The sequence below is a fragment of the Streptomyces globisporus genome, assembly GCF_003501885.1.
GTDB classification, from domain to species: Bacteria; Actinomycetota; Actinomycetes; order Streptomycetales; family Streptomycetaceae; genus Streptomyces; species Streptomyces globisporus_D.
On record NZ_QWFA01000035.1, the window covers coordinates 1 to 48,747 of the forward strand.

Below are 48,747 nucleotides of genomic sequence, written 5' to 3' on the forward strand. Positions count from 1 at the left end.
AGCCCCGAAAACACCGCATGCCCACGCCCCCCCCCGACGTACCGGCGATGCTTTCAGAGGCACCAGGGTTTCGGTAACCGCTTACAGGGGCACCTTGATGCGATCGTGATCGTTATCCGGAGGTGGAGCGTCGAATTCCGGAGGCGTTCGGTCACAGAACGTTCACGAGGCCGCTGGTCGGTGCTCCGCCGACGTCCGGAAGCGATCAGTCCGCGGTGTTGACCATCGAGGCGGCGGCGTACGTCAGGTAGTCCCACAGCTGCCGCTCGTGCTCGGGCGCGAGCCCCAGCTCGTCCAGCGCGACCCGCATATGGGCGAGCCAGGCGTCATGGGCAGCGCGGTCCACCCGGAACGGCGCGTGCCGCATCCGCAGCCGCGGGTGGCCCCGGTGGTCGCTGTAGGTGCGCGGGCCGCCCCAGTACTGCATCAGGAACAGCGCGAACCGCTCCTCGGCCGGGCCCAGATCTTCCTCCGGGTACATCGGCCGCAGCAGTTCGTCGCCCGCCACGCCCTCGTAGAAGCGGTGGACCAGGCGCCGGAAGGTCGCCTCGCCGCCGACCTGCTCGTAGAAGGTCTGCTCCTGAAGCGTGTCGCGCGGAATCTCAGTCACCCGTCCATGGTCGCAGACACACCGGCCGGGGTCAGCGGTCCTAGGACCATCGTCCGGTATCCCGCCGAGCGCGCTCCCTCTCGCCCTCACGCCCCCGGCGCAGGACAGTGGAGACATGGGTGCACACCGGCAGGGCCCCTCCCCGTCCGCCCCCGACGCCGAGGCCGACGCGGCGCGGGACGCCCTCGTGCGGGAGATCGTCGCGCGGGGCGGACTCACCGATCCCGCCTGGCGCACCGCCTTCGCCGAGGTGCCCCGCCATCTGTTCGTGCCGTTCTTCTACGTGCACGGGATCGGGGGCTACGAACGCCTCGGGGCCGAGGGCGCCGACCCCGGACAACGCTCCCGCTGGCTGCAGGGCGTATACGCGGACGGGGCGCTGGCCACCTGGCTCAAGGACGGCGAACTCGTCTCGTCCTCCAGCCAGCCGTCCCTGATGGCCCTGATGCTCGACGCCCTCGACGTGGCGGACGGACACACGGTGCTGGAGATCGGAACCGGCCCCGGCTACAACGCGGCGCTCCTCGCCCACCGGCTCGGCGACCCCGCCGTGACCAGCGTCGATCTGGACCCGGAGATCACGGAGTCGGCCCGCGCCCACCTCGCGGCGGCCGGGTACCACCCGACGGTGATCACCGGCGACGGCGCCCGGGGCTGCCCGGAGCGCGCCCCGTACGACCGGATCATCGCGACCTGCACCCTGCCCTCCGTACCGCAGAGCTGGCCGGAACAGTGCCGTCCGGGGGCGTTGATCCTCGCGCCGCTCGCCACCGGCCTGGTCCTGCTGGAGGTCCGCGCGACGGCGCACGGACCGCGCGCCGAGGGGCACTTCCTGCACACCCCGGCGTACTTCGTGCCCCTGCGCGGGGCGCTGCCGCTGGCCGACGGACTGCCGCACCTGGGCGGACTGCCGCGCCGGGTGGCCGGGGACGACCTGTTCCGGTTCCTCCTGACGCTGACCGCGGGCACCCTCGATCCGCACGAGGCCCTCTCCCTCTGGGAGCGCGAGGGGTGCCCGCAGCGGGAGAGGTACGGCATCACGGTCGGCCAGGGCCGGCAGTGGGCCTGGCTCGACGATCCGCAGGGCCCCTACACCTGGCCGCTCGCCGCCGGTCGGTGAACCGCGGCGGCGAGCACCGGCATCCTGTCCGGCCCGGCGCGTGCCCGGCTCCTGCGCGTGCCGGGCCCGGCGGTCTCAGTCCCGGCGGACCGTGATCGTCGTCCACGCCCCGACGTGCACCTGGTCGCCGTCCTGGAGCGGTACGGGGACGTAGGGCTGGATCGGCTCCTCGGCGCCGTTCAGCGTGGTGCCGTTGGTGGAGTTCTGGTCGACGACCGCCCAGCCGCCGTCGGGCTGCTGGACCAGCACCGCGTGCTGGTGCGAAACGCCCGGGTCCTCCGGGGGCACCGAAAGATCGACGTCCGGGGACTCGCCGGTGCTCTGTCGACGGCGCCCGATGGTGACCTGGCTGCCGGTGAGCGGAAGACGCTGCTCCGGGGAGTACGCGGGCAGGTTCAGCCCGGTCGCCTCGGGGCCGCTGCGCTGCATCATCGCGAGGAAGTACGCACGGTCCGGGGCGATCACGGCGGTCCAGGTGGCGGGCTGCTGCGGCCGGCCCTGGCCGGGCACACCGTGCTGCTGAGCCTGGTCGTATCCCTGGTCCTGTCCGTGCTGCTGGCCCGGGTGGCCCTGGCCCTGGCCCGGGTGGCCCTGGTGAGGGCCCGGCTGCTGGAACTGCTGGGGCGGCTGCGGCGGCTGCGCCTGGGAGGGCGGCGACAGCATCCAGTCGTCCCCTCCGGTGTGCCCCGACGACTGCGGGGGTGCGGGCGGCGCCGACTGCTGCTGCGGCGGCGGCGCGAAGGGCGAGGCCTGCTGAGGCTCGAACGGCGACGGCGCCGACTGCTGAGGCTCGAACGGCGACGGCGCCGACTGCTGCGGCTCGAACGGCGAGCGCGTCGACGGCGGACCCTGCTGCTGGAACGAGGACGGCGGAGCACCCTGCTGGAACGACTGCGAAGGCGCACCCTGGCCACCGTTCCCCTGCGGACCGTTCTGCTCCGGGGTGAGCGGCTCGGCGGGACGGTTCATCTGCGAGGGCCGCGAGCCCTGGTAGTCGAACGGGTCGCGCGGCTGCGGTGTGCCGGGCGGACCGCCCTGCGCACCGGGACCACCGGGACCGGGCTGTCCGCCGGGGCCCTGCGCCTGGAAGCCGGGCGGCAGGTTGAGGCCGGGCGGCGGGCCGCTGGGCGTGCTGTGCTGCGGGGCCAGCGGGGTGTAGGAGGTCGCCGTGTTGGTGAGGAAGTTCCAGCGGCACTCCTCGCAGAACGGCGCCATCGCCTCACGCGGCGTACGGCACTGCGGGCAGAGCTCCGCCTGCATGGTGGGCTGTCCGCCGCCGGTGCCGGACCCCGGCTGCGGGTAGCCGTAACCGGGCGCGGGCGGCGGAGGAGGCGGCGGGGGCACCGCGCCCGCGGGCGCACCGCCGGTCGTCATGCGGTGTCCGCAGACCTCGCACCAGTCCTCGGAACCCGACTGGTGTCCGTTCGGGCAGGTCGGCATGTCGGCGCTTCCCCCTCTCCTCTTCCGGCCGCGGAGGCCGTCATGCTGTCGATCGCGGCGTCGTTGCTCAGCGAATACGTCGGGCTGCTCTGTGCTCACGGCCCGTTGGTCATCGGATGACCGCGCCGTGTCACTTTTTGACGCGAACGGTCTTGGTGGAGCGGGTTTCGAGGGTCATCTCGTCCGCTTCCGCGACCTTCGCCTTCAGTCGCACAGTACCTGTCGCGGCATCGACGACGTCGACCACCTTCGAAAGCAGTTTCGCAGTGTCCTGGTTCCCGGACGCCGACGCCAGCTGCACCGCACGGCCCAGCTTCGCCGTCGCGCCGTCGAAGTCGCCCGACTTGCGCGCTTCCAGCCCCTGCTGGATGACTTGTGCCAGTTCCGCCTGACCCGTGTAGTGCGCGACCTGCGGATTGATCGAGGTCGACGCCACCATGTCGTCCGTCCACACGGCCCGTACGAGCCCCTGCGACAGCGTCTGCGGCGCACCCGCGCCCGAGGGGTCGGGCAGGACCAGCGAGACCCGGGCGGCCAGCATCTCCTGGCCGATCCCGGCCTCCGGCACCAGGACGCACACGTGGTAGTCACGGGACTCGTCGCCCCAGGAACCGGTCGGGTAGTCCCCGGCCCGGGCGTTCGCCTCGGTGCGCCGGGCGGTCAGGTCGGCGACGGTCGGCGCGACCTGCTTCACGAACCGGATCTCCACGCCCACCGGGGTCCAGAGCCGCAGCGCCACGTCCGCGACCTCCTTGCCCATGGCGTTCTCCATCATCCGCGTGAAGTCCGCGGCCAGGCCGGAGGGGTCGGCGACGATGTCGGCCGTGCCGAGGAGGGCGGCGGCTACGCCGGTGACCTCCTTCACCTCCCAGTCGGTGCCCACCCCACGGGCGTCGCAGGTGAACCGGCCCGCGCAGGAGTCCAGGGCCGCCCGCAGGTCCTCGGGCGACTCGTGCTCGTTGCGGCCGTCGGTCAGCAGGATGCCGTGCCGGATGGCGACGTCCGCGGAGTTCAGCAGGCGGTCGGCCAGCCGCAGCCAGGTGCCGATCGCGGTGCCCCCGCCCGCGCTCAGCTTGCGCAGCGCTTCCTTGGCCTGCGCCTTCGTCTGCGCGTCGGCGACCGCGAGCCGGCCGTTGCCCGGGTAGACGTCCTTCGCCACATGCGTACCGGCGACCACGGAGAATCGGGTCCCCTCGCGCAGGGTGTCGATGGCCGCCGCCGTCGCGTCGCGCGCGTTGCGCATCTTCGTCGGCGGGTAGTCCATCGAGCCCGAGCAGTCGACCATCAGCACCACGGCCGCGCCGGGTCCCTGCCCCGCCCCGTACGCGGGCGCGGCATCCGCCAGTGGTATCCCGCCGGTGGTGCCCCCGCCGGTCGAGGTCACGGTGACGATCGCGTTGACCTCACGGCCGCCCTCGGGCAGGAACGCGTTCTGGTACACCTCGACGGAGAACTGCGGCACCTGCGACTTGGAGAAGTTGGCCATCTGGTCGGCTCCTTGAGGCTCAAACGGTTTCGCAGGCCGATCCTGCCCCTTGCGGCCGGACGGCGAACGGCAGAAGTGCCACTGTTACGTTGTCGTGGCCCCCGCCGTCGAGCGCGTGTCCGACGAGCACCTGGGCGCCGCGCAGCGGGTTTTCCTGGGCGTCGGCCGGGACCGCCGCGGCCATCTCCTCGGCGGACTCGGCGTAGTTCCACAGGCCGTCCGTGCACACGACGACCAGGCCGGGCCGGTCCGGCTTGAAGGCGGCGGTGTGCGGCTCCAGTTCGTACGCGTCGGCGCCGAGCCAGCCGGTGATGGCGTGGGCGCGTTCGTCCGCGTACGCCTCGGCCTCGTTCATCAGGCCGGCCGCCACCATCTGTGCGGCCCAGGAGTCGTCCTCGGTGAGCCGGGCGGTCGGCTGGGTCCGGTCCTCGGGAACCCAGTAGACCCGGCTGTCGCCGACCCAGCCGACGATCAGCAGCTCGCCCGCCATGACCGCGCCGACCAGGGTGCAGGCCGGGGCGTTCTGGTGGCGGTGCGCGTCGTGCTCCATCGCCCCGGCCGGCTCCTGCGCCAGGGCGTTGACCGCCTCGGACGCGGCGACGATCGCCTCGTGCATCGCCTGCTGCGGATGCGTACCGCGCGCCAGGGACTCCAGGAGTGACTCGTTGGCGGCGTTCGCGGCGGCGGCCGACGCCTCGTCGGGGCGGCTCGCCGAGGAGACGCCGTCGCAGACGATCGCGACGACGGCGGGCGAGCCGTCGGGCAGGGCGGTGGAGGACACCGCGAAGGAGTCCTCGTTGCGGTGGTGGCGCAGGCCCCGGTCGCTCACCGCGGCCACCGAGCCGAGCTCCTGCTCCATGTGGTCGCGCTCGCGGGGCTGGGCGTGCCCGCAGTTCTCGCAGTAGCCGTCGGGGTCCACCCGGCCGGAGCGGCAGGCCACACAGAGCTTCCCCCCGGCGGCGGGAGCGGCGGCGGCCGCGGCGTGCTCCGCCGTACGGGGATCGGGCGCGGCCAGCGCGAAGTCACCGGAGTGCTCCGCACCGCCCGGCTCCGCCCGGTCGTCGTGGCGCACCGGAACGGCCGAGGGCTCCGGTCCGACGACGGGCTCCGGCTCCGGGGCCTGTTCCCGGACCTGCCCCTGGACCTGCTCCTGCTCCGCCAGGGGCCTGCCGCCCGAGTCCGTCCCCGGCAGGTCCGACGGACGGTGCACGGGCGCGGGCACGTCCGAGCTGTCGATCTCCGCGGCGGCGGGCCACCGCACGGCCTCGACGCCCGACGCGGCCGACGCTTCCGGGGCGGCCGGGGGCACGGTGATGGCCATGGTGGGCCGGTCACCGGGGCGCGCGGGCACGGCCGAGAGGTCGTAGCCGCACGCCCCGCAGAACAGATCGCCCGCGGCCGGCGGTTCCTCGCAGCCGGGGCACTTCGGCAGGGCGGGCTGCTGGTGGCTCTGAGACATCTTCACACCCACGTCCGGGGGCGGAAACGGTTGGCCCGCTCCACCAGTTCGATCCTCTCGTCGCCCCGCTGCGCGAGCCGGGCGAGCATCCGGTACGAGCGTTCCAGCCCGAACCGCAGTCCCCGCTCGGTCAGTTCGGCGCCGAGCAGCTTCCGTGCATCCGGCGGACCGGCGTCCGGTCCGCCCGGCCCCGGGACACCGGGACTACCGGAGAGTACCCAGTCCAGCGCCTTGCCCAGTACCTCCGTCGACAACTGCTCGTGCCGCACCGGGTCCAGACCGAAGGCGTCCAGCGCGGTCACCTGGACCCCGGCGGCCGACAGATCGGCCAGCAGCGGTTCCCGGTGCGAGCGCTCGCGCAGCCGCGCCCGGACGGCGGCGACCCGCGCCGCCGTGTAGTGGATCGAGGCCTCCGGCACCGACTCCAGGGTGCTCACCGCCGCCCCCCGCTCCCCGGCGGCGATCTGCACCCGGGCCAGGCCGAACGCGGCGCTGACGAACCCCGGATCGGTCGCCCACACCAGGCGGTAGTACTCGGCGGCGTTGTCCAGCTGGCCCAGCACCTCCGCACAGATCCCGAGGGCCAATTTGGGTGCCATCTCCCCGGGGAACGCGTCGTAGACCGCGTCGAAGGAGAGCGCCGCCGTCTCGTGGTCGCCGGTCACCAGCGAGGTGACGCCCCGATACCAGACGACCCGCCAGTCGTCCGCGTGTTCACCCTCCAGGGTGGTCAGCGCACGGGCGGCCGCATCCGGCTCCCGCATCTCCAGCCGGGCCCGCAGCTCCCGCAGCCGGGTCTCCAGCGAGGGGGCGGAGACCGTGTGCAGGGCGGTGATCAGCTCGGCCGGGGCGGAGGCCATCAGACCGGCGAGGAAGCCGGCGTTGGGGTCCATCGCGTCGACCCGGGGGACCGGCAGCGCCAACGCGGTGGCCGGGGCGTCGAACGGGGCGAGCCGGACACCCCCGCCGGGGCCGTACGGTCCGGCCGGAGCGGTCTGGACGTACGGCCCGGCCGAGACGCCGGTGGCGTACGGTCCGGCGGAGAGGCCCGGGGCCTGCTCGGGCGGCCGGGGCGCCGGTACAGGGGCGTGCGCCGGGGGAGCGTACGGAAGCGGAGCCCCGCCGCCCGGCGCGGAACCCCGGACATGGGTCGGCGGCACGGCCAGGGGAGCGGCCCCCGGTGAATCCGCCGCGTGACCACCTGCCGGGCCGGACGGCTGCGCGCCCACCGGCAGCGCCCCGGCCACCGCGGACGTCACGGCCCCCGGCGCGACCGGAGCCGCACCGCCGTGGGCCTGCCCCGGGCCGCCCTGCGCGGGAATGCCGGCCGTCCGGCCGCCGCGGCCCTTGCGGCGGCCCAGCAGCCCGCCCCGCGCGGCGCCGGTGTCCCGGCCGCCCAGCTGCGAGACGTCGTCCGTCTGCGGGGCGAACAACTCCGTGTCGACCACGCGCAGTTCCGCGCCGAACAGCGTCGACAGGGCCGGACGCGGCCGCCCGGTCTGCAACGCCACGACCTCCCGCAGCACCCCCGTCAGCTGCTCGGCCATCTCCGCCGCGGAGCCGAACCGCCGGGCCGGGTCCGGGTCGGTGGCCCGCACCAGCAGCCGGTAGAACGACTCGTAGGTGCGGAACACCTCGATGGTGTCCGGGTCCGGCAGCGAGTCCACGAAGACGTTCGTGTACCCCTGGAAGTCGAAGGTGAGGACCGCCAGCGTCCGGGCCACCGTGTACAGGTCGGAGGCGACCGACGGGCCCAGCTCCGCCACCTCGGGGGCCTGGTAGCCGACCGTGCCGTAGATCGCGGACTCGTCGTCGTCCATCCGGCGCACCGCGCCCATGTCGATCAGCTTGAGCTGGTCCTCGGTCTGGATCGCGTTGTCGACCTTGAAGTCGCAGTAGAGCAGATTGCGGCTGTGCAGATGACCGAGCGCCTCCAGCGCCTCGATCCCGTACGCGCAGGCCTGCTCCACCGGCAGCGGGTCGCGCTTCCCGGCCGGGGTGCGGCGCTCGTTCGCGATCTCCTTGAGGGCCTTGCCGCCGACGTACTCCATGACGATGTAGCCGTCGAGGGAGCCGGTGCGCTGGTCCAGGTGCTCGACGAAGTTGTAGATCCGCACGATGTTGGAGTGCTCGATCTCGGCGAGGAAGCGGCGCTCGGAGATCGCGGCGGCCATCGCGTCCTGGTCGCCGGTGTCCAGCAGGCCCTTGAGGACCACCCAGCGGTCGGAGACGGCCCGGTCCACCGCGAGGTACACCCAGCCGAGACCGCCGTGCGCCAGACAGCCCACGACCTCGTACTGGCCGTGCACGATGTCGCCGCCGGTCAGCTTCGGCACGAAGGAGTACGGGTGGCCGCACTTGGTGCAGAACCCCTCGGTGCGGCCCTCCCGCTCACCGCGCGAACGGCCCACCGGGGCCCCGCAGTCCGAACGGGAGCAGAACCGCTTGCGCTCGGGCACCTCCGCCCGCTCCATCACCGCGGTACGCGGATCGGGCCGGGGGACGTCCGGAACCTCCACCAGGCCGACGCCGAGCCGCCCCCGCGCCGAGGCCGCCGACGTCGAGCCGGAGGAGCGCACCGAGACCGAACGGGACGTGGACGCCCCGGACAGCGAACGCGACAGCCGGCCGGAGACCGAACGGCGCGAGGTCGACGAACGGGACGAGGACCGGGCGGAGGCCCGGGAGCCGGATCGCTGCGACGAGCTGTCCCGGCTGCTCGCCCGGCCGCCCCCGGCGATCCCGGTCGGCGGCGAGGAGACCATGCCCGTCGGCGAGACGACCGGAGCCAGTCCGCAGGTGTCGCAGTACAGCTCACCGCCGCCCATGTCCTCGTAGGTCCCCTCGCACGCGGGGCGCTGGCACTGCGTACTCATCGTGATTCCCCCTGTTCGCCCGCGCCCCGCCCGTCCTGCGGTCCGTCGGGCCGGCGCGGCGGCAGCGACTCCGCGACCGCGTGCTGGTAACGCAGGACGGCCTGCTCGGCGACCCGCAGATCGCACGGCGCGCTCCACAGCATGCGGCGCGCCGCGTCGTACCGCTCGATCAGCAGCGGGTCCTCCGCCAGGCCGTGCCGGGCCACCTTCGCCTTGTACGCGTCGAGCCGGCCGCGCAGCTCCGCGCGGACCGCCAGCGGCGCGGTCACCGAGGTCAACGACTCGCGAGCGCGCAGCAGTTCGTCCTCGGCCTCCTGCTCCAGGGACTCCAGCAGCGGCGAGAGCCGGTGCCACTGGGCGTGCCTGCGGTGTTCCGACGCGGCCGCCAGACGCTCCTGGAGAGCGGTCGGCGGACCGCTGACCGCGGGCACCTCGGAGGCGGCGATCTTCGCCAGCACCTCGCCGCGCGCCGCCCGCGCCTCCGTCAGGGTGCGGTCGGCCCGCGAGAGCACGTCCCGCAGCCGCACCAGGCGCGCCTCCGCGTCCTGCCGTACCGCGAGCACCGCCTCGATCTCGCGCCGTACGTCCTCCAGGGCGCGGGCGGCCCGGTCGTAGCGCGAGGTGTCGGGGCGGCCGCCGCCGGGCGCGGCGCTGCCGGGACCCGGCAGCCAGAACGCCAGCGGGTCCGAGATCACCTGCACCCGCAGCGTCGTCAGCTCCTCGGTGATCTCCGTCAGATCGTCCCCGGCCGGATGCTCACCGGGCCGCACCCCCACCGAGTGCGCCAGCGACCGGGTCCGGTGCAGCTCGGCCGCGAGCAGGTCGATCCGGGCGGGCAGCGCCGACCAGACGGAGTCGGAGGCGACGACCATGTCCAGGGACCTGGCGTACAGCTCGTTCATCCGGGCGACCAGCTCCTGGAGCGAGAACCGCTCGGAGAGCCGGGCCGGGCCCGTGGCCGAAGGCGGCGGCACCGCACCCGGGTTGGCGACCGTGACCGACTCGCCGCGCAGCAGCTCGGTCAGCGCCGCGAGGTCCTCCCGGTTCGGGTGGCGGCGGCGCGCACGGATCTCGCGGGCCTCGGACAGCGCCCCCGCGTACGCGTCGAAGTACCCCCACAGGAGGGTGATCGACTGCTCGGTGGCGGCCCAGCGCTCCCGGGTGACGCCGGTCAGCTCGGCGCCCTCCAGGAGCCGGCGCCCGGCATGGTCCTGGAGCGCGAGGAGCGAGGTCTCGATGGCCTCGTGCTCCGCCCCGAGCCGGGCCAGCGCACGGTCCGCCTCCTCCCGGTCCATGACCGGTCCGGAGGGCCTCCCCGCGAAGCTGGGGAAGGATCCCGCGACGCCCATCGATCACCTCTCCGCTCTCCCCGCCGGGCCGGTGGGCCCGGCGGGATCGGTCTGCTTCGGTCTGTTCCGGCCGGCTCGTTCCGGTCCGTACGCCGCTGTGGTGCACGGTTCCGCGGCGCAGGTGCCGCGGGGGCACGGGGTCAGTCGGTGCGGTACTTGGGGGCGGGCGGTGCGGTGATCCCGGGCAGGCCGGTCGCCAGCCACTTCCCGTAGGACCGCATCCAGGCGCTGTCCTTGCCGCCCGCCCGGTAGTCGACCAGGACCTTGTTGACCCGGGCCACCAGGTCGTCGGAGCCCTTCTTCGTGGCGACGCCGTAGTACTCCGTGGTGAACGGGTCCTTCCCCTTGAGCTCCACCGCCGGGTCCTGCGCCGCCTGCCCGGCCGCCAGGGCGTTGTCCGTGACGACGGCGTCGACCTCGCCGAGCTGGAGCCGCACCAGACAGTCCAGCTGGTTGGGCACGGTCAGCCGGTCCGGGTCGCGCTCGGTGCCGTCGAAGTCGTCCTTGTAGAGCGCCCCGAAGGACTTCTTCTCCAGCGCCTCGTACGCCGTGGAGCCCTCGGCCGAGCAGACCCGCTTGCCCTTCAGCGAGGAGTCGTAGCCGGTGATCGGCGACTTCTTCGGGGCGAGCACCTGCTGCCCGGCCTGGAAGTAGGCGGTGGAGAAGGAGACCTGCTCCAGCCGCTTGCAGTTGATCGTCATCGTCCGCACGACGACGTCGACCCGGTCGTTCTCCAGGGCGGCGATGCGCTGGTTGGTGGGGATGGCCCGGAAGATCACCGCGTCCGGGTCGCCCAGGAGGTCATCGGCGATGGCCCGCACCAGGTCGATGTCGAACCCCTCCAGATCCCCGCTCTCCGGATTGCGGTAGCCCCAGCGGAAGCTGTTCTGGTCGACGCCCGCTATCAGCTTGCCGCGCTCCTTGATCTTCTCGATGTTCGGCCCGTCGTCGCCGGACGCGGGCAGGCTCGCCTCCGGCTCGGTGCACGCCTCGGCCCGGGTCCGGTCGGCCGTCACCACCCCGCCCGACGTACCCGCCCCGGCCGAACCGCCGTCGTGGTGGGCCAGCGGCAGCAAGGTGACAGCGGCGGTCACCGCGCACGCCACCGCCATTCCCGTCACACCGCCCCAGCCGCGCAGGCCGCCGCGCCCGGGCCGGCCCTCGGACCTGCTCATCGCTGCCCCTCTCACCGGTACTCCGAGAGCCTGCGGTTGACCCCGACGATCACGGCGACGGCCCCCAGCACCGCCAGGGCCGCGGCCCCGGTCGGCAGGCCCCGCAGGACCCCGCGCCCGTCCTTCGCCGCCGAGGTGAACTCGCCCTGCTCATGGGCGAGCGCCTTCTCCAGCGCGGCGTCCACCTGCTGGAAGGACTGCCCGGTGGACTTCTCCGTCCCGATGATCTGCGCCAGCGCGCCGTCGTAGTCGCCCCGGTCGTCCGTGGCCCGGGCCTCGCGGTGCCGTGCCTGCCACTGCGACACGCCGTCCGCCGCCGTGGCCACCGGCGCGCTCCCGCTGTCGTCGTCCGCGAGCCGCTCGGCCTTCTCCAGCTGCGCCTTCAGCGCCTTCATCCCCGAGCCGTAGTCCGCCTCGTACTGGTCGGCGGAGCCGTCGGGCGTCAGCACCGCGCCCCGAGCCACCAGGGTGAGGTTCTCATTGGCGCGCGCCTTCAGGGAGTTGATCCGGGCGTCGTTGAGGACGTCCAGCGACTCCTGGCCGTGCACCATCGCCGACCGCAGCTCCGCGCGGGCCACCGTGTGCCCCACGGCCAGCCAGAGCACCACCACCGAGGCGGCGGCCGTCGCCGCCAGCAGCCCGTGGTTCAGCACCCGGTTCGTCCGCCGGTAGGTGCGCCGCTGCATCCACCCCAGCGCGCCCAGCACGACGGCCCCGGCGCCGATCGACCACAGCGGCCACTGCCGGGCGTCGGCCGAGTCGCTCTCCAGCCGGCCCGTCTCCGCCGCGTACAGCCGCTCGGCGGCGGGGAGCATCTCGCCGGTCATCTTCTGGTTCGCGTACCGGAGATAGGCGCCGCCCAGCGGCAGGCCCTGGCGGTTGTTGGCGCGGGCGCGCTCGATCAGGCCCGTGTAGACCGGGAGCAGCTTGTTGAGGGTGGCTATCTCACGGCTGGACGCACTGGCGGAGTCGGTGCTCCCCGACGCCTTCACCAGCAGCCGGGCCGCCTCCTCGATGTCCTTCCGATACTGCTCCTGCACCGCCTCGGGCTCCTGCGCCCCCGCGAGGAACCCACTGGCCGCCGTCGTGTCCGCGTCCGCCAGGAAGCGGTAGATGTCCGCGGCGTCGGCGCTGAGCGGCTGGCTGCGGCTGACCACGTCGTCGGCCGAGGAGGCCCGCTGGGATATCTCCAGCGTGGTCACCGCGCCGAACGCGACGACCAGCAGGGCCAGGACGGCCCCGATGATCTGGAGCCGGCCGGGCTCGGTCGTCGCCACGGCGCGCAGGCGCCGCACCTGCGCGGTCCACGTGGTGCGCTGGGCGGGCACGCCGGCGTGCCCGGACAACGGGTCCGGCGTACGCAACGTCTGCGAGCCGCCGCTCGGCGGGTGTGTCACTCGCCCTCCCCCTCGGTCACTGACAGTTGGGTCCCCGTCCCGTCCCCGTCATCAGTCCCCGCATTCGATCAGGGCGGACGCGGCCGATCAAGGCAAGCAGCACAACGTGCCCGGATACATCCCCATAAGCGAACGGACTTCCCATCAGGTACACGTTCCAGAAGCCCGATCGGTTCCCTCGCGCCCCTCGTACGCCGGCCGTTCACCCGTACGAGGAACGAACGGGGAACGAACGAGCGGCGTCCCCCCACGTGGTGTGCGTGGAGGGACGTTTCCCCGACGAGCGGTGCACCGGAACCCTCAGGCGTACCGCGCGCGCAGCCTCCGGTGGACCTCCGGACCCGCGCCCGTCCGGTCCAGGCCCAGCAGCGCCGCGCCCAGCACCGGCGGCTCGGACACGACGCGCACCTCGGCCTTCGGGGCGCGGGCCGCCAGCAGCGCGGCGATCCGGTCGTTGAGCTGCGGGTGGCGCGCGGCCAGCACACTGCCGCCGAGCAGCACCGGAACCTCCTCCTCCAGCAGGTCGAGGCGGTCCAGCGCGACCACGGCCATCGCCACCACCTCGTGCGCCTGCCGCTTCACCAGCGCGGCCGCCACCGGGTCCCCGGCCTCCGCCGTGTCGAACAGCACCGGCGTCAGCTCGTGCCGCCGCGCCAGTGGGATCGCGCCCCGGTGCAGCGCCTCGATCAGTCCGTACATCGAGTCGAGCCCGAAGTGGCCCGGCAGTGTACGGGCCAGCTCCGACGGCTCGCCGCGTCCGTCCTCGGCGCGCGCGGCGAACCACAGCGCCTCCTCCGCGAGCCCCGAACCGCCGCCCCAGTCACCGGAGATGCGCCCGATCGCGGGGAAGCGGGCGGTCCGCCCGTCCGGGGTCATGCCCACGCAGTTGATCCCCGCCCCGCACACCACCGCGACGCCCCGGGGCTCGTCCACCCCGGCGCGCAGGATCGCGAAGGTGTCGTTGCGCACCTCCACCGATGAGCCCCACCCGCGCGACTCCAGAGCGGCGGCCAACTCGGCCTCCTCGACCGGCAGATCGGCATTGGCCAGACAGGCGGAGACATGACCGGAGAGGACGGGCGGAGCCGGCAGCTCCGTGACCGCCCGCTCCAGCACCCCGGCCAGCACGTCGATCGCGGCCTCCACCCCGATCGCCGGCGGCTGGAAACCGCCGCCCCGCGCCGTGGCCAGCACCGTTCCGTCCTCGCCGATCAGTGCCACATCGGTTTTGCTGTTGCCCGCGTCGATGGCGACGACCGACACGTTCACGCCCACGCCAGGTGCTCCCGGTTGTGTGCGATCAGCCGGTCGGTGAGGCCCTCGGCATAGTCGAACTGACCGATCAGCGGGTGGGCCAGCAGCGCCTTGAAGACCCGGTCCCGGCCACCGCGCAGCGCGGCTTCCAGGGCGAGGTCCTCGTACGCCGTGACGTTCGCGATGAGGCCGGCGTACAGCGGGTCCAGCGCCGGGACGGCCAGCGGGACGGCACCGTCGCGCCCGACCCGGGCCTGCACCTCGATCACCGCGTCGGCCGGGAGGAAAGGCAGCGTCCCGTTGTTGTACGTGTTGACCACCTGGACCGGGGAGCCGCCGTCGCCCAGCAGCGAGGCCGCCAGGTCCACGGCCGCCTCGGAGTAGAAAGCGCCGCCCCGCTTGGCGAGCAGCTCCGGCTTCTCGTCGAGCGCCGGGTCGCCGTACATCGCGAGGAGTTCCTTCTCCATCGCCGCTACCTCGGCGGCTCGCGACGGCTTGGTGCCGAGCTCTCGTACGACCTCGTCGTGCGCGTAGAAGTAGCGCAGGTAGTAGGAGGGGACGACGCCGAGCCGGTCCACCAGCTTCCGTGACATGCGCAGGTCGTCCGCGATGGTGTCACCGTGCTCCGCGAGCAGCTTCGGCAGGACGTTCTCGCCGTCCGGGCCGCCGAGGCGCACTCCCAGCTCCCAGCTCAGGTGGTTGAGCCCGACGTGGTCGAGGTGCACCTGGCCCGGCTCCACCTCCAGCAGCCGGGCGAACTTCCGCTGGAAGCCGATCGCCACGTTGCACAGGCCGACCGCCTTGTGCCCGGCCTGGAGGAGGGCGCGGGTGACGATCCCGACCGGGTTGGTGAAGTCGATGATCCAGGCGTCCGGGTTGGTGCGGCGGACCCGCTCGGCGATGTCCAGGACGACCGGCACGGTGCGCAGCGCCTTGGCGAGGCCGCCGGCGCCGGTGGTCTCCTGGCCGACGCAGCCGCACTCCAGCGGCCAGGTCTCGTCCTGGTTGCGCGCGGCCTGTCCGCCGACGCGCAGCTGGAGCAGGACCGCGTCGGCGTCGGCCACGCCCGCGTCGATGTCGGTGGTGGTCGTGATCCTCCCCGCGTGGTCCTGCTTGGCGAAGATCCGCCGGGCGAGGCCGGAGACCAGCTCCAGGCGGTCGGCCGCCGGATCGACGAGGACCAGCTCCTCGATCGGCAGCGTGTCCCGCAGCCGGGCGAATCCGTCGATCAGTTCAGGGGTGTAGGTGGACCCGCCACCCACTACTGCGAGCTTCATGTCAGCCCTTTACTCCGGTCAGTGTGACGCCCTCGACGAATGCCTTCTGGGCGAAGAAGAAGACGGCGATCACGGGGGCCATGACCAGAACGGTCGCGGCCATGGTCAGGTTCCAGTCGGTGTGGTGTGCGCCCTTGAAGGATTCGAGGCCGTAACTGAGCGTCCAGGCGGCCGGGTTCTCCGAGGCGTAGATCTGTGGTCCGAAGTAGTCGTTCCAGGCGGCGAAGAACTGGAAGAGGGCGATGGCCGCGATCCCGGGCCTGGCCATCGGCAGGACGACCTTCATCAGCGTACGGAACTCCCCGCAGCCGTCGACCTTCGCGGCGTCCAGGTACTCGTTCGGGATGGTCAGCAGGAACTGCCGCAGCAGGAAGATGGAGAACGCGTCACCGAAGGCCATCGGGATGATCAGCGGCCACAAGGTGCCGGACAGGTCCATCTGCTTCGCCCAGAACAGGTACATCGGGATGATGACGACCTGCGGCGGCAGCATCATCATCGAGATGACGAGCATCAGCGACAGCTTGCGGCCCCGGAAGCGGAACTTCGCCAGCGCGTACGCCACCGGGATCGACGACACCACGGTGAGGACGGTGCCGACGCCCGCGTACAGCAGGGTGTTGCGCCACCAGGTCAGAAAGCCCGGGGTGTTGAAGACCCGTTCGTAGTTGCCCCACTCCCAGGTGTTGGGGGTGAGGTCGCGGGTCAGGGCCTGCTGGTCGCTCATCAGCGAGGTCAGCACCACGAAGACGAACGGCAGCACGAAGAAGAGCGCGGCGGCGATCCCGAGGGAGTGCACGGCGATCCAGTGCAGCAGCGCCTTGCGGCGGGCGGTGCGGGCGGCGGGCGTGCGCGAGGCGCGCTCCGGGGAGGCGGCAGCGGCTTTACGGACAGGGTCGAGGAGGACGGTCATGGCTCAGTCACCCGCCGAGATCAGGTTGTTGCGGCCCCGCATCAGCAGCGCCGTGAAGGCCATGGCCAGGGCGAACAGGACGAGGGCGACGACACAGGCGGCGCCGTAGTCGAAGCGCTGGAAGCCCAGGTTGTAGACGAGCTGCGGAAGCGTCAGTGTCGACTTGTCGGGATAGCCGGGTTCGAAGGACTGGCCGGAGCCGCCGATGACCCCGGAGGCGACCTTTCCGGCGACCAGCGGCTGTGTGTAGTACTGCATCGCCTGGATCACGCCCGTCACCACCGCGAACAGCACGATGGGCGAGATGTTCGGCAGGGTCACGAAGCGGAACTTCTGCCAGGAGGACGCCCCGTCCAGCTCCGCCGCCTCGTACTGCTCGCCCGGCACGTCCAGCAGCGAGGCCATGAAGATCACCATCAGGTCCCCGATGCCCCACACCGCGAGCATGGTGAGCGCCGGCTTGGACCAGGAGGCGTCGTTGAACCAGCCGGGCGTCGGCAGCCCGAAGTCCCCGAGGATCGCGTTGACCGGCCCCGTGCCGGGGTTGAGGAGGAAGACGAAGGCGAGCGTCGCGGCGACCGGCGGGGCCAGATAGGGCAGGTAGAACAGGGTGCGGAAGACCCCGGTACCCGTCTTGATCTTCGTGATCAGCAGCCCGATCCCGAGGCCGAACGTGACTCGGCAGGTGACCACGACGACCACCAGCCAGAGCGTGTTCCACAGCGACGGCCAGAACATCGGGTAGTCGCGGAAGACGTACGTCCAGTTCGTCAGCCCGTTGAAGGCGGGGGCGCCGAACCCGTCGTACGAGGTGAAGGAGAAGTAGACCGTCGAGACCATCGGGTAGGCGAAGAACAGCGAGAACCCGATCAGCCACGGCGACATGAAGGCCGCGTTCCGCAGCGCCGACCTGCGGCGCTTGGAGCGGAGGGTGTGCGTCGTCATCGTCGGGCTACTTGGCCTTGGCGATGTCGGTGTCGATCTGCCGCGCGGTCTTCTCCAGACCCGCCTGGAGGTCCTTCACCGCGCCCTTCTCGTACTGGTAGCCGAAGTCCTGGAGGGTCAGCTGGTACGTGGCCCCGTTGACGGCCCCGTCGGAGGTGCTGGACTCCGGGTGCTGGGCGATGTCCAGGAAGGTCTTGAAGCGCGGGTCGAACTTCAGGTCGGGCGACTTCAGCGCCTCCAGGGTGGAGGGCACGTTCCGGATGCCGTTGGAGAAGTTGACGACCGCCTCGGTGTCGGTGGTCATGAACTTGACCAGCTCCCAGGCGGCGTTCTGCTTCTTGCTGGCCGGGGCGATGCCCACGATGGTGCCGGAGAGATAGCCCTTGCCGTAGCTGTCCGCCTCGTCGTCCGCGACGGGCATCGGCGCGACCCCGATCTCGAAGTCCACCCCGGCGTCATCGGCCATCCCGAGCCGCCACTCGCCGTCCAACTGCATGGCCACCTGGCCGGTGTGGAACGGGTGCTTGGCGCCCCACTCGTCACCGAAGGTGCCCCGGTACTTCTCCAGCCTGGTGTAACCGCCGAGGCTGTCCACCAGCTTCTTCTGATACGTGAACATCTTGGCGAACGCCGGGTCCTTGGCGATGTTGGACTTGCCGTTCTCGTCGAAGTAGGCGTGCTCCCACGAGGGCATGTAGTGGCTGACGACGGTCTCGTAGCCGTGGAAGTTCGGCATGAAGCCGAGCTGCTGGTAGGTGTCGCCCTTCTCGACCGTCAGCTTCTTCGCCACGTCGGCCAGCTCGGACATCGTCTTCGGCGGCGCGGTGATCCCGGCCTTCTTGAACGCGTCCTTGTTGTAGTAGAGGCCGTAGGCGTCGGTGAGCAGCGGGAGGGCGCAGCGCTTGCCCTCGAACTGGGTGTAGTCCAGGAGGACCTTCGGGAAGGTCTTCTCCAGGTCCAGCTTCGACTTCTCGATGAACGGCTTCAGGTCGGTGAAGGCGCCGGAGGCGCAGAACTTGCCGACGTTGGCCGTGGTGAAGGACGAGACCACGTCCGGCCCGTCCGAACCGCCCGCGCGCAGCGCCTGGTTGAGCTTGTCGTCATTGATGTTGCCGGAGACCTTCACCGTGATGTTCGGGTGGGCCTTCTCGAACCGGTCGATGTTGTCCTGGACCGCCTTCACCTCGGCGGGCGCGCTCCAGCCGTGCCAGAAGTCGATCGTGGTCTTCGCGTTCGGGTCGTCGGAGGCGCCGGCCTCGGACTGGCCGGTACACGCGGTGGCGAGCACCGATATCGCGGCGACGGCGACAGCGACGCCGGTGAGACGACTTGTGCGCATGGCAGAACTCCCAGGGGCCAGGGGCGGGAAAGAGAGCGGACGGCAGGAACGGGAACAGGGGACGGGCTCAGCGCGAGGTGTCGAACACTTCGTCGCGGGTGTCGGCGAGCGCCCGCTCCAGGGCGCCGCGCAGGACGGGGGTGCGGTCGATCTCGCCGACGACCAGACGCGGCCGGGAGGCGGCCAGCTCGGCCAGCTCGGACTGGATCAGGGAACGCAGGATCTCGCCGCCCCCCGCGACCGCCCCGCCGGAGAGGACGATCAGCCCGGGGTCCAGGACGGCGGTGACGGACGCGAGACCGGTGGCGAGGCGCTGGGCGTACTGGTGCAGCAGCTCGGTGAGCGCCTCGTCCTCCTCGTACGCGTCGGCCGCCCGCGCCAGCAGTTCGGCGGCGACCTTCGCGTACGGCTGCTGCGGGGTGTCGATGCCCAGCGCCTTCGCGAGCCGGGGCACCGCCTGGGCGCCCGCCAGCTCCTGGAAGCCGCCGCTGTTGGCCTTGACGACCTGGCGGACCAGCGGGGTGCCCGGCACCGGCAGGAAGCCGACCTCGCCCGCGCCGCCGGTGAAGCCGCGGTGCAGCCGGCCGTTGATGACGAGGGCGGCGCCGAGGCCCTCCTCGTTCCACAGCAGGACGAAGTCCTCGTGGCCACGGGCCGCACCGAGGCGCTGCTCGGCGACGGCGACGAGGTTGACGTCGTTCTCGTACTCCACCGGCATCGGCAGGAACGCGGCCAGCTCGTCCAGCAGGGTGGGGGAGTGCCAGCCGGGCAGGTGCGAGGCGTACCGCAGCCGCCCCGTGCCCGGGTCGAACGCGCCCGGGGTGCCGATGACGATCCGGTGCACGTCCGCGCGGGTCAGCCCCGCGTCCTTGACCGCCCCGTCCAGCGCGTCGGCCACCTGCCGCACCACGCTGTCGGCGCGCCGCCCCGGAGTGGCCAGCTCGAACTGCCCGACGGTCGCCCCGGTCACGTCCGCGACGGCGGCGACGATGCGCTGCCCGTTCACGTCGAGCCCGGCGACATGGGCGGCGCGCGGGTTCACCGTGTAGAGCTGCGCGTTGGGTCCGGGGCGCCCCTCGCTGGTGCCGGTGGCGACGACGAGCCCGGCCGCCTCCAGCCGGGCCAGCAACTGGGAGGCGGTGGGCTTGGAGAGCCCGGTCAGCTTGCCGACCCGGGTGCGGGAGAGCGGCCCGTGCTCCAGCAGCAGATCGAGGGCGGCCCGGTCGTTCATGGCCCGCAGCACGCGCGGGGTGCCCGGAGTGCCGGATGCGCCGGGTGAGCCCGGAGTGGTTCCCGCCATCGTGGATGCACCGCCCTCTGTCAGGAACTCACGTCCGTGACGTCCGCCCGCGACGTTCGCCCGTGACGCCCGTCGCGACTCTGTTAGGAAAGTTTCCTATTCGGTTGAGAGGACGGTAGGGCGCAGGTCACCGGGGCGTCAATGGGTGCCACCCGTCCGGCAATCAAAGTGTTACCTGCGACGCGGACGCCCCCGGCCGCGGTCCTGGGATCCAGGCGCGGCCGGGGGCGTCGGCGGAAGGGCTGCCTACTGCTTGTTCAGGTTCGTCGGCGGCGGTATCGGGGTGGTCGCCATCGACTGCGGGGAGGTCGCCGACGCGTACGCGGAGGGGGCCGCCATCGCCGCCGTCGGGTCCGCCGAGGACTCGCCCTCGGTCTGGAGCGGCAGCGCGCCGATCATGCGGATGCCCGCGTCGTCCAGCGCCTGCTTGATGCGCCAGCGCAGCTCGCGCTCCACGCCGATCGACTTGCCCGGCATCGTCTTCGCGGTCACCCGGACCGTCATCGAGTCCAGCAGGACCGCGTCCAGGCCGAGCACCTCGACCGGGCCCCACAGCCGCTCCGACCAGGGCTCTTCCTTGGTCATCGTGTCGGCGGCCGCGGTGATCGCCTTACGGACCTGCTCCAGGTCCTCGGTCGGACGCACCGTGACGTCGACCCCGGCCGTGGACCAGCCCTGGCTGAGGTTGCCGATCCGCTTCACCTCGCCGTTGCGGACGTACCAGATCTCGCCGTTGTCGCCGCGCAGCTTGGTGACGCGCAGGCCCACCTCGATCACCTCGCCGGAGGCGACGCCTGCGTCGATGGTGTCGCCGACGCCGTACTGATCCTCCAGGATCATGAAGACGCCGGAGAGGAAGTCCGTGACCAGGTTGCGGGCGCCGAAGCCGAGCGCCACACCCGCGACACCGGCGGAGGCCAGAAGGGGCGCCAGGTTGATCTTGAAGGCACCCAGGACCATCAGTGCGGCCGTGCCCATGATCACGAACGAGGCCACCGAGCGCAGCACCGAGCCGATCGCCTCCGAGCGCTGGCGTCTGCGCTCCGCGTTCACCAGGAGCCCGCCCAGCGCCGTGCCCTCCACGGCCTGAGCGCTGCGGTTCATCCGGTCTATGAGGTTGGTCAGGGCGCGCCGGATCAGATAACGCAGCGTGATCGCCACGGCGACGATCAGCAGGATGCGCAACCCGGTGCTCAGCCAGGTGGACCAGTTCTCCTCGACCCAGCCCGCGGCGTTCCCGGCCTGTTCGGCGGCTTCGTCCAGCGAGCCACCCGGCTCGGGAGACGGGGCTGCGGCCAAGAGGACGGACAGGGACACGGCAGAGACCTCCAGGGGGACGACGGCTGGTCAATAACACTAACGAAGCCGGGGGAGTGGATCGTTGCCGTCGCGGGAGGAGAGACGGGTCTCACCGGGAACATCTGCGCTGTGGCCGATCGCACAGCGCGGACGGCCGCCCTGGTGAGGCACGTGTTCGACCTCGCGGAGCGGTGCGCGGGGCCCGGGGTGAGAAAAATCCTCCCGGCCCGTTACCCGTACGTGGTGGCGCTTCGACCAGGCATGAGGAGAGACTGAGATCGGATCGTCCCGGCGCGAGCCACGCGCCGCCGGCGTACAAGGAGGCATCCACCGTGCCGCACGTCCTGGTTCTCAACGCGTCGTACGAGCCGCTCGGCGTCGTACCGCTCCGCCGCGCGCTCGTCCTCGTCCTCGAGAACAAGGCCATCTGTCTTGAGGAGTCCGGCGCCTTCCTGCACAGTGCCACCCGTGCCGTGCCCGCACCCAGTGTGGTCCGGCTCAAGCGCTTCGTCCGGGTGCCCTACCGGGGCCCCGTCCCCCTGACGCGGCGGGCGCTGTTCGCCCGGGACGGCGGGCGCTGCATGTACTGCGGCGCCGCCGCCACCAGCGTCGACCACGTCATTCCGCGCAGCCGCGGCGGTCAGCATGCCTGGGACAACGTGGTGGCGGCCTGCCGCCGCTGCAACCACGTCAAGGCCGACCGCCACCTCCCCGAGCTGGGCTGGCGGCTGCGCCATCAGCCCGCCCCGCCCACCGGTCTGGCCTGGCGGATCATCGGGACAGGCCACCGCGACCCGCGCTGGCTGCCGTATTTGCAGCCGTTCGGCGCGGACGACGTGATGGCCCGGATCGACGGCGTGTCCGCCTGAGTCCGGGCCTTCGCCGTCCCTCGCCCCCCCCCCGGCGGCTTCGGCTGCCTCGTCGCCCTCCGGCTCCCTCGTACGGCTCAGTCGCCGGTCTTTCCCGTACGGCTCAGTCGTCCGCGACCGCGTACGCCTCCACCGACCAGAGCGAGTAGCCGTACTGCGTGGCCCGGCTGTCGCCCTGCACTCGGATGAACCGGGTGTCCTTCGCGTCCATCCGGACCGACTCGCGCCCGCCCCGGCCCTCCGTCACGGTCGCGGCGGTGCGCCAGACGCGGCCGTCGGCGGAGACCTGTACGCGGTAGCGGGAGGCGTACGCGTCCTGCCAGCTCAGCACCACCTGGCCCAGCCGCACCGGCTTCTCCAGCTCGGTCTGCCACCAGGCGCCGTCCTCCACCGGCGAGGACCACCGGGTCTCCGGATCGCCGTCGGTGGCCGCCGACGCGGGGAAGTCCGGGGTCTCGTCGCCGGACGAGGAGGCCTTCGCCGTACGTGCCAGATCCGGGCCGCCCGTACGCGGGAAGGCCCGCACGGTCAGCGTCGACTCCTGGCCGCCGAAAGTCAGCGGCACCTCGTACTCGCCCGCCGGGGTGTCCTTCGGGACAGTGATGTCCACGGGGACCTCCGTACGCGATCCGCGCGGCACGGTCGTCTGCTTCGGGACCCGCACCTCGATGCCCTTCGGAGCCTTCGCGGTCAGCTTGCCCTTGACCTCGACCGGACGCCGGCCCGCCAGCCGCGCCGCGACCCGCTGGGGTTCGCCGCCGATCTCCGCGTCGGTCTCGCCGTGCTTCAGGTCGAGGGTGGCCGCGGGCTCGTCGCCGAACCACGGCACCAGGGCCCGCACCTGCGGGGTCCCCGCCACGACGGTGGGCGCGGCGGGCAGCGTCGGGCTGAGATAGGGCGGCCGGGCGGCCCGGGCCGCCTCCGGCACGGTGACCCGCACCGCGTCGGCGCGCAGCCCCTTCGCGGCGGTCTGGGTGAAGCCGCTCGGCGACAGCCGCCCGAGCGGACGCCACCCCTCACCGGGCACATGGGCCTCCACGACCGCGTCGGCGAGGGCGTGCCCGGGCTCGGCGAGCGCCGTGACGGCCTCCACCGGGCGGGCCGCGTCCAGCCGGACCGTGTAGCCGCTGGCGTCCTTGGTGACCCGGCCCGAGGCGCGGTCGGTGCCGTTCCACCCGGCGGCCACCTTCGCCGTCCGGTCCAGGAACGGGTCCAGCACCCCCTTGCCGACCGTGGCCCGGCTCGCCCGGATCTCCTCGCGCAGCGGCTCCAGCGCCAGCTGGATGCGCCAGGCGGCGGCACCGTCCCCGGCGGCCTGGGCCTGGAGCAGGTCCACCGCCAGCTCACCGGCGCGGCCGTAGCGGGCCAGCTGCTCGGTCCAGGGGCGCACCTCGTCGGTCAGCCGGCCCTCCGCGGGGGTCTTCAGCCGCTCGGGGGCCTGCCGCATCACGGAGAACGCCGCCCGCAGCCCGTCCGCCGCCCGGTCGCGGCGGGCGGCGTCGGCGCGGGTGCTCCAGAAGGCGTCGAACAGGGGCTGGAGGTAGGCGGACTCCTCCGCGCCGAGCACCGATCCCGCGCTGTTCCCGGCCAGGGCCAGCAGCGCGTCCCGAGCCGCCGCGTCCCCGCCCGCCAGATCGTCGATCGCCGCCCGCCAGGACGCGGCGGGGTCGTACCCCTTCGGGTTCCAGGCGAAGTCGGCGGCGGTGAACAGCGGGATCCGGGAGGCGGACGGCTGCTCCATCGCGTTGGCCAGCAGCGCCGCCGAACCGCTCGCCACCGCCGGGTCCCGGCCGGTGTACGGGCCGAGGAAGATGCGGTCCTGGGCGTAGTCGTTGACCGGGTAGTTGTCCATCGTCACCAGCGGGTGGCGGAACGCGGCGCGGGCCCCGGCCAGTTCACCGCCGGTGATCTTCTTCGGGACCACCCCGACACCCGTCCAGGCCACCTGCACCCGGTCGTCCAGCTCGGCCGCCAGTGCGGTGCGGTAGTCCGTGGCCCCGTCCTGGTAGAACTCCGTCGGCAGGACGGACAGCGGGGCCGCGTCCGGGTGCCGTTCCGCCAGATGCCGGGCGAGGGCGCCAGCCACCCGGGCCTGGGCGCGGGCCGCCGCCTTCGGACCGCTGCCGAAGGTCTCCGCGTCCAGATCGCAGTGCCACTCGCTGTAGCTGACGTCCTGGAACTGGAGCTGGAAGACCCGGACGCCCAGCGCCCACATCGCGTCGACCTTCTTGGTCAGCGCCCTGACGTCCTGGTCCGATGCCATGCACATGGCCTGACCGGGGGAGACGGCCCAGCCGAGCGTGACATGCTCGGCGCGGGCACGCTCGGCCAGCGCCCGGAAGTCGGCCCGCTTGTCCGCGGGGTAGGGCTCGCGCCAGCGTGCCAGCCGGTAGGGGTCGTCGCCCGCCGCGTAGAGATAGCGGTTCTGCTTCGTGCGGCCCATGAACGAGATCTGGGCGAGCCGCTCCTCGCGGGTCCACGGCTGTCCGTAGAACCCTTCGGCCATGCCGCGTACGGCGGTTCCCGGCCAGTCCCGGACGGTCACCCCGGCCACCGATCCGCCGGCGACGAGTTGACGCAGGGTCTGGACGGCGTGGAACAGGCCGTCCCCGCCGAGCCCCTCCAGCGCGACGGTGGCCCGTCCGGCGACCTCGCCGACCGCGAGCCGGTAGCCGCCCGACGGCAGATCGGCCCGGTCGGGAGCGCGCAGCGCCCGCAGCGCCTCACCGGCGCCCGTGCCGCCGAGCCGGACCACGGGGCCGCGGCCCGGCAGGCTCTCGTGCAGGGTCCGGACGCCCGCCGAGCGCAGGAGCGAGCGCGCCTGCTCGACGGCGTACGGATCGGCGTCCGGCGCCGCGACGAGCGTGGCCTCGGCGCCCAGCGGCACGGCGCGCCCGGTGGTCCTCATGCTCTGCGGGCGGGGCCACACGGACGGCGTGCGGGTGCTGTCCGCGCGGTCGGCGGTGTCGGAGACGGGCCTGCCGGGGTCGCTGGGGGCGGCGGTGGCGGCCACCGCCGACGGAGCGACGGAGACGGATCCGAGGAGTCCGCCGATCACGGCGGCGGCCACGGCCGTCGCCTGCCTTCTGCGCCCGATCCGCACGTCGAGTCCCCTTCCGTACGTCCCCACTGCCGCTGGCGGGCTCCGAGCCCACCACCCGGGCGCAAGGGTGTCAATGCGCTTGGCCGTTCTGCCGGAATTGCCGGGAATCGCGACACCTCGGGCTCTGTGGGGTTGGTGTGACGGACGGGAGTGGCTGAAAACGGCCCATACCTGCCGTACGGGGGAACGGAATGTGACCCAGGGCACGTTGTGCTCGTTGTCATAACGCCTGCATCACATCCACGTCTGCCGGGGCGGGGCCTGGGTAGGTCTGCTGTGTCCTGTTCTCCACGGCCAGGAGGCCACCATGCCCGCAGCTGCGCAGCTTCTGCTCTCCGCCCTCTCCAAACAGGTGCCCGCCCAGTCCACGTCCGCGCCGTTGACCAGCGAACTTCCCCTTTCCGATGTCGCCCACCTGATCAGCGGGCCGCCGCTCGCCGATGTCCCCCTGCTGCTCGGTGAATCCTCGTTCGCCGATTCCGCGCCGCTGACCAGCGAGCCGCCGCTCGCCGATGCCACCCCTCTCACGAGCGAGCCGCCGCTCGCCGCCGTCGCCCCACTGACCAGCGAGCCGACCGCACCCGGCACCGCGGGGGGCATGGAGTTCCCAGGAGTCTGAATGGGCTTGTCCCGGCTCGCCGCACTGCACGGTGTCGCCACCTCCTACTCCCCGTCGCCGGATGTCACGGTGTCCGTCCCCGACGACACGGTCATCGCCGTGCTCGCCGCGCTGGGCGTCGACGCCGGCACTCCGGCGGACGTACGGAAGTGCCTCGCCGCCGCGGAGTCCCGCTCGCGCCTGCTGCCGCCGACCGTGGTGGTCTGGGCCGGCGAGCCCCTGCCGCCCGCTCTGGCCGGCCTGCCCCCCGGCTCGACCGTCACGGTCGAGCCGGAGCCGTCCGGGGCCCCGGGACACCCTGCGGGCCGCCCGCCCGCCCCGCTGAGCATGCGGGCCCGGGCGGGGGGCCCGGCCACCGGCGCTCCCGCCGGCTCCCCGGCCGCCGACGCGCCCGCGACGGCTCCGGGGGCCGCCGCGCCCGCTACACCTCCCGACGAGACCGGCGCCGCGCCCGTGACGCCTGCGGGTGAGGCCACCACGGAGGCCGCTCCGGCTCCGGAGGCCCCTTCCGCTCGGGGTGAGGCCCCCGCCTGGTGGATCCCGCCGCCCCACGGTGTCCACCGCATCCACGTCCGTACGCCGGACAACCGCCGGGCCACCGCCACCCTCGTCGCCGCCCCGGCCCGCGTGCCGCAGCCGCCCGAGGGCACCCACGGCTTCCTGGTGCAGCTGTACTCCCTGCTCTCCGCCCGCTCCTGGGGCATGGGCGACCTCGGGGACCTGGCCGACCTCGCCGGCTGGGCCGGGCGCAGCCTCGGCTCCGGGTTCGTGCAGGTCAACCCGTTGCACGCGGCCGTTCCCGGGAAGCCCACCGACCCCTCCCCGTACCGCCCCTCCTCGCGCCGCTTCCCCGACCCGGTGCACCTGCACGTCGAGTCGATCCCCGAATACGGGCACGTCCGCGACCGGGCCACCCTGGACGACCTCCGGCAGGACGCCGCCGCCCTCAGTGAGGCCGTGCTGAACAAGGGCGCCCTGATCGACCGGGACGCCGTCTGGGAGCTGAAGCGCCAGGCCCTGGAGCTGGTCGTCCAGGTGCCGCTCACCCCCGGCCGCCGCGCCGACTACTGCGACTTCCTGGCCGAGCAGGGGCAGGCGCTGGAGGACCACGCCCTGTGGTGCGCGCTCGCCGAGGCGCACGGCCCCGACTGGCACACCTGGCCCGAGGCCCTGCGCGACCCCCGCTCGCCGGGGACCGCCCGCGCCCGCTCCGAACTGCTCGACCGGGTCGACTTCCACTGCCGCCTCGCCTGGCTGACCGCCGGCCAGCTCGCCGCCGCCCAGCGGGCCGCCGAGGACGCCGGGATGGGCGTCGGCATCGTCCACGACCTCGCCGTCGGCGTGCATCCGGCCGGCGCCGACACCTGGGCCCAGCAGGAGGCCTTCGCCCACGGCATGTCCGTCGGCGCGCCGCCCGACGCGTTCAACGCGCGCGGCCAGGACTGGGGCCTGCCGCCCTGGCGCCCCGACACCCTCGCCGCCACCGGATACGCCGCCTACCGGGGCCTGCTGCGCGGACTGCTCGCCCATGCCGGGGCCCTGCGCATCGACCACGTGATGGGCCTCTTCCGGCTCTGGTGGGTCCCCGAGGGCCGCCCGCCCACCGACGGCACGTACGTCGCGTACGACGCCGAGGCGATGCTCGCCGTCCTCGTCCTGGAGGCCCACCGGGCCCGGACCTCCGTCGTCGGCGAGGACCTCGGCACCGTCGCTCCCGGGGTCCGTGAGGCGCTCGCCCGGCGCGGGGTGCTCGGCACCTCGGTGCTCTGGTTCGAGCGCGACTGGGAGGGCGACGGTCGGCCGCTCGCCCCGGAGAAGTGGCGCCGGGACTGCCTGGCCACCGCCACCACCCACGACCTGCCGTCCACCGCCGCCCGGCTGACCGGCGATCATGTGACGCTGCGCCACCGCCTCGGCCTGCTCGCCCGTTCCCTGGAGGAGGAGCTCACCGAGGACGCCACCGACACCGCCGAGTGGCTCGCCCTCCTGGCCCGGCTGCGGATGCTCCCCGAGGGCGACGGCGACGAGGAGGCCGCCGTCCGGGCCGTCCACCGTTTCCTGCGCCGTACCCCCGCCCGGATGACCGGTGTCTGGCTCCCCGACACCGTGGGTGACCGCCGCCCGCAGAACCTCCCCGGCACCTGGGACCAGTACCCCAACTGGCGGCTGCCGATCGCCGACCCCGAGGGCCATCCGGTCACCCTGGAGGAGATCACCGCCTCGCCCCGGCTGCACGCGCTGATGGAGGTCCTCCGACCCCGGAAGCCTCATACGGCACCCCCGGGCGAGCGCCGTCCTTAGGCGTTCGCTACGTTTGCACCGTGGACAAGAAGAACGCTATGCGCGCCGGCGTCGTTGCGGCCGGGACGACGCTGATGATGCTGCTCATGTCGGCCCCGGCGCTCGCGCTCACGCCCGACGACGGTGACGACCCGGCTCCGCGCCTGAGCGCGATCGAGACCATCGGTCTCTACGTGGTCGCGCCCATTGCCCTGTTCGTGGTGATCACGGCCCTGGTGATGGTCCTGGACAAGTCCAAGAAGCAGGTCTGACCCGCACGCGTATGCACGCGCGTGAAGGGTGCGCCGCCGGTAGGAGCTACCGCGCGGCGCATCCGTGCGTCCGGCCCCGGGCAGGCGCGCTCGGGCGAGGGCCGGGCCGGTAGGTTGCGCCCATGACCGAGTGGGACGTCAAGAAGCTCCGCATCCTGCGCACCCTGCGCGACCGGGGCACGGTCACGGCGACCGCCGAGGCGCTCCTGATGACCCCCTCCGCGGTCTCCCAGCAACTCACCAATCTGGCCAAGCAGCTCGGCGTGGACCTCCTGGAGGCCCAGGGTCGCCGGGTCCGCCTCACCGACGCCGCCCATCTCGTCCTGCGCCACGCCGAGGCGGTCTTCGCCCAGCTGGAGCGGGCGGAGGCCGAACTGACCGGCTATCTGCGCGGTGAGGCCGGAGAGGTCAGGGTCGCCGCGTTCTCCACCGCCGTGCCCGCCCTCGTCGTCCCCGCCGTCCGGCTGCTGCGCGCCGAGGACCGCCCGGGGCCCGACGTACGCGTCCGGGAGGCCGAGGCCGCCCAGGCGTACGAGCTGCTCACCGCGGGCGAGGTGGACCTCGCCCTCTCGCTGGCCGCCCACGCGCCGACCGCCCGCGATCCCCGCTTCAGCCTCTTCCCGCTGCTCGCCGACCCGCTCGACGTGGCGCTCCCCGTCGGCCACCCGCTGGCGGCCGCCCCCGAGCTGCGCCTCGCGGACCTGGCCGCCGACCGCTGGATCTTCGGCGGCTCCGGACCCTGGTCCGAGATCACCACCGCCGCCTGCGAGGCGGCCGGCTTCGTCCCCGAGCAGGCCCACAGCGCCGCCGGCTGGACCGCGATCCTCGCCCTGGTCGAGGCGGACATGGGCGTGGCTCTGGTCCCCCGGATGGCCGCCCGGGAGCGCCGCGAGGGCGTGGTGATGCGGGTGCTGGAGGCGGACCGCCCGCGCCGCCATGTGGTGGCGGCCGTCCGGCACGGGGCGGAGAGCGGACCGGCGGTGGCGCGCGTCCTCGCGGCGCTCACCGAAAGCGCGCGATCTTTCAGTTGAGCTGAACAATATCTGCGAGAACTTTCGATGGACCTGATGGGTCGGATGGCGTCAAGGTAAGGGCATGACCTTCGACGCGAGCGAGACCACATTCCAGAACTCCGACACCGACCCCCACGCCAATGACGCCGCGCCCTACGGCGGCGGCGACCCGTACGCCGACTACCGCGAGGCCGGCGACCTCCCCTTCACCGAGCTGGTCGACCTCGCCGACCGCCGCCTCGGCGCGGGCGTGATCGCCGCCAACGACGAGTTCTTCGCCGAGCGCGAGAACCTCCTGATCCGCGAGCGCGCCGTCTTCGACCCCGAGCACTTCGGGCACAAGGGCAAGATCATGGACGGCTGGGAGACCCGCCGCCGCCGCGGCGCGGACGCCGACCACCCCTTCCCGGCTCCTGAGGACCACGACTGGGCGATCGTCCGCCTCGGCGCCCCCGGGATCATCCGCGGCCTGGTCGTGGACACCGCCCACTTCCGCGGCAACTACCCGCAGCGCGTATCCGTGCAGGCCACCTCTGTCGAAGGCGCCCCGGGCCCCGAGCAGCTGCTCGCCGACGACGTGAAGTGGGAGGAGATCCTCCCGCCCGCCCCCGTACGCGGCCACGCGGCCAACGCCTTCGAGATCACGGGCGGCCGCCGCTACACCCACATCCGCCTCTGCCAGCACCCCGACGGCGGCATCGCCCGCCTCCGCGTGCACGGCGAGGTCATCCCGGACCCGGCCTGGCTCGCCGCGCTCGGCACGGTCGACCTGATCTCGGTGCTCAACGGCGGTACGTACGAGGACGCCTCCGACCGCTTCTACTCCTCGCCCACCCAGATCATCCTGCCGGGCACCTCCCGCAAGATGGACGACGGCTGGGAGAACCGCCGCCGCCGGGTCCGCGACACCAACGACTGGGTCCGCTTCCGCCTCCCCGCCCAGGGCGCGGTCCGCGCTGTCGAGATCGACACCGCCTACCTCAAGGGCAACTCCGCCGGCTGGATCGCCCTCCAGGGCCGCAACGGCGACACCGGCGAGTGGTTCGAGATCCTCCCGCGCACCCGGCTCCAGCCCGACACCCTGCACCGCTTCGTGCTGCGCGCCCAGGCCGTCGTCACCCACGTCCGCCTCGACGCCTTCCCCGACGGCGGCGTGGCCCGGATGCGGCTGCACGGCACCCTCACGGAGTCCGGCGCGGCCGAGCTGACCCGCCGCTACGAGGAGTCGGGCGCGTAAACCCCGTAAGGCCTTCCCGGCCCCCCATCCTCCGCCCGGCGGACGGTTGCGCATCAGCGCCCGCCCGCCGGGCGGTTTCCAACGGACCCGGCGGCCCGGCGGCTCAGGCCGCGTACGCCGTGACGTACAGCGTCCTGGCCAGCACCTGCCAGGTCACCCAGGCGAACGCCCGGTTCACCCCGTTGCAGAAGACCTCGCCCGTGCAGTCGGTGGGCCGGTCCTGCCAGGCCCGGACCGTCATCGTGTGGAAGCCGAGGGTCCGCGAGAACGCGAAGCGGATGTGCATGCCCCGGCCCAGCTGGTGGCCCGGCAGCGTGTTGATCTGGAAGAGATCGTCCCCGATGTACTCGACCTCGACCGGGTTGCCGCCCAGCAACTCGCAGCGCGCCCCGGCCCGGATCCGGCCCGCACAGCCACCGCTGACCGGGAAGAGCCAGAAGTGGTCGGTCAGCTGCCTCCGTACGGCGTCCGGCTCGGTGAACGGGTGCAGCCCCAGGGTGTAGCCGTACGTGTAGAGGTCGTAGCAGCCCGCCGGACCGGCCCGGCAGCCGGCGGCGGAAGACACGGCGGCGGCAGGCGCGGGGGAGGGGGCCGTCATCAGCCCCGCGTACAGGGCCAGCGCGACCGGCACCGCGGCGAAGCCGGGCATCGACCCTCCCGTGGCCTGCCTCCGAGGACTGCGACGACCCTTCGGACCGTAGGCCACGGGAGACTCCACCGCGCGCGGGCGTACGGCAAAAGCGTCTCGGTGTACGGCAGACGCGCGAGCGTACGGCGCACGCACGCGGGCGTACGCCGAAGGGCGCCCCCTCCGCCGCAGCGAAGAGGACGCCCCCTCGGGAGGTCGCGGGTCAGGCCGTGGCCGCCGCCGCGTCCGCCGCCTGGGCCTTCAGGGCGCGCTCCACACCGGACCGCGACTCCGACATCAGCCGGCGCAGGGCCGCGCTCGGCTCGGCCGAGGCCAGCCACGCGTCGGTGGCGTCCAGCGTCTCCTGCGAGACCTGGAGGGCCGGGTAGAGGCCCACGATGATCTGCTGGGCCATCTCGTGGCTGCGCGCGTCCGAGACGCCCTTCACCGAGGCGAAGTACTTCTCCGTGTACGGCGACAGCAGCTCACGCTGGTCCGGCTGGACGAAGCCGCTGATGACCGCTTCCTGGAGCGAGTTGGGCAGCTCGCCGGACTCGACGACCGCGGCCCACGCCTGGGCCTTGGCCTCCTCGGACGGCTGGGCCGCCCGCGCGGAGGCCGCGTGGCGCTCGCCCGCAGCGGTCTTGTCCCGCTCGTACTCGGCGGCGATCTCCTCCTCGTCCAGCAGCCCGGCGGCCGCCAGCCGCTGCACGAACGCCCACCGCAGCTCGGTGTCGACGGCCAGGCCCTCGATCGACTCGGTGCCGTCCAGCAGCGACTGGAGCAGGTCCAGCTGCTGCGGGTTGCGGGCCGTGGCCGCGAAGGCGCGGGCCCACGCTAGCTGGTGGTCGCTGCCCGGCTCCGAGGCGCGCAGGTGCGCCAGCGTCGCGTCGGTCCACTGGTTGAGCGCGCCCTCACGGGTCTCCGGGGCCGCGTACAGGTCGAGCGCCAGCTTCACCTGGCGGTGCAGCGACTGGACGACGCCGATGTCCGACTCCTTGCCGATGCCCGAGAGCACCAGCGAGAGGTAGTCGCGGGTCGCCAGCTCGCCGTCGCGCGTCATGTCCCACGCCGAGGCCCAGCTCAGGGCGCGCGGCAGCGACTCGGCGAAGTCGCCCAGGTGCTCGGTGACGACCCGCAGCGACTCGGCGTCGAGGCGGACCTTCGCGTACGACAGGTCGTCGTCGTTGAGCAGGACGACCGCCGGACGGGCCTTGCCCACCAGGGCGGGCACGTCGGTGCGCTCGCCGTCGACGTCCAGCTCGATCCGGTCGGTGCGCACGAGCTTGCCGTCCGCGTCGAGGTCGTACGCCCCGATCGCGATCCGGTGCGGGCGCAGCGTCGGCTCGCCCTTGGCCCCGGCGGGCAGCGCCGGGGCCTCCTGGAGCACGGTGAAGGAGGTGACGACGCCGTTCTCGTCGGTCTCGATCTCCGGGCGCAGGATGTTGATCCCGGCCGTCTCCAGCCACGCCTTCGACCAGGTCTTCAGGTCGCGTCCGGAGGTCTTCTCCAGCGCGCCCAGCAGGTCGGAGAGGCGCGTGTTGCCGAAGGCGTGCGCCTTGAAGTACGCCTGCACGCCCTGGAAGAACGCGTCCTTGCCGACGTACGCCACGAGCTGCTTGAGCACCGAGGCGCCCTTGGCGTACGTGATCCCGTCGAAGTTGACGAGGACGTCGTCCAGGTCGCTGATGTCCGCCATGATCGGGTGCGTGGACGGCAGCTGGTCCTGCCGGTACGCCCAGGTCTTCATGGAGTTGGCGAACGTGGTCCAGGAGTGCGGCCACTTCGAGCCCGCCGCGTCCGCCTGGCAGGCGATCGAGGTGTAGGTGGCGAACGACTCGTTCAGCCAGAGGTCGTTCCACCACTCCATCGTCACGAGGTCGCCGAACCACATGTGGGCCAGCTCGTGCAGGATGGTCTCGGCCCGCACCTCGTACGCCGCGTCCGTCACCTTGGAGCGGAAGACGTACTGGTCGCGGATGGTGACCGCGCCCGCGTTCTCCATCGCGCCCGCGTTGAACTCCGGGACGAAGAGCTGGTCGTACTTGGCGAACGGGTACGCGTAGTCGAACTTCTCCTGGAACCACTCGAAGCCCTGCCTGGTCACGGCGAAGATGTCGTCCGCGTCCAGGTACTCCGCCAGCGAGGGGCGGCAGTAGATGCCGAGCGGGACGGTCTGGCCGTCCTTCTCGTAGGTGCTGTGCACCGAGTGGTACGGGCCGACGATGAGGGCCGTGATGTACGTGGAGATGCGCGGCGTCGGCTCGAACGTCCAGACGTCGTCCTTGGGCTCCGGCGTCGGCGAGTTCGAGATGACCGTCCAGCCGGAGGGGGCCTTCACGGTGAACTGGAAGGTCGCCTTCAGGTCCGGCTGCTCGAACGAGGCGAAGACGCGGCGGGCGTCCGGGACCTCGAACTGCGTGTACAGGTAGGCCTGCTCGTCGACCGGGTCGACGAACCGGTGCAGGCCCTCACCGGTGTTGGTGTACGAGCAGTCGGCGACGACCTTCAGCTCGTTGGCGCCCTCGCGCAGCTCCGGCAGCGCGATCCGTGAGTCACGGAAGACGGCGGCCACGTCCAGGCTCTCGCCGTTCAGCACCACGTCGTGGACGGCCGGGGCGACCAGGTCGATGAAGGTCTCCGCACCGGCCTCCGCGGAGTCGAAGCGCACGGTGGTCACGGACCGGTAGGTGCCGCCCTCCTGCGCTCCGGAGAGGTCGAGATCGATCTCGTACGCGTCCACGGTCAGCAGGCGCGCCCGCTCCTGTGCCTCTTCGCGGGTCAGATTCGTGCCAGGCACGCGGTCATCTCCTTTGATGGTGACGTTTCGGATCATCCTTCCATGTCCGGCCCTGCTGGACGACGGGTAGCGCCTTCTTCCTACCGTTGGTAGCATCTCGGGTATGAAGATCAGTGTGAGCCTGCCTCAGGAGGATGTCGCCTTCGTCGACGAGTACGCGGCGAAGACCGACGCGGATTCCCGGTCCGCTGTCATACACGCCGCTATCGAGTTGCTGCGCACCGCAGGCCTGGAGGCGGAGTACACCGAGGCGTTCCAGGAGTGGGACGCGAGTGAGGACGCCGCTCTGTGGGACCGCACGGTGGCCGACGGGCTCACGGATGCGTAGGGGCGACATCCACCTCGTGAACCTGGAGCCCGCGCGGGGGAGCGAAGCCAACAAGGTGCGTCCGGTGGTGATCGTCTCCAACAACGCCGCCAACCGGTCGGCCGAGGTGTCCGGCAGGGGCGTCGTCGCCGTGGTGCCCCTGACCTCGAACACTTCGCGGATCCTCAGCTTCCAGGTGCTTCTCACCGCGGAGGAGAGCCGCCTTCCGCAGAACTCCAAGGTTCAGTGCGAACAGATCCGGGCGGTCTCCCCCGACCGGATTCTGAAGCGCCTCGGTGAGGTGCCCCGTCAGCGCATGGCGGAGATCGACAAGGCTCTGCGCCGCCACCTCGCCCTCTGACCCGCACACAAAGGGGCGGCCACCGGTGCACACCGGTGGCCGCCCCTTTCCGTACGGGTACGGGAGTGCGTGCCGCGCGTCAGCCCTTCAGCTCGGCCGCCACCAGCTCCGCGATCTGCACGGCGTTCAGCGCCGCGCCCTTGCGGAGGTTGTCGTTGGAGACGAACAGCGCGAGGCCGTTGTCCACCGTCTCGTCGACCCGGATGCGGCCGACGTACGACGCGTCCTTGCCCGCCGCCTGGAGCGGGGTCGGGATCTCGGACAGCTCGACGCCCTCGGCGCCCTTCAGCAGCTCGTGGGCGCGCTCGACGCCGATCGGGCGGGCGAAGCGGGCGTTGATCTGGAGCGAGTGGCCGGAGAAGACCGGGACCCGGACGCAGGTGCCGGAGACCTTCAGCTCCGGGATCTCCAGGATCTTGCGGGACTCGTTGCGGAGCTTCTGCTCCTCGTCCGTCTCGAACGAGCCGTCGTCCACGATCGAGCCCGCCAGCGGCAGCACGTTGAAGGCGATCGGACGCTTGTAGACACCGGGCTCGGGGAAGTCCACGGCCTCGCCGTCGTGGACCAGCTTCTCGGCGTCGGCGACGACCTTGGAGGCCTGGCCGTGCAGCTCGGAGACCCCGGCGAGCCCGGAGCCGGAGACGGCCTGGTAGGTGGCGACGGTCAGCGCTTCGAGGCCGGCCTCGTCGTGCAACGGGCGCAGCACCGGCATCGCGGCCATCGTGGTGCAGTTCGGGTTGGCGATGATCCCCTTGGGGCGGACCTTCGCCGCGTGCGGGTTGACCTCGGAGACGACGAGGGGGACCTCGGGGTCCTTGCGCCAGGCGGAGGAGTTGTCGATCACCACGGCGCCCTGGGAGGCGACCTTCTCGGCCAGTGCCTTGGAGGTCGCGCCGCCGGCGGAGAACAGCACGATGTCCAGGCCCGTGTAGTCGGCCGTGGAGGCGTCCTCGACGGTGACGGCGGATCCCTGGAAGTCGATCGTGGAGCCCGCGGACCGGGCGGAGGCGAACAGCCGCAGCTCGTCGACCGGGAAGGAACGCTCGGCCAGGATCCTGAGCATGACTGTGCCGACCTGACCGGTGGCGCCGACGATTCCGACCTTCACGAGGACTCCTCTGTTCTGTACACCTGTGCGTCTGTGCGGTCCGTATGCCGCTCCATGATGCGTATGTCCTGGCCCGCCTTGTCCAATCCATTGTCCGACCTGCGGACTCTTTCCGCGAGGACCGCAGATTCTGCAACGTCCGTGCCTGCGTGGGGAAACATCTGCGGCGGCGTGGGCGGCCTGTGACGAGGAACACGCACAGCGGGGCGGGTGCTCCTGAGAGCGCCCGCCCCGCCGTCGTACCGCAGGGGGTCGTTACGGCGTGACCTTCTCGATCACGACGCTGCCGGTGCCCGCGGCGGTGCCGCGCGCGTTGACCAGCTGGACCTCACCGAAGAACTGACGGCCCTCGGGAGCCGCCCCGGCGACCACGACCTCGGCGCCGACCTGGGCGGACGCGCCGTTGGCCAGGTTCACCGCCTTGGAGGAGTCGACCTTGATCGTGCCGAGCGACGCCGCGTAGTACACGTCGCGGTAGTCGTACGTGGTCGACCCGGCCGGGACCGAGTAGCCCTCGACGACGACGGTGTACGTGCCCGCGGCGGGCTTCAGCAGGCTGACCGCTTCCTCGGAACCGGCGGTGGTGCCGCTGCCGACCTGCGTGGCGCCCCGGAAGACGTACAGGTCGAGGTCGGCGTTGGCGTCCGACGTACCGCCGATGGCGAAGTCGAGCTTCTCGACGCCCGCCCCGATGGTCACCGTGGTCTCACGGGTCTGACCCGTGGAGATCGACGGCTTGTCCACCTTGGCCGAGCCCAGCGAACCACCCTGGAGCTTGCCCTGGAGGGCGGCGGCGGTGTTGGTGACCTTCCAGTCCACCGCGGCCGGAGCGCCGATCTTCGCCTCGGCGATGGTGCGCACCGCCGGGTCGAAGGTCGCGCCGAGCAGCGAGACATCCAGCTTGTACGGGTTGTCCAGCAGCGGCGACGTACGGCGCGACTCGACCTCGATCTCCCAGACGCCGGGCTGCGGGTCCTTGTAGGAGCGCACGTCCGGGCGGCAGGTGTTGGCCGGGTTCTCGTAGTTCGGGTAGCAGTTGACCGTGGAGGTCGGGTCGACCGGCGTCCCGTACGGGTGCAGGGCGATGAACCGGGTCTGGCTGCCCGAGCGCAGCGCGCTGAGGGCGACCTCAAGGGTCTTCGCGCCCTCCGGCACGTTGACGAAGTACGACGTCGTGCCGTTGCGCTGCACCGAGCCGGACGTCTTGTAGGCGTATCCGGGCTGCTGCAGCTCGTGGGCGATGACGACCGTGGTCATGATCTGGTGGTCGACGCCGGAGGTCTTCTTGTCGTCGACCTTGAGGATGGCGCTGTGCACCCCGGCGGTCTTCGCCTTGGCCTTCACCTTGACCTTGACCGGCGTGTCGAGCGGCAGCGAGACGTACTCGGGGCTGCTGAGCTCGAAGGTGCCGTCGTTGTTCTTCCACGTCAGCTTGTGCTGGACGGCGCGGTCCGGGCCCGTGGTGCGGGTGACGACGACGTCGTAGACCTTGGACTCGCCGACCTTCAGGCCGCCCTCGCGGTCGTAGAGGCCGGTGCCGAAGCCCGGGTCCTTGAGCGCGAAGTCGATCGCGGTGTCGACCGGGGCCTTCACCGAGAACTCGTGCGCGGGCTTGCCCTGCTTGGAGATCTGCTTCCAGGCCTTGACGATGTCGATCAGACCGGAGCCCTGGACGTGCGCGGGCACGTCGGCGATGTGGCCCGCGGTGCTGGTCAGAGCCACGCGCAGGTCGGCCGGGGGAAGCTCGATGCCGGTCTGCTTCGCCTTCGACAGCAGCAGCGCGGCAGCGCCCGCGGCCTGCGGGGAGGCCATCGAGGTGCCCTGGAGCATGGAGTAGCCGGCCGGCAGGTCGTATCCCGCCTCCTTGACCGGACCGCCCGGCGCCCAGGTCTGGGTGGTGTTGATGGCCGCACCCGGCGCCGAGAGGATCGGCGTGAAGCCGCCGTCCTCACGCGGACCGCGCGAGGAGAAGGGCAGCATGTCGTACTTCTTGGTGACGTTGGAGCCGTAGTTGGCCGCCCACGTCTCCTTGGAGATCGACGCGCCGACGGAGATCACGTGGTCGGCGAGCGACGGGTCGCCGATGGTGTTGAGACCCGGGCCGCTGTTGCCGGCCGAGATGACCAGCTGCACGCCGTAGATGTCGACGAGCCGCTTGTACAGCTCGGCGCGCGCGTTGTTGCCGTCGTTCAGCGGCGGCAGGCCGCCGATCGACATGTTGACGATGTCGACGCCGCGGTTCACGACGAGGTCGATCATGCCCTCGGTCAGCGCGATGTTGGTGCAGCCGCCGGACCAGGTGCAGGCGCGCGAGGAGACGATCTTGGCGCCGGGGGCGGCACCGTCCATCTCACCGCCGAACAGCCCGTTGGCCGCGGTGATGCCCGCGACGTGCGTGCCGTGCGAGCCCTCGATGACACCGATGTTGACGAAGTCGGCCTTGGCGCCGGCCGCGTTGTACGTGACGCCCTTGCGGGTCTCGACGACGAACGGGATGCGCTCGACGACGGGGGTCCGCGGGTCGTCCTCACCGAAGTAGGAGACCTGGAACTTCTCCTTGTACGGCTTGAGGACCTTGTCGTCGGAGAAGTCCGCGTTGCCGTTCAGGTCGACCCGCGTGGTGCCGGTGACCGGGTCGTACAGCACGCCCCAGACGTCGGTGGTGTCACCGTCGCGGTTGAGGTCGCCCGCCATGTCGCCGCCGGTGGTGGCCGACTCGGCGAACGTGGCGAACTTGTAGCTGCCCGCGGGGGCCGCGTACGCCTTGCCGCCGGACGTGAACGTCGGGCCGCTGACGGACTCGGTCATCCGCAGCCAGGTGCCGTCGCCGTCGCTCACCGGGTCGGTGGCGGTCACCCAGTCGACGATCTTGCGCTCGCCGGTGGTGGTCTTCTTCAGGGCCGGGTGACCGAGGTCGACGCCGGAGTCCAGGATGCCGATGGTGATCCCGCGGCCGTCGGCCTTCGGGTTCTTCGCGACGAAGTCGACCGCGCCCGTCTCGAACGACGGGTTGTACGGGTTCTTCGCCGGGGTCTTCTTGTTCGGCGCCGCGTAACTGCCCGTGGCCTTCGTCTGCTTGGCCCCGGCGGCCCGGTCGCCCTTGGGCGTCGGGTCGTCCAGCTTGATCTCCTGCTTGAGATCGATGCCGAGGACGGAGGAGAGCTTGGAGGCCGCCTTGATGGTGGACTCGGCGCTCTTCGTCGGGACCGTCGCCCGGACGTAGCCGAGCTTGTCGTAGGTCTGGCCGAGCACGGAGCCGTCGACGGCGTCCAGCTGCTTGCTGACCTGCTCGGTCGCCCCGGGGGTGGTGGCGACCATCATGGTGATGTTCTTCTCGCCCTTGGCCTCGGCCTTCGCCAGGACATCGGCGTCGGCCTTGCCGAGCTTGTCGCCCCGGTCGCTGGAGGCGGCCGGTTTGACGGGGGCCGGAGCCGGGTCGTCGACGGCGAACACCGGAGTGGCACCGGTGGCGGCGAGAGCGGCCGCGAGGCCCGCCGCGGCCGCGATACGGGCCGCTCGTCTCGCGCCCGGTATGGAACTGGGGGATTCCTTGGTCATCAGCATCCCTGTAAGTGAAAGAGAGAGTCCGGAATTCGGTACCGGATGACCGCTCACCCTGTCGTAAATGACAGAGGTTTGTGGAGAGTTGACGGAGACGAGTTGGTGACATGGCAGAGATCCGCCACTGGGGGCAATGCGCCACCAGGGACGAATGAGGTGAAAGTGTCCGCCGGAGGTGCGAGTTCGAGCCACGTGGTCCGGACCAGCGGTCGCTGTCCTCCGTTCCCTACGGCAGCACCCTCACGCCCGTTCAGCGCGGCAGCACCATCACATACGCGGCCGGCTCCCGGTCCGCCGCCGCCATCAGCGCCGTCCGCACCACCGTCGCCTGCTGGTCCAGCGCCTCGCGCAGCTTCCTCGGCGTGAGATGGACGACCGTGACCCCGAGCCGCTCCAGATGCTCCCGCTTCGCGGCGTACGCGGACCACTGCGGGTCCTCCTGGACCCGGCCGCCCCTCCGGCCGGGCACGCCGTGCACGGCGTGCCGGGGCGCCCGGGAGTCCAGCTCCACCGCCACCGCGTGATCGGGCCAGTAGGCGTCCACCCCGCCGAGGTCCGGCCCGCCCGGCAGTCGCAGCTCCACGTTCCACACCGGCTCCGGCAGCCCGTGCTCGCGCACCATCGCGTACAGCCGGGCCTCCGCCACCGCCCGCCCCTCGGCGAGCAGCGCGTCCACCGCGCCCACCACGGCGGGCCGCCCCAGCAACTTCGCCTCGCTCAACTCGCGTACCACGGCGGCTGGTTCGCAGTGCCCGTCCCGTACCGCCTCGGTCAGCAGCCGCCGGACGGCCGCCGCGTCGGACGTGGCCGCCACCGCGTCCGCGAGCGCCCGTTCCACCGGGGCGACGGGCACTTCGCCCACCCGCACCGGCTCCGGCATCGAGGCGGTCCGCAGCACCTCCACGAACCGGGTCGACCGCAGCCGCCGGGTGCGGGGGACCAGCACGTCGATCCGGTGCAGCGCGCCCAGCTCCCCCACCGAGGCGAAGCCGTGCAGCGCGAGCGCGGCGACCCCGGTGACCATCGCCTCCCCGTACCCCGCGTCCGACGGGCCCGCCGCGGTGCGCCGCGCGGAGACCGGCGGGCGCCCCGCGTACAACAGCGCCCCGTGCAGCCGCTCCCGGCCGGTGGGCGGGCCCGGGTGCAGCAGATGGACCCCCGGCAGCAGGTGCTGCCAGGGGCCGCCCGGCAGGCACTGGGCCGACGTCTGCGCGGCGGACACGCCCCGCGCCCTCAACTGGGCGGTGGACAGGACGCGCTGCGTCACATCGTCGGGGTGAAGAGGGAGACGCGGGAGACGGGCGGAGAGCGGGGTGTTCTGGGTCATGTCCCGGGGTTTCCCGCCCGCGAAGGGGGTCCTAACCCCTGTTACACGCCCGTCGACATTCCCGGACAACGCCGTCCTGAAGTACGGACGTTCGACAACCGAAAAGGGCCGTCGCGCCGGGAATCGGGGGAGGGGCGTCTCGGGCGGATGTACGAGCGCCGCTTTCACGCCGCACGCACGCCGTACCCGAGCGCCCCTCGGTCACACCCCCGTGGTCACACGGCGGGGTCGCACTCAGGCCGCCGCCCGGTCGCACTCCTGCCCGCGCAGCGCCCGCGCGAGATCGTCCCGGGCCTCCAGCACCAGCCGCCGCAGCGCCGGGGCCGCGTCCTCGTGCTCGGCGAGCCAGGCGTCGGTCGCCGCGAGGGTCGCGGGGCTGTCCTGGAGACCGGGGAACATCCCCCGCACCACATGCATGCCGATCTGGATGGACCGCTCCGCCCAGATCCGCTCGATCACCTCGAAGTAGCGCTTGGCGTAGGGTGCCAGCAGCTCCCGCTGCGAAGGCTGCCCGAAGCCCGCGATGGTCGCCTCGACCAGCGCGTTGGACAGCTTGTCCGACTCCACGACCGCCGCCCACGCCTGCGCCTTCACCGCCTCCGAGGGCCGCGAGGCCAGGCAGCGTACGTGGTGACGCTTGCCGGACGCCGTGTCGTCGCGGGCCAGTTCGGCGTCGATCGCCGCCTCGTTCGCCGCCCCGTGCGAGGCCAGCGGGGAGAGGAAGGCCCAGCGCAGCTCCTGCTCGACGTCGAGACCGTCGATCCGGGCGGTGCCGTCCAGCAGCCCGCCCAGCAGCCGGAAGTCCTCTTCGGACGAGGCGACCGCGGCGAAGAAGCGGGCCCAGGCCAGCTGGTGCTGGCTGCCCGGCTCGGCGGCCCGCAGCTCGCGCAGCGCGCCCTCGGCCAGCGCCCGGCCGCCCTCCTCGCGCCAGTCGGGCGCGACGTAGTTGACCAGCGCGGACTGCGCCCAGGCGTGCAGCATCTGCAGCACGCCGATGTCGCTCTCGCGACCGGCGTGCGCCAGCACCAGCGCGACGAAGTCACGGGCCGGGAGAACGGCGTCCCGGGTCAGGCCCCACAGGGCCGACCAGCACAGGGCACGGGCCAGCGGGTCCGCGATCTCGCCCAGGTGGTCGCGGAGCGTGGCCAGCGAGCCCTCGTCGAAGCGGACCTTGCAGTACGTGAGGTCGTCGTCGTTGACCAGGATCAGATCGGGCCGCTCGGAGCCGGTCAGCGCCTCCACCACGGTCCGCTCGCCGGCGACGTCCACCTCGGCGCGCGCGTACCGCGTCAGCTCGCCCTCGGGCGTACGCCGGTACAGGCCGACCGCGACGCGATGCGGGCGCAGCTCGGGGTGGGATGCGGCGGCCTCCTGGACGACGGCCAGCTCGGTGAGAACGCCCGCCGCGTCGTACGTGGGCACCGGGGTGAGCGTGTTGACGCCGGCCGTCTGGAGCCAGGAGCGCGACCAGGCGGTCATGTCCCGCCCGGAGGTCTCGGCGAGCACGGACAGCAGGTCCCCGAGCCGGGTGTTGCCGTACGCGTGGCTCTTGAAGTAGCGCCGCGCGCCTTCGAGGAACGCGTCGCGCCCCACGTACGCCACCAGCTGCTTGAGCACGGAGGCGCCCTTGGCGTACGTGATCCCGTCGAAGTTCAGCTTGGCGTCCTCCAGGTCACGGATGTCGGCCGTGACGGGGTGCGTGGAGGGCAGCTGGTCGGCGCGGTAGGCCCAGGCCTTGCGGTTGTTGGCGAAGGTGATCCAGCCGTTGGTGAAGCGGGTCGCCTCGACCATCGAGAAGGAGCCCATGAAGTCCGCGAAGGACTCCTTCAGCCACAGGTCGTCCCACCACTCCATGGTGACCAGGTCGCCGAACCACATGTGCGCCATCTCATGGAGGATGACGTTGGCCCGCCGCTCGTAGGCCGCCGATGTGACCTTGCCGCGGTAGATGTACTCCTCCCGGAAGGTGACCATGCCCGGGTTCTCCATGGCCCCGAGGTTGTACTCGGGCACGAACGCCTGGTCGTACTTCCCGAAGGGGTACGGGTAGTCGAAGTGGTCGTGGAAGAAGTCCAGGCCCTGCTTGGTGATCAGGAAGACGTCGTCCGCGTCGAAGTGCTTGGCGAGCCCCTTGCGGCACATGGCGCCGAGCGGGATGTCCAGCGTGGTGCCGTCGTCGAACGTACGGCTGTAGTGGTCGCTCACGTAGTGGTACGGACCGGCGACGACGGCCGTGATGTACGTGGAGATCGGCTTGGTCTCTGCGAAGGTCCACACCCCGCCCTCGTGGGACTCCTCGGCCCCGTTGGACCAGACCCGCCAGCCCGCGGGGGCGGTGACCTGGAAGCGGTAGGGAGCCTTGAGGTCGGGCTGTTCGAAGTTGGCGAAGACGCGGCGGGCGTCGGCCGGTTCGTACTGCGTGTAGAGGTAGACCTCGCCGTCCTCCGGGTCGACGAAGCGGTGCATGCCCTCGCCGGTCCGGCTGTACGCGCAGCGGGCGTCGACCACGAGGACGTTCTCGCCCTCCAGGAGCCCGTCCAGGGCCACCCGGGCACCGTCGAACACGACCGCCGGGTCCAGCGCCTTCCCGTTCAGCGTCACGGCGTCCACACCCGGCGCGACCAGGTCCGCGAAGGTCGAGGCGTCGGCCCGGGCGGAGCGGAACCGGATCGTGGTGAGTGACCGGAACGTCAGCGGACCGCCGTCCCCGCCGGTCCCCTCGGGCTCGCCGACGGCGGACCGCAGGTCGAGAGCGACCTCGTATCCGTCGACGGTCAGCAGCTCGGCCCTCTTCTGGGCCTCGTCGCGGGACAGGTTTTCACCGGGCACGGGCACTCCTTCGTGACGCGCGTCTTGTGTCGTGTTCGAACCCATTGATCCTTGCATGCGTCCTCGCGCGGCGGCAGGCAGGGAATGGGTCGCCCTCGGGAGACGTTCTCGATCGAAGGCGAACACGCCCTCCGCGGGATACGCCTGCTGCGGAGCACGCCCTTCACGCGCCCTTCAGAGGAGAGACATGTCCGAGAACACCCCGGCGAACGGCAAGACCCCGGTCGACTTCTGGTTCGACCCGCTCTGCCCCTGGGCGTGGATGACCTCGCGCTGGATGCTGGAGGTGGAGAAGGTCCGCGACGTCGAGGTCCGCTGGCACGTGATGAGCCTGGCCGTCCTCAACGAGGACAAGCTGGACGAGCTGCCCGAGGAGTACCGGGACATGCTGGAGAACCAGGCCTGGGGCCCGGTCCGGGTCGTCATCGCCGCCCAGCAGCTCCACGGCGACGACGTGGTCGGCCCCCTCTACACCGCGCTCGGCACCCGCTTCCACAACAACGGCGAAGGCCCCACCCGCGAGGCCGTGACCGCCGCGCTGAAGGACGTGGGCCTGCCGGAGGACCTCGCGGAGTACGCCGACAAGGACACGTACGACACCGAGCTGCGCGCCTCCCACCAGGAGGGCATCGAGAAGGTCGGCCAGGAGGTCGGCACCCCGGTCATCGCGGTCCCCGGCGCGGACGGCGAGCAGGTCGCCTTCTTCGGCCCGGTCGTCACCCCCGCCCCCAAGGGCGAGGAGGCGGCGAAGCTCTGGGACGGCACGCTGCTGGTCGCGTCCATCCCCGGCTTCTACGAGATCAAGCGGACCCGGACGCAGGGGCCGGTCTTCGACTGACGCGGGCTTCGACTGACGCGGGCCGGAAATCCGCGAGCGCGGGTATCCGTGTGGAGGGAGACTGCCTCCATGCGGATACGCGCGGGCGAGGCGGCCGAGGCCGCCGCACTGACGGACCTGGCCCTGCGGTCGAAGGGCCACTGGGAGTACGACGCGGAGTTCCTCGCCGCCTGCCGCGAGGAGCTGACGATGCGCCCCGCGGAGGTGGCGGCGCGGCGGACGGCGGTGGCCGAGGAGGACGGACGGATCCTGGGCTTCACCACGCTGGACGGAGAGCCGCCGAAGGGCGCGCTCGGCATGATGTTCGTCGAGCCGGACACCATCGGCAGGGGCGTCGGGCGGCGCCTGTTCACCCACACCACGGACGAGGCGCGCCGCCTGGGCTTCACCCGCCTCACCATCGACGCCGACCCGAACGCGGAGCCGTTCTACCGGGCCATGGGCGCGGTCCGGATCGGCGCCACGCCGTCCGGCTCCATTCCGGGCCGTGAGCTGCCGCTGCTGGAGGTCGTCCTGGTCTGAACGGCTCCACGCGCCCTGCGCTGCGGGGGCGTTGTCAGTGGTGCGCCGTACGGTGAGGGGCATGCGAATCTCACCGGAGATGATCACGATCGACTGCGCCGACCCCCAGACGCTGGCCGCCTGGTGGGCCGAGGCGCTGGGCGTCGAGGACACCCAGGACTACGACGCGTTCGTCGTCCTCGCGGCCACCCCGCTGGTCCTCGGCTTCCAGCGGGTGCCCGAGCCCAAGCCCGGCAAGAACCGGGTGCACATCGACTTCGCCTCGCCCGACCGCCTCGCCGACGTGGAGCGCCTGGCGAAGCTGGGCGCGACCGTCGTCGGCGAGCAGTCGATGCAGGGGATGACCTGGACGGTCCTGAAGGACCCGGAGGGCAACGAGTTCTGCCTGGCGGACGCGGGCAGCCACTGACCGACCCCCGGACTCCTGGGATCCCCGGGATCGACCGACCCCGGGGATCCGCTGCCCCGCCCCGGGTTCCCGCTACTTCATCCCGAGGACCTGCTCCAACGGATCGATGAGGAAGTACACGAGGAAGAGCGCCGCGGTGCCCCACAGCAGCCAGTGGACCTCGCGCGCCTTGCCCAGGCACGCCTTGATGACCACGTAGGCGACGAAGCCGGCGCCGATGCCGTTGGTGATGGAGTAGGTGAACGGCATGACGACGATGGTGAGGAAGGCCGGAATGGCGACGTCGTAGCGGTCCCAGTCGATGTGCTTGACCTGGGTCATCATCAGGAACCCGACCACGACGAGGGCGGGCGCCGCCGCCTGCATCGGCACGATCGTCAGCACGGGCGTGAGGAAGAGGGCGAGCGCGAACAGCCCGCCGGTGACCAGGTTCGCGAAGCCGGTGCGGGCTCCCTCACCGACACCCGCCGCGGACTCGATGTAGGTGGTGGCCGACGACGAGGACGTGGCGCCACCGACGACGGCGGCAGCGCCGTCGATCAGCAGGACGCGGCCGAGACCGGGCACTTGGCCCCGCTCGTCGAGGAGACCGGCCTCCGCCGTGACACCCACGACGGTGCCCATCGTGTCGAAGAAGTCGGACAGGATCAGGGTGAAGATGAGCAGGACGACCGTGAGAACGCTGACCTGACCGAACGACCCGAGCAGGTCGAACTGGAACAGCAGCCCGAAGTCGGGCGCGGCGACGGGGTTGCCGGGGATCGAGGGCGACGTCAGGCCCCAGGCCTTGATGTCGGCGATCTCGTTGACGACGATGGCGACGACGGTCATCAGGACGATGCTGATGAGGATCGCGCCCTTCACCTTCCGGGCGACCAGCACGATCGTCAGGAGCACGCCGAGGCAGAAGACGAGCATCGGCCAGCCGGTGAGCGTGCCGGTGCCGAGCTGGACGGGCACGGTGGAGTTCGCGGCGTCGGGGATGCGGGTGACGAACCCGGCGTCCACGAAGCCGATGAAGGCGATGAACAGACCGATGCCGACGCTGATCGCCTGCTTCAGAGGTTGCGGGATGGCGTGCATGATCGCCTCGCGCAACCCGGTCATCACCAGAACGCAGATCAAGAGCCCTTCGAGCACGATGAGACCCATCGCGTCTTCCCAGCTCATCAGGGGCGCGATCTGGAAGGCCACGACGGCGTTGATGCCAAGACCCGCCGCCAGGGCCAGCGGCAGATTGCCGCCCACACCCATGATCAGCGTCATCACCGCGGCGACCAGAGCGGTGGCGGTGACCAACTGCACGCTGTCCAGCTGCTCACCGAACTTGTCCTCGGCCCCGCCGAGGATGATCGGGTTGAGCACGAGGATGTATGCCATCGTGAAGAACGTGGCGAATCCGCCGCGTATCTCCCGTATGTAGGACGAGCCGCGTTCGCTGATCCGGAAGAACCGGTCGACGGCGCCCCCCGATCCGGCGGTCTTCGCGTCGGGCGGTGGTGGGCTGCTCGGGCTGGCGTGCATGACGAAGTCTCCTGGGCATGCGGACGAATGAGGGGGGCGGGGTGGGCGCCGGCGCTCCCCGCAGCGAGTGACAGGCGCTGTGCGAACGCACATACGGCACCTTGCGAGCGGATCATACGCGGCACCCGTGGGATCGCAACTACCCGCGTAGAGCGTGCAGTTGATGCCCATTCGCTCCTGTGCGTTCCTACGGAATCGACGGCGACCTTTTCCGTCAAACCGGCAGGCAGCCGACAGTGGGCATGGAAGTTGCGGTGACAACTCCCCTACTCTCCGTGGCGTGCACCCACCACTCCCCTTCAACGCGCGGGCAGCGCGCGCCTTGCGCGAGAAGCTCGGGATGGCCCCCGGTCATGTCGCCTACGGCATGCGCGCGTCCTTCGGTACCTCGCACATCACCCCCGAGCACGTGATCGCGTGGGAACGCGGCACGCACGTACCGGACGCGGGTGAACTGACGGCTCTGGCAGGCGCGTTGTGGTGCCGGCCCAGTGAACTCATGGGTCGCCCCGGCACCTTGCTCGAACACCGCATCGCGCGCGGCGTCTCGGCCGAGGACGTGGCACGTGCCACGGGCCTGACCCTCGACGCGTACCTGTACATGGAGGAGGCCGGTCACTGGACCGGCGACAAACGGCAGTCCGTCAAGCTGGGCGAGGTCCTCCGCCTGCCCCCGCGCGACTTCATCGCGATCACCAGGCTGGAGGAGGAGCTGGCCCGCCTCCTCACCGAGGCGGTCTCCACCCGCTGGCAGGCCCACATCCGCGACATAGCCAAGCTGGTCTCGATGGACCGCCGCGACCTGAAGGCCCCACTGCAGGCCATGCAACAGGACTACCAGGCCCTGATGACGGCCACGCTGAGCCGGGCGGGCGGCACCACGGCCTCCGGCGAGGACGGCCGCCGCTACATCGAGAACATCATCGACCACTTCTGGAGCCGGCTGCCGGGGTCGTCCTGAGCCAGGCGCTACGGGCTCCTGGGGAGAGGCCGTCGCGACGCTGATCGGCCGGTACCGCGCCTACGGTGTCGACATCGAGCCCTCTGCGGCAGCGCTCGCCCTTGTCCGTGAGCACGTCTCCCTCCGGGCGGTCGCCGACACCGCACCGGAGAACTTCGCGGTCTTCACGCCGCACTGTAGGCGTGACCACCCCGACGGCCCGCCCTACACACCCCCCGGCGCCGCCGCCTCCAGCTCCGCCACCGTGCCCGACATCACCGTACGGATGTGGCGCGTGAGGTGCTCCGCCGGCCAGTCCCACCAGGCCACCGCCAGCAGGCGTGCGATGTCCTCCTCCTCGTACCGAGTACGGATCAGGCGGGCCGGGTTGCCGCCGACGATGCCGTAGTCCGGGACGTCCGAGACCACCACGGACCGGGCGCTGATGATCGCGCCGTGGCCGATGCGGACGCCCGGCATGATCACTGCCTCGTAGCCGATCCAGACGTCGTTGCCGATCACGGTGTCGCCCCGGTCGGGGAGGTCCGTCAGCAGGTCGAAGTGGTCGGTCCAGGAGCCGCCCAGCGTGGGGAAGGGGAACGTGGACGGGCCGTCCATGCGGTGGTTGGAGCCGTTCATGATGAACCGCACCCCCGTCGCCAGCGCGCAGAACTTGCCGATCACCAGGCGCTCCGGGCCGTAGTGGTACAGCACGTTCCGGGTCTCGAACTCCGTGGCGTGCTCGGGGTCGTCGTAGTACGCGTAGTCACCGACCTCGATCAGCTCCGAGGTGACCAGCGGCTTCAGCTGCACCACGCGCGGCTGGCCGGGCATCGGGTGCAGGACGGTGGGGTCCGCCGGGACGGGCGCGGGGGCAGAACTCATGACGTCATCGTGGCATCCGGGCCCGCTGTCCCGCCGAGAATTTCCGCCCGGCCGCCCCCCGGTATCCGCCCCACGC

37 protein-coding genes are annotated in these 48,747 nt (G+C 71.9%); 13 read left to right on the forward strand and 24 right to left on the reverse strand.

The genetic code is table 11. From position 1 onward, the window contains the following. Window positions 1-205: 205 nt before the first annotated feature. Window positions 206-610 (reverse strand): globin, encoded by a 405-nt coding sequence (locus tag D3105_RS08475; RefSeq protein ID WP_003969111.1) that lies wholly within the window; start codon window positions 608-610, stop codon window positions 206-208. Window positions 611-725: 115 nt separating this feature from the next. On the opposite strand from D3105_RS08475, the gene D3105_RS08480 reads away from it, so the two are divergent. After that, on the forward strand, window positions 726-1,730 hold the full coding sequence (locus D3105_RS08480; protein WP_118901702.1) for a methyltransferase domain-containing protein: 1,005 nt from the start codon (window positions 726-728) through the stop codon (window positions 1,728-1,730). 75 nt (window positions 1,731-1,805) lie between these two features. Here D3105_RS08480 and D3105_RS08485 read toward each other — a convergent pair whose 3' ends face one another. From D3105_RS08485 to D3105_RS08550, 14 genes are all read right to left on the reverse strand, one after another. Then, window positions 1,806-3,170, reverse strand: a complete 1,365-nt coding sequence (locus tag D3105_RS08485; protein WP_118901705.1) for an FHA domain-containing protein — start codon at window positions 3,168-3,170, stop codon at window positions 1,806-1,808. A gap of 130 nt (window positions 3,171-3,300) precedes the next feature. Next, entirely contained in the window at window positions 3,301-4,656 is a 1,356-nt protein-coding gene (locus D3105_RS08490; protein ID WP_118901708.1) for a vWA domain-containing protein, read from the reverse strand. A 19-nt stretch (window positions 4,657-4,675) separates the two neighbouring features. Continuing rightward, complete coding sequence (locus tag D3105_RS08495) at window positions 4,676-6,115, reverse strand: PP2C family protein-serine/threonine phosphatase (protein ID WP_118901795.1); 1,440 nt, start codon at window positions 6,113-6,115, stop codon at window positions 4,676-4,678. 2 nt (window positions 6,116-6,117) lie between these two features. Continuing rightward, the gene (locus tag D3105_RS08500) at window positions 6,118-8,991 is read right to left on the reverse strand and encodes a serine/threonine-protein kinase (protein ID WP_118901711.1); all 2,874 of its coding nucleotides are present in this window, start codon (window positions 8,989-8,991) and stop codon (window positions 6,118-6,120) included. Beyond that, complete coding sequence (locus D3105_RS08505; protein ID WP_118901714.1) at window positions 8,988-10,340, reverse strand: hypothetical protein; 1,353 nt, start codon at window positions 10,338-10,340, stop codon at window positions 8,988-8,990. Before D3105_RS08505 ends, D3105_RS08500 begins: the two co-directional genes overlap by 4 nt. A 140-nt stretch (window positions 10,341-10,480) precedes the next feature. Next, a complete protein-coding gene (locus D3105_RS08510; protein ID WP_118901717.1) occupies window positions 10,481-11,515 on the reverse strand; it encodes a glutamate ABC transporter substrate-binding protein in 1,035 nt (344 codons plus the stop codon). Between the two features lie 11 nt (window positions 11,516-11,526). Further along, window positions 11,527-12,912, reverse strand: a complete 1,386-nt coding sequence (locus D3105_RS08515; protein WP_118901720.1) for a hypothetical protein — start codon at window positions 12,910-12,912, stop codon at window positions 11,527-11,529. A gap of 300 nt (window positions 12,913-13,212) precedes the next feature. Continuing rightward, window positions 13,213-14,187, reverse strand: a complete 975-nt coding sequence (locus D3105_RS08520; RefSeq protein ID WP_118901723.1) for an N-acetylglucosamine kinase — start codon at window positions 14,185-14,187, stop codon at window positions 13,213-13,215. Next, window positions 14,178-15,443, reverse strand: a complete 1,266-nt coding sequence (locus D3105_RS08525; protein WP_118901727.1) for a 6-phospho-beta-glucosidase — start codon at window positions 15,441-15,443, stop codon at window positions 14,178-14,180. Before D3105_RS08525 ends, D3105_RS08520 begins: the two co-directional genes overlap by 10 nt. A 1-nt stretch (window position 15,444) precedes the next feature. Further along, window positions 15,445-16,356 carry a carbohydrate ABC transporter permease gene (locus tag D3105_RS08530; protein WP_118901729.1) on the reverse strand — a complete coding sequence of 304 codons (912 nt, stop codon included), beginning with the start codon at window positions 16,354-16,356 and terminating at the stop codon, window positions 15,445-15,447. Window positions 16,357-16,359: 3 nt separating this feature from the next. Then, complete coding sequence (locus D3105_RS08535) at window positions 16,360-17,301, reverse strand: carbohydrate ABC transporter permease (protein ID WP_118901732.1); 942 nt, start codon at window positions 17,299-17,301, stop codon at window positions 16,360-16,362. 7 nt (window positions 17,302-17,308) lie between these two features. After that, window positions 17,309-18,640, reverse strand: coding sequence for an ABC transporter substrate-binding protein (locus tag D3105_RS08540; protein WP_118901735.1), 1,332 nt, complete (start codon window positions 18,638-18,640; stop codon window positions 17,309-17,311). Between the two features lie 67 nt (window positions 18,641-18,707). Next, window positions 18,708-19,940, reverse strand: a complete 1,233-nt coding sequence (locus tag D3105_RS08545) for an ROK family transcriptional regulator (RefSeq protein WP_118901738.1) — start codon at window positions 19,938-19,940, stop codon at window positions 18,708-18,710. Between the two features lie 246 nt (window positions 19,941-20,186). After that, window positions 20,187-21,257, reverse strand: a complete 1,071-nt coding sequence (locus D3105_RS08550; RefSeq protein ID WP_118901741.1) for a mechanosensitive ion channel family protein — start codon at window positions 21,255-21,257, stop codon at window positions 20,187-20,189. A gap of 314 nt (window positions 21,258-21,571) precedes the next feature. Between D3105_RS08550 and D3105_RS08555 the strand changes: the two genes are divergently transcribed. Further along, window positions 21,572-22,108, forward strand: a complete 537-nt coding sequence (locus D3105_RS08555) for an HNH endonuclease (RefSeq protein WP_006124472.1) — start codon at window positions 21,572-21,574, stop codon at window positions 22,106-22,108. Between the two features lie 103 nt (window positions 22,109-22,211). Here D3105_RS08555 and D3105_RS08560 read toward each other — a convergent pair whose 3' ends face one another. Beyond that, window positions 22,212-25,211 (reverse strand): beta-N-acetylglucosaminidase domain-containing protein, encoded by a 3,000-nt coding sequence (locus D3105_RS08560; RefSeq protein WP_118901744.1) that lies wholly within the window; start codon window positions 25,209-25,211, stop codon window positions 22,212-22,214. A gap of 307 nt (window positions 25,212-25,518) precedes the next feature. On the opposite strand from D3105_RS08560, the gene D3105_RS08565 reads away from it, so the two are divergent. The 5 genes from D3105_RS08565 to alc all read left to right on the forward strand — a co-directional run bounded on the left by D3105_RS08565 (window position 25,519) and on the right by alc (window position 30,632). Continuing rightward, window positions 25,519-25,830 carry a hypothetical protein gene (locus tag D3105_RS08565; RefSeq protein ID WP_118901746.1) on the forward strand — a complete coding sequence of 104 codons (312 nt, stop codon included), beginning with the start codon at window positions 25,519-25,521 and terminating at the stop codon, window positions 25,828-25,830. Continuing rightward, window positions 25,831-28,131 (forward strand): 4-alpha-glucanotransferase, encoded by a 2,301-nt coding sequence (gene malQ, locus D3105_RS08570; RefSeq protein WP_118901749.1) that lies wholly within the window; start codon window positions 25,831-25,833, stop codon window positions 28,129-28,131. Between the two features lie 38 nt (window positions 28,132-28,169). Further along, the gene (locus D3105_RS08575; RefSeq protein WP_010070706.1) at window positions 28,170-28,382 is read left to right on the forward strand and encodes a hypothetical protein; all 213 of its coding nucleotides are present in this window, start codon (window positions 28,170-28,172) and stop codon (window positions 28,380-28,382) included. A 122-nt stretch (window positions 28,383-28,504) separates the two neighbouring features. Beyond that, the gene (locus tag D3105_RS08580) at window positions 28,505-29,413 is read left to right on the forward strand and encodes a LysR family transcriptional regulator (protein ID WP_118901752.1); all 909 of its coding nucleotides are present in this window, start codon (window positions 28,505-28,507) and stop codon (window positions 29,411-29,413) included. 64 nt (window positions 29,414-29,477) lie between these two features. Then, a complete protein-coding gene (gene alc / locus D3105_RS08585) occupies window positions 29,478-30,632 on the forward strand; it encodes an allantoicase (RefSeq protein ID WP_118901755.1) in 1,155 nt (384 codons plus the stop codon). A gap of 103 nt (window positions 30,633-30,735) precedes the next feature. Here the strand turns inward: alc and D3105_RS08590 are convergent, their stop codons facing one another. Next, entirely contained in the window at window positions 30,736-31,281 is a 546-nt protein-coding gene (locus D3105_RS08590; RefSeq protein ID WP_118901758.1) for a hypothetical protein, read from the reverse strand. Window positions 31,282-31,483: 202 nt separating this feature from the next. After that, window positions 31,484-34,060, reverse strand: coding sequence for an aminopeptidase N (pepN, locus tag D3105_RS08595; protein WP_118901761.1), 2,577 nt, complete (start codon window positions 34,058-34,060; stop codon window positions 31,484-31,486). A 103-nt stretch (window positions 34,061-34,163) separates the two neighbouring features. On the opposite strand from pepN (D3105_RS08595), the gene D3105_RS08600 reads away from it, so the two are divergent. Together D3105_RS08600 and D3105_RS08605 are read left to right on the forward strand one after the other, a co-directional pair. Continuing rightward, the gene (locus D3105_RS08600) at window positions 34,164-34,388 is read left to right on the forward strand and encodes a ribbon-helix-helix domain-containing protein (RefSeq protein WP_015608544.1); all 225 of its coding nucleotides are present in this window, start codon (window positions 34,164-34,166) and stop codon (window positions 34,386-34,388) included. Beyond that, window positions 34,381-34,728 (forward strand): type II toxin-antitoxin system PemK/MazF family toxin, encoded by a 348-nt coding sequence (locus D3105_RS08605; RefSeq protein WP_118901765.1) that lies wholly within the window; start codon window positions 34,381-34,383, stop codon window positions 34,726-34,728. The genes D3105_RS08600 and D3105_RS08605 overlap by 8 nt, the downstream gene beginning before the upstream one ends. Window positions 34,729-34,807: 79 nt before the next feature. Here D3105_RS08605 and D3105_RS08610 read toward each other — a convergent pair whose 3' ends face one another. From D3105_RS08610 to pepN (D3105_RS08625), 4 genes are all read right to left on the reverse strand, one after another. Further along, the gene (locus D3105_RS08610) at window positions 34,808-35,836 is read right to left on the reverse strand and encodes an aspartate-semialdehyde dehydrogenase (protein WP_118901768.1); all 1,029 of its coding nucleotides are present in this window, start codon (window positions 35,834-35,836) and stop codon (window positions 34,808-34,810) included. 255 nt (window positions 35,837-36,091) lie between these two features. Continuing rightward, window positions 36,092-39,400 carry a S8 family serine peptidase gene (locus D3105_RS08615; RefSeq protein ID WP_206272691.1) on the reverse strand — a complete coding sequence of 1,103 codons (3,309 nt, stop codon included), beginning with the start codon at window positions 39,398-39,400 and terminating at the stop codon, window positions 36,092-36,094. Between the two features lie 247 nt (window positions 39,401-39,647). After that, complete coding sequence (locus D3105_RS08620; protein ID WP_118901771.1) at window positions 39,648-40,724, reverse strand: hypothetical protein; 1,077 nt, start codon at window positions 40,722-40,724, stop codon at window positions 39,648-39,650. 234 nt (window positions 40,725-40,958) lie between these two features. Continuing rightward, the gene (pepN, locus tag D3105_RS08625) at window positions 40,959-43,553 is read right to left on the reverse strand and encodes an aminopeptidase N (protein WP_118901773.1); all 2,595 of its coding nucleotides are present in this window, start codon (window positions 43,551-43,553) and stop codon (window positions 40,959-40,961) included. Between the two features lie 187 nt (window positions 43,554-43,740). Between pepN (D3105_RS08625) and D3105_RS08630 the strand changes: the two genes are divergently transcribed. From D3105_RS08630 to D3105_RS08640, 3 genes are all read left to right on the forward strand, one after another. Further along, a complete protein-coding gene (locus tag D3105_RS08630; RefSeq protein ID WP_118901776.1) occupies window positions 43,741-44,391 on the forward strand; it encodes a DsbA family protein in 651 nt (216 codons plus the stop codon). Window positions 44,392-44,460: 69 nt separating this feature from the next. Further along, window positions 44,461-44,913: a GNAT family N-acetyltransferase gene (locus D3105_RS08635; RefSeq protein WP_118901779.1), complete on the forward strand. Its 453-nt coding sequence runs from the start codon at window positions 44,461-44,463 to the stop codon at window positions 44,911-44,913. Between the two features lie 61 nt (window positions 44,914-44,974). Further along, window positions 44,975-45,322, forward strand: coding sequence for a VOC family protein (locus D3105_RS08640; RefSeq protein ID WP_118901782.1), 348 nt, complete (start codon window positions 44,975-44,977; stop codon window positions 45,320-45,322). A 72-nt stretch (window positions 45,323-45,394) separates the two neighbouring features. On the opposite strand, the gene D3105_RS08645 is transcribed toward D3105_RS08640, so the two are convergent. After that, window positions 45,395-46,846 carry an NCS2 family permease gene (locus tag D3105_RS08645; RefSeq protein WP_118901785.1) on the reverse strand — a complete coding sequence of 484 codons (1,452 nt, stop codon included), beginning with the start codon at window positions 46,844-46,846 and terminating at the stop codon, window positions 45,395-45,397. Between the two features lie 340 nt (window positions 46,847-47,186). On the opposite strand from D3105_RS08645, the gene D3105_RS08650 reads away from it, so the two are divergent. Further along, complete coding sequence (locus tag D3105_RS08650; protein WP_118901789.1) at window positions 47,187-47,807, forward strand: helix-turn-helix domain-containing protein; 621 nt, start codon at window positions 47,187-47,189, stop codon at window positions 47,805-47,807. 204 nt (window positions 47,808-48,011) lie between these two features. On the opposite strand, the gene D3105_RS08655 is transcribed toward D3105_RS08650, so the two are convergent. Further along, entirely contained in the window at window positions 48,012-48,671 is a 660-nt protein-coding gene (locus tag D3105_RS08655) for a CatB-related O-acetyltransferase (RefSeq protein ID WP_118901792.1), read from the reverse strand. Window positions 48,672-48,747: the final 76 nt, after the last annotated feature.

Excerpts from the sequence above, each read along its gene's own strand:
- D3105_RS08480 (WP_118901702.1), top strand. The coding sequence starts at position 726 with ATGGGTGCACACCGGCAGGGCCCCTCCCCGTCCGCCCCCGACGCCGAG.
- D3105_RS08605 (WP_118901765.1), top strand. The coding sequence starts at position 34,381 with ATGCGTAGGGGCGACATCCACCTCGTGAACCTGGAGCCCGCGCGGGGG.
- D3105_RS08600 (WP_015608544.1), top strand. The coding sequence starts at position 34,164 with ATGAAGATCAGTGTGAGCCTGCCTCAGGAGGATGTCGCCTTCGTCGAC.
- D3105_RS08635 (WP_118901779.1), top strand. The coding sequence starts at position 44,461 with ATGCGGATACGCGCGGGCGAGGCGGCCGAGGCCGCCGCACTGACGGAC.
- D3105_RS08540 (WP_118901735.1), bottom strand. The coding sequence starts at position 18,640 with ATGCGCACAAGTCGTCTCACCGGCGTCGCTGTCGCCGTCGCCGCGATA.
- malQ (WP_118901749.1), top strand. The coding sequence starts at position 25,831 with ATGGGCTTGTCCCGGCTCGCCGCACTGCACGGTGTCGCCACCTCCTAC.
- D3105_RS08630 (WP_118901776.1), top strand. The coding sequence starts at position 43,741 with ATGTCCGAGAACACCCCGGCGAACGGCAAGACCCCGGTCGACTTCTGG.
- D3105_RS08645 (WP_118901785.1), bottom strand. The coding sequence starts at position 46,846 with ATGCACGCCAGCCCGAGCAGCCCACCACCGCCCGACGCGAAGACCGCC.
- D3105_RS08535 (WP_118901732.1), bottom strand. The coding sequence starts at position 17,301 with ATGACGACGCACACCCTCCGCTCCAAGCGCCGCAGGTCGGCGCTGCGG.
- D3105_RS08505 (WP_118901714.1), bottom strand. The coding sequence starts at position 10,340 with ATGGGCGTCGCGGGATCCTTCCCCAGCTTCGCGGGGAGGCCCTCCGGA.
- D3105_RS08575 (WP_010070706.1), top strand. The coding sequence starts at position 28,170 with ATGCGCGCCGGCGTCGTTGCGGCCGGGACGACGCTGATGATGCTGCTC.
- D3105_RS08615 (WP_206272691.1), bottom strand. The coding sequence starts at position 39,400 with ATGCTGATGACCAAGGAATCCCCCAGTTCCATACCGGGCGCGAGACGA.
- alc (WP_118901755.1), top strand. The coding sequence starts at position 29,478 with ATGACCTTCGACGCGAGCGAGACCACATTCCAGAACTCCGACACCGAC.
- D3105_RS08545 (WP_118901738.1), bottom strand. The coding sequence starts at position 19,940 with ATGGCGGGAACCACTCCGGGCTCACCCGGCGCATCCGGCACTCCGGGC.
- D3105_RS08500 (WP_118901711.1), bottom strand. The coding sequence starts at position 8,991 with ATGAGTACGCAGTGCCAGCGCCCCGCGTGCGAGGGGACCTACGAGGAC.
- D3105_RS08655 (WP_118901792.1), bottom strand. The coding sequence starts at position 48,671 with ATGAGTTCTGCCCCCGCGCCCGTCCCGGCGGACCCCACCGTCCTGCAC.
- D3105_RS08530 (WP_118901729.1), bottom strand. The coding sequence starts at position 16,356 with ATGACCGTCCTCCTCGACCCTGTCCGTAAAGCCGCTGCCGCCTCCCCG.
- D3105_RS08590 (WP_118901758.1), bottom strand. The coding sequence starts at position 31,281 with ATGCCCGGCTTCGCCGCGGTGCCGGTCGCGCTGGCCCTGTACGCGGGG.
- D3105_RS08485 (WP_118901705.1), bottom strand. The coding sequence starts at position 3,170 with ATGCCGACCTGCCCGAACGGACACCAGTCGGGTTCCGAGGACTGGTGC.
- D3105_RS08650 (WP_118901789.1), top strand. The coding sequence starts at position 47,187 with ATGGCCCCCGGTCATGTCGCCTACGGCATGCGCGCGTCCTTCGGTACC.
- D3105_RS08525 (WP_118901727.1), bottom strand. The coding sequence starts at position 15,443 with ATGAAGCTCGCAGTAGTGGGTGGCGGGTCCACCTACACCCCTGAACTG.
- D3105_RS08495 (WP_118901795.1), bottom strand. The coding sequence starts at position 6,115 with ATGTCTCAGAGCCACCAGCAGCCCGCCCTGCCGAAGTGCCCCGGCTGC.
- D3105_RS08620 (WP_118901771.1), bottom strand. The coding sequence starts at position 40,724 with ATGACCCAGAACACCCCGCTCTCCGCCCGTCTCCCGCGTCTCCCTCTT.
- D3105_RS08510 (WP_118901717.1), bottom strand. The coding sequence starts at position 11,515 with ATGAGCAGGTCCGAGGGCCGGCCCGGGCGCGGCGGCCTGCGCGGCTGG.
- D3105_RS08490 (WP_118901708.1), bottom strand. The coding sequence starts at position 4,656 with ATGGCCAACTTCTCCAAGTCGCAGGTGCCGCAGTTCTCCGTCGAGGTG.
- D3105_RS08565 (WP_118901746.1), top strand. The coding sequence starts at position 25,519 with ATGCCCGCAGCTGCGCAGCTTCTGCTCTCCGCCCTCTCCAAACAGGTG.
- D3105_RS08640 (WP_118901782.1), top strand. The coding sequence starts at position 44,975 with ATGCGAATCTCACCGGAGATGATCACGATCGACTGCGCCGACCCCCAG.
- D3105_RS08580 (WP_118901752.1), top strand. The coding sequence starts at position 28,505 with ATGACCGAGTGGGACGTCAAGAAGCTCCGCATCCTGCGCACCCTGCGC.